The sequence below is a fragment of the Roseovarius mucosus DSM 17069 genome (assembly GCF_000768555.3).
GTDB classification, from domain to species: domain Bacteria; phylum Pseudomonadota; class Alphaproteobacteria; order Rhodobacterales; family Rhodobacteraceae; genus Roseovarius; species Roseovarius mucosus.
This window is the reverse complement of record NZ_KN293978.2, coordinates 284,018-338,371: the sequence shown is the minus strand read 5'-3', so window position 1 is coordinate 338,371 and position 54,354 is coordinate 284,018. Positions and strand designations below refer to the sequence as shown.

The following is a 54,354-nucleotide window of genomic DNA, read 5'->3' as shown; positions in this document are numbered from 1 at the left end:
CGGCGGCAAAGTCCTCTTCTTTCTTCTCGATGCCTTCACCGACTTCCAACCGCACGAATGCGGTGATTTCGGTCCCGGCTTCCTTGGCGGCGGCCTCGACCGTCAGATCGGGGTTCATCACAAAGGCCTGACCCATCAGCGTCACCTCGGCCATGAACTTGGCCATGCGGCCCACGATCATCTTTTCGATCACGGCATCCGGCTTCCCGGATTCGCGCGCGATGTCGATCTGAACCTGACGCTCTTTCTCGACGATTGCCGGGTCCAGAACCGCCTCGTTCAACGCGGCCGGATTGGTCGCGGCCACATGCATCGCCACTTGGCGGGCAAAGCCCTCGTCGCCGGTGAAGGCCACGAGAACGCCGATCTTGCCCATGCCCTCGGTCGCGGCATTGTGGACATAGGCCACCACGCCATCACCCTCAACGCGGGCCATGCGGCGCAGCGCCATGTTCTCGCCAATGGTCGCGATCTTGTCGGTCACGAGATCGGCAACAGCCTTACCATTCACGGTGGCGGCCTTCAGCGCGTCGACGTCAGCCACGCCAACGGCCGCATCCGCGATCGAGGCGACCATAGCCTGAAAATCGGCATTCTTGGCCACGAAGTCGGTCTCAGAGTTGATCTCGACCGCGACACCCACGCCGCCCGCAACCTTGACCGCAACCAGACCCTCGGCGGCGGTGCGCCCGGATTTCTTGGCGGCCTTGGCCAGACCCTTGGTGCGCAGCCAGTCAACCGCGGCTTCCATGTCGCCATCGGTCTCGGTCAGGGCTTTCTTTGCATCCATCATGCCTGCGCCTGTGGTCTCGCGCAGTTCTTTTACCATTGCAGCAGTGATCGCCATTTGGGATCTCCTCAAATTCGGTCTCGGAATTGGGGGCGGGATACCCCTGCCCCCATGTCGGTTTTATGACGGTGCTTCAGCTCTCGGCTTCGGCCAGCGCTTCTTCGACCGGCAGGTTTTCCAACGCGCCCATGTCGACACCTGCGGCACCCAATTGCGCCGACATGCCATCCAGAGCGGCGCGGCTGACCAGATCGCAATAGAGCGCAATCGCGCGTGCGGCGTCATCGTTGCCGGGGATGATATAGTCAATGCCCGCGGGCGAGCAGTTGGTGTCGACAATACCCACAACCGGGATACCCAGCTTGTTGGCTTCGGCCACAGCCAGCGCTTCTTTCTTCACGTCGATCACGAACAGCATGTCCGGCACGCCGCCCATTTCGCGGATCCCGCCCAGGCTGGCCTGAAGCTTGATCTGGTCGCGCTCGATACCAAGACGCTCTTTCTTGGTCAGACCCTCGGCACCTTGCTCCATCATCTCGTCGATCTGCTTGAGACGCTGGATCGACTTCGACACGGTCTGCCAGTTGGTCAGCGTGCCACCCAGCCAACGGTGGTTCATGTAATATTGTGCGCATTTCTCTGCGGCCTCGGCGATCGGCTGTGCCGCCTGACGCTTGGTGCCGACAAAGAGGATGCGGCCATTCTTGGCCACGGTCTCACGGATCGCGTTCAGCGCTGCATCGAGCAGCGGCACGGTCTGGGTGAGGTCCATGATATGAATGCCATTGCGCGCGCCATAAATGAATTCGCCCATGCGGGGATTCCAGCGCTGCGTCTGGTGGCCAAAGTGAACGCCAGCTTCCAACAGCTGACGCATCGTGAACTCGGGAAGAGCCATTACAAAGTTCCTTTTCCGGTTTTCGCCTCGACACGGGAAGAGAAGCGGATGCTTCAACCGGTGGACGGTTGGGGATGTCTCCCCCAACAGCCCGCCCATGCCTGCGGGTTACAGTGGCGCGCGTATACCTGCCCTCTGCCCACTATACAAGCCCCGCTCAGGTATTTTGAACGCCGCGTTCCCGTGGCCCAGATGCCCCATTGTGAGAACGCCCCATTATGCCTAGATATCCGCGTGATCCGCAGGATGGAACCGGTATGAACACCCCCTTTGACGATCTGCCCCCCCCGCCGCGCAAACCAAAACGCTTTGGCAGCCTGCGCGCGTCTTTTCTGACCGGGCTTGTGGTCATCGCACCGGTCGGCTTGACCATCTGGCTGATGTGGACCCTGATCGGCTGGGTCGATGGTTTCGTGCTGCCGCTCATCCCCGCACAGTATCAGCCTGAGCAATACATCGGCATCAACCTGCGCGGCGTGGGTGCCATCATCTTTCTGATCTTCACGGTTCTGGTGGGCTGGATCGCCAAGGGGCTGATCGGGCGTTCGCTGATCCTTTTTGCGGAATCTCTTGTGAACCGCATGCCGGTGGTGCGCTCGATCTATTCGGGCGTCAAACAGATTGCCGAAACCGTCTTTGCCCAATCCGAACGCAGCTTCGAAAAGGCCTGCCTTGTGGAATATCCGCGCAAGGGGATCTGGGCCATCGGCTTCATCTCGACCGAGGCGCGCGGCGAAATCAACGACAAGGCCCGCGCCCAAGGTGAGATGCTCAGCGTTTTCGTTCCCACCACCCCCAACCCCACCTCGGGATTTTTGCTCTACTTCCCGCGCGAAGATGTGATCGAACTGGACATGACCATTGAAGATGCCGCCAAGCTGGTTATTTCCGCCGGTCTGGTCTATCCCGCCGAGCGCACCGATCCCGAGCGCATAACCAAAGAGCGCGCCTGACCCCGCTTCATCTGGCCCCAAATACCTCGGGGGTCCGGGGGCAGCGCCCCCGGCCATTTGCGTCAGAGCGCCGTCCAGCCTCCGTCAACGCTGATCGTGGTGCCGGTGATCTGCGCCGCTGCGTCCGAACACAGGAACAAGGCCGTTCCACCCAATTGCTCGGTCGTGGCGAATTCCTTGGATGGTTGCCGCTCCAGCATGACCTTTTCAATCACCTCTTCCCGCCCCATGTCGTATTTCTTCATGGTATCCGGGATCTGCGCCTCAACCAGCGGGGTCAGCACATAGCCCGGACAGATCGCATTGGCGGTGATCGGCTCTTTCGCGGTCTCCAGCGCCATAACTTTTGTCAGACCCACGATGCCATGCTTGGCCGCCACATAGGCCGATTTATAGGGGCTTGCCGTCAGGCCATGGGCGCTCGCGATATTGATCACCCGGCCCCAGCCCGCCTTGCGCATCATCGGCAGGGCTGCGGCGGTGGTGTGAAACGCGGAGGTGAGATTGATCGCGATGATGGCATCCCACTTCTCGGTCGGAAACTCGTCGATCGGTGCCACATGCTGAATGCCCGCATTATTCACGAGAATGTCACAGCGCCCCGCTTTCTCGATCAGGGCCCGGCATTGATCGCCCTTCGACATATCGGCCTGAATATAGCGCGCCTCGACACCGGTCTCTTGCGCGATTCTCTTGGCCAGCGCGTGATCCTCCTCCGAATCGGTAAAGGAATTGAGCACCACATTGACCCCGGCCCGCGCCAGTTCTTCGGCGATGCCAAGCCCGATGCCCGAGTTCGAGCCGGTGATAACGGCGGTCTTGCCTTTGACGCTCATGTGATTTCTCCCAATAAACATTGCGCCTGCAGCATATGTGCTGCATCTGCGAATTGCACGGGGAATAGCCATCACGCCTGCGCGATGGGCAGAAAAAAACGCCCGCACGAGGCGGGCGTTAAGTTATTGAGGCAGGTTTCATACAGGCAAGAAACCTATCGAGCAGTGCCCCCTTTATAAGCAATCCTGCGCCGCAGTCCAAGCTAAAAGTTTGAAAAGCCTTGAATCCCTCTTTAGGGTCCGGCCCAAGGAAACAAGGCCATCAAGGGATTGTCGCTGAAATGAGATCAGATTTGTTCCGCCGCCTTCGGGCCGGACTGACCGCGATGATCCTGCTCTGGGGGGCCGCTCCGGGGCTGGCCGCGCCTCAGCATGGCATAGCTATGTATGGGGCCCCGGCGCTGCCACCTGATTTTGTGTCCCTGCCCTATGCCAACCCCGAGGTGCCCAAGGGCGGTCGGGTCGTCACCGGCAATGTGGGCGGCTTTGATTCGCTTAATCCCTTCATCCTGCGCGGCACGCCGCCATGGCAATTGGCCGACCTCACCCATGAGACGCTGATGGGCCGATCTTGGGATGAGCCCTTCTCGCTTTACGGTCTTTTGGCCGAATCGGTCGAGACGGACGAGGCCCGCCGCTGGGTCGAATTCACCCTGCGCCCCGAGGCCCGATTCTCGGATGGCAGCCCCGTCACTGTCGAGGATGTGATCTGGTCCTATGAAACCCTCGGCACCCGGGGCCACCCGCGTTATCGCAGTTTCTGGACCAAGGTGGCCGCCATCGCCCAGACCGGCCCACGCTCGCTGCGCCTGACCTTTGCCGAAGAGGATCGCGAACTGGCGCTGCTCGCGGGCCTGCGCCCGATCCTGCAAAAATCGCAATGGCAGGGGCGCGACATCACGGAGGCGGCGATTGACGACATCCCCCTAGGCACCGGCCCCTATGTGGTGGCGGATTACGAGGTCAATCGCCACGTCACCCTGAAACGCAATCCCGATTATTGGGGGCGTGACCTGCCCCTGCGGCGCGGGACCAACAATTTCAACGAGATCCGCATCGAATTCTACGGCGATGACACCGTGCTGAAAGAGGCGTTCAAGGCAGGGCTGGTCAGCTACGTGCGCGAATTCAACGCCGAGGCCTGGGCCAGCCAGTATGATTTCCCCGCCGTCCAACGCGGCGAGATCACGCTGAGCGAAATCCCCCATGGCAAACCCTCGGGCATGACCGGCTTTGTGATGAACACCCGCCGCGCCCCCTTGGATGATTGGCGCGTGCGCGAGGCCCTGATCACCGCCTTCAACTTCGAATATATAAACGACACACTCACGGGCGGTCGCCAACCGCGCATCACCTCTTACTTCTCTGGCTCGGAGCTGGGGATGGATCACGGTCCCGCCACGGGCCGCGTGCGCGATCTCTTGGAACCTTACGCCGACACCCTCCTGCCCGGCACGCTCGACGGCTACAGCCTGCCGGTCAGCGACGGCACCGCCCGCAATCGCACCAACCTGCGGCGCGCCGCCCAGCTCTTGCAAGAGGCGGGCTGGAAGGTGACGGACGGCCAGCTCGTGAACGCATCGGGCCAACCGCTTGCCCTTACAGTGCTCCTGCAACAGGACGGTCTCATGGCACAGGCCAGCGCCATGATGGATATCTATGCCCGCGCGCTTGAACGCCTCGGCATCACACTCAAGATCGAGATGACCGACAAGGCGCAATATGCCGAACGCGAGGCGAATTTCGATTTCGACCTCACCATGATGCGCCGTTCCCTCTCGCTCAGCCCCGGCAATGAACAGATGTTCTATTGGGGCGCGGACTATGCCGACCAGCCCGGCAGCCGCAATCTCATGGGCATGAAATCCCCCGCCGCCGAGGCGATGATCCACGCCATGCTGACCGCCCGCGACCGCGACGCGTTCGTCGCCGCCACCCGCGCGCTCGACCGGGTACTGACCGCCGGGCGCTACGTGATCCCGATCCATCAATATAGCGTGGGTCGTATTGCGCATAAGTCGCAGTTGAAATACCCTGCGGACAGGCTGCCGATCTATGGGGATGGCATTGGCTTTCTCCCCGAGGTATGGTGGTTCCAAGAATAATAATAAAAATCGAAGCAGACATAGGCAAATGACAGGCAAACCCATGCGAAAACTGATTGCGCTTGGCCTCATCACCCTCTTGGCGGGGTGCGCCACGGTGGACGGGATCGGTCGTGACATCTCCGGGGCGGCACGCGGCGTTCAGAGCTGGTTCTGATCCGCAGCGCGCCCTCTCCCAAGAGGGTTTTCGCCTGCGGCCCATTGGGGCGCGGGGGTCTGTTTTATGTGACTCGGAGGTGCAAATGCCTTTCCCCTTGACGCCCCCGCCCATCCTGTCAAAACCCGCCCCATGAGCACCGCAACCCTGACCATCGACCTTGACGCCATCGTGGCCAACTGGCGCGCGCTGGATCGGCTATGCAGCGGCGAAACCGCCGCCGTGGTCAAGGCCGATGCCTACGGCCTCGGGGCTGCCCGCGTGGCCCCGGTCCTCGCCCGCGCCGGCGCACGCCATTTCTTCGTGGCCGTCGCCGAAGAGGGCGTGGCACTCCGTGAAACGCTGGGCGCGGTCCCGGCGATCTATGTGTTTTCCGGCCATATGCCGGGGGATGCCGACATGCTCCGCGATCACGCGCTCATTCCGATGATCAATTCGCTGGAACAGATGATCCGCCACGCCGAGGCGCTGCCGGGCCATCCCTTTGGCATCCAGCTTGACAGCGGCATGAACCGTCTTGGGATGGAACCCGCCGAATGGGCCGCCCTGCGCCAGATCGCGCTGGCCCAAAATCCGGCGCTGATCATGTCGCACCTCGCCTGTGCGGATGAACCCGATCACGCCATGAACCCCCAACAACTCGCCACATTCCGCGAGATGACAGACGGGCTCGACGTGCCGCGCAGCTTTGCCAATACCGGCGGCATCCTGCTTGATCCGGCCTATCACTTCGACCTCGCCCGCCCCGGCATCGGCGTTTATGGCGGCCGTCCCTTTGACGGGGCACAGCCCGTCGTCACCCTCGATATTCCCGTGATCCAGTGCCGCGATCTCGTGCCCGGTGAAACCGTGGGCTATGCCAACAGCTTTACCGCCACGCGCGACACCCGCATTGCCACCATTGCCGCAGGCTATGCCGATGGCATCCTGCGCGCCATGGGACCAAAGACCAGCCTTTGGGCAGGGGATACCCCCTGCCCCATCGCGGGCCGCATTTCCATGGACCTGATCTGCGTCGACATCACCGATCTCGGCCACGATCCCGCCAGCCTGCAACTCCTGGGGGCGCATCAGACCATCGACACGCTGGCCGATAACGCAGGCACCATCGGCTATGAAATCCTGACCTCACTGGGGGCGCGCTATACGCGGCGCTATATTGGCGGATGAACTTTATCCTTGGTTTTCTGGCCTCGATCGGCCGCACCGTGCTGGCCGGTCTGGCGTCCATGGGGCGGATCACGCTCTTTGCCAGTGACACGCTCAGCCATCTGGCGCGCCCCCCCTTCTACTTTCGCGAATTCCTGCATGCGCTGATGCAGATCGGCTGGCTCTCGCTCCCCGTCGTCGGCATGACGGCGCTCTTTACCGGCGGCGCGCTGGCGCTTCAGATTTACGCGGGTGGCGCGCGTTTCAACGCCGAAACCGTCGTGCCCTCGATTGTCGCCATCGGCCTCACCCGTGAACTTGGCCCCGTGCTGGGCGGCCTCATGGTGGCGGCGCGCGTGGCCTCCTCCATCGCCGCCGAGATCGGCACGATGAAGGTGACAGAGCAGATCGACGCGCTCACCACCCTCTCGACCAACCCCATGAAATACCTCACCCTGCCCCGCGTGCTGGCGGCGACCCTTGCCGTGCCGGTCCTCGTGGGCGTGGGCGATGTGCTGGGCATCATGGGCGGGTTTCTGGTGGGCGTGGGGCGGCTCGATTTCTCCGCCGCCACCTATCTGCACAACACGATTGATTTTCTGGAAACCTGGGATGTCGTGTCGGGCCTCATCAAGGGCGCGGCCTTCGGCTTTATCGTGGCGCTGATGGGCTGCTACTATGGCATGAACTCTGGTCGTGGCGCGCAGGGCGTGGGTCGCGCCACCAAATCCGCGGTGGTGGCGGCAAGCGTGCTGATCCTCGCCTCCAACTACCTCCTGACAGAATTGTTCTTCGCGTCATGATAGAGCTTCACAACGTCCACAAGGCTTTCGGTTCCAACCACGTCCTGCGCGGGGTGAGCCTGACCATTCCCTCCGCCACCTCGCTGGTCATCATCGGCGGCTCGGGCACCGGCAAATCCGTGGCGCTGAAATGTATCCTCGGCCTCATCCGCCCCGACAGCGGCACCATCACGCTGGACGGCCAGGACGTGACCAAGGGCGACCGCGACGCCTTTCTCGCCCGCTTCGGCATGCTCTTTCAGGGCGGCGCACTCTTTGACTCGCTGCCCGTCTGGCAAAACGTTGCCTTCCGCCTGCTGCGCGGCTCGCTCAAGCGCCCCCTGTCCGAGGCCCGCGAAATCGCCATCGAGAAATTGCGCCGCGTCGGCCTCAAACCCGATGTCGCCGATAAATTCCCCGCCGAGCTTTCGGGCGGCATGCAAAAGCGCGTGGGCCTCGCCCGCGCCATCGCCGCCGAACCCGAGATCATCTTCTTTGACGAGCCCACCACCGGCCTCGATCCCATCATGGCGGGCGTGATCAACGACCTGATCCGCGAGATCGTCACCGAAATGGGCGCCACCGCCATGACCATCACCCACGATATGACCTCCGTGCGCGCCATCGCCGACAATGTCGCCATGCTGCATGACGGCGTGATCAAATGGACCGGCCCCGTGTCCGAGATGGACCATTCCGGCGATCCCTATCTTGACCAGTTCATCCACGGCCGCGCCGAGGGACCGATCGAGGCGGTGCGGTGAAGGATGGACCAGGCCGCTGAGCTATCCGTCTCGATCCTTCAGCCCGAAATTGGTCTGGGAATTAGGATCTTCCCGTGGCTGATCTTGGCGATTCCCGTTCTTGCTGGCTTTGCACTCTGGCAGCATTGGCACCGCTCTCGTGACTCCAAACACGCTGTGGTAGGTATGATTTTGGCCTCGCTCTGGACGATTTGGAGCGGTTTGCAATGGGCTGGCCTTCTACCAAAGCTTCCCTCCTATCAGTTTTCGGCTTTGCTCTCTGTGTTACTCTTTGTGGGCACGCTCTACGACTGGGTAAAATGTGTTTGGGGAAAGCGTCCTATGCTCGGTGACCTGCTTGTGGTGTCCGCTATCGTCGGTGTTCTCTTGATCTGATCTATGCGATTTCGGTCAATAGAACGGCCTCTCCACTCTCAATTTATCTGGAACGTCCGATTGAAGGTGACTAGATCGAATTGATGCTCAAATTCGCCAACCTCTCGCTCCTCCTTCTCTTCCCCCTCGCGTGGTTCGCCCCCCTCTTGCGCGCAGGCATTGACCTGCCGCTCTTCGGCCTCTCGGAAATCTCCGTCATCTCGGGCCTGCAAGCGCTCTGGCAGAGCGATGTCTACCTGGCCCTTCTGGTCACGGTCTTTGCCCTCTTCGCCCCCTATCTCAAGACCATCGGCTTGGCCCTCCTGCACTTCGGCCTCCTCTCGCCACGCGCCCTGCCCGCGCTGCACCTTTTGGGCAAACTCGCCATGGCCGATATTTTCCTCATCGCGCTCTACATCATCGTGGTCAAAGGCGTCGGCCTTGCGCGGGTTGAGGTGGCCTGGGGTCTCTACCTCTTTACCGCCTGCATCCTCGCCTCGCTCGCGATCAGCCTCTGGCACCGCCACAATCCGCCAAACACCCCCGACACTGTCTGATTTTTCGCAACAATCGCGCGGCACTCGCGCCACACCCCCGCAATCTTGACTCTCAAATGATTGAATTAAGCCTTTGTGTTTCCCGCAATCGGCGTAAACTTGCCGATATTTAAGATGATCTTTCGGGGGGAAGTCATGACCAGCACTTTGAAATCTGCGGCACTGCTGACACAATCCATTTTGCAACGTGCGGCCTTTATCGTCTTTCTGCTCTCGGCGCTCTGCCTCACCGCCGCCACCCTCGCCGCCAGCCTTGGCGCGCTACCTTGGATCGAATTCAGCGCGGGCTTCGGGGGCGAAACCTATCAAAACGCAGGTCAGATCGCCCAGATCGGCCTGACCGTTCTGGCAGTGCTTCTGTGTTTCTACCTGCCGGTCAATGCCCGCATCATGGCGCTCGAAACCTCGCACCGGCGCTTCAACATCGGGATGCAGGACGTGGCCCGCGCCTATCACGCGGCCCATGCGGCAGACCGCGCTGGTCTATTCCGCCTGTCGTCAGAGTTTGACGCCGTCCGCGAACGCCTCGCCTATCTGCGCGACCATCCCGACCTCGGCACGCTGGAGCCGGACCTCCTGGAGGTCGCGGCGCAAATGTCCCATATCAGCCGCGAATTGGCGCAGGTCTATTCCGACGACCGCATCGCCCGCGCGCGCAACTTCCTCACGCAGCGCCAGCAAGAGGTCGAGGCCTTCAAAGCCCGATTGGATCAGGCCAAGCAGATCACCCGCGAACTCAAACACTGGTCCCACGAGGTCGAACTCGAGGAAAGCGTTGCCGCCAGCCAGTTGCAACGCCTGCATGACGAACTGCGAGAGGTGCTGCCGGAACTGGGTCTGGAAGACATCCTGCGCCACGACGGCACCGTGATCGACATCACCCAGAAGGCGGCGGAATAACCGCCTGAGAGGTTTCGCATTTGACCGCGCCCGCCGCTTGGGGCATCAGGCGCATATGGCAAAACCCGGCACCTTCACCTGCACGGCCTGCGGCGCGGTTCACAACCGCTGGTCGGGGCGTTGTGACGCTTGCGGCGAATGGAACAGCATCGTCGAAGAGGCCCCGCTCTCGACCGGCCCCAAGGGCAAAACCCTGGGCGGCAAACGCGGCACCCCCCTCACCCTCACGGACCTCTCGACCGAAGAGGCCCCGCCGCCGCGCACGCTCTCCGGCATCGGTGAATTAGACCGCGTTCTGGGCGGTGGTCTCGTGCCTTCCAGCGCCATTCTGGTAGGCGGTGATCCCGGTATCGGCAAATCCACGCTCCTGTTGCAGGCCGCCGCGCGCTTTGCGGGTGCCGGCCTCAAGACCTTCTACATCTCCGGCGAAGAGGCCAGCGCACAGGTCCGCATGCGCGCACAGCGCTTGGGTCTCGGCGAGGCGCCGGTAAAACTCGCCGCCGCCACATCGCTGCGCGACATCCTGACCACGATGGAATCCGAAAAGCCCGACCTCGTGATCATCGACTCGATCCAGACCGTCTGGTCCGACACGGTCGAGGCCGCCCCCGGCAGCGTCAGCCAGGTTCGCGCCGCCGCCCATGAGCTGACCAGCTTTGCCAAACGCTTCGGCACCTCCGTGATCCTTGTCGGCCATGTCACCAAGGACGGGCAGATCGCTGGCCCCCGCGTGGTCGAACATATGGTGGATTGCGTGCTTTATTTCGAGGGCGAGCGTGGGCATCAATTCCGTATCCTGCGCTCGGTCAAGAACCGCTTTGGCCCCGCCGATGAAATCGGCGTGTTCGAGATGACAGGCGCAGGTCTGGCCGAGGTGGCCAACCCCTCTGCCCTCTTTCTCTCGGGGCGCGGCGCACCCACCCCCGGCTCGGTCGTGTTCTCGGGGATCGAGGGCACGCGCCCCCTGCTGGTCGAGATGCAGGCGCTCGTTGCCCCAACACCCCATGCCCAACCGCGCCGCGCCGTCGTGGGCTGGGATGGCGCAAGGCTCGCGATGATTCTCGCCGTGCTCGAGGCGCGTTGCGGCATCCCCTTTGCCGGGCTTGATGTCTATCTCAACGTCGCGGGCGGCCTCAAGATCAGCGAACCCGCCGCCGATTTGGCCGTCGCCGCCGCCCTGCTCAGCGCGCGCGAGGATACAGCCCTGCCCGCCGAAACCGTGGTTTTCGGGGAAATTAGCCTCTCTGGCGCGTTGCGTCCGGTGGGTCAGACCGAAAACAGGTTGAAAGAGGCGCAAAAACTTGGTTTCACAGCCGCGATCACCCCGTCCGGCAGCAAGACGACGGGGGACAGTGGTCTCAAACTCACCCATATGGGGGATTTGACCACTTTCGTGGGTGACATTTTCGGCGCAGGTTAGGCGCCTATCGGGACAGGAAGAGGCATATGGAAGGTTTCACCATCATCGACGGCGTCGTGGCGCTCTTCATCGTGCTCTCGGCGCTTCTGGCCTATTCGCGCGGCTTCGTGCGCGAATCCCTCGCCATCGCGGGCTGGGTCGTGGCCGGCGTCCTCGCCTTCATCTTCGCCCCGCAGGTGGAACCGCTGGTCAAGGAAATCCCGGTGGTCGGCGAATTCATCGCCGATAGCTGCGAGCTTTCGATGATCGGGGCCTTCGCCGTGGTCTTTGCCGTGGGGCTGATCATCGCTTCGCTCATCACACCGCTGTTTTCCTCACTGGTGCAACGCTCGGTTCTGGGCGGCCTCGACCAGGGGCTTGGCTTTGTCTTTGGCGTGGCGCGCGGCGTACTGCTCGTCGCCATCGCCTATTTCGTCTATCAGACGGTCATTTCCTCGCAGTCCATCCAGATCATCGACGACAGCCGCTCGGCGCGCGTCTTCTCGCAACTGACCGGCAAGATCGAAGACCGCGACCCCGACGAGGCGCTGGGCTGGATCACCCGCCAATACGAAGAGCTGATCGCCCAATGCGAGGCCCCGCAGTAACCGATGCTGCCGCAAAGCCCGGTTCTCGCCCTCATATTCATGGCCTTGGCCGGGCTGGCCGTGGCCATTCAGGCACCGCTCAACTCGGCCCTTGGGCGCACGATCGAGAGCTCCATCACCGCCGCCGCCGTGTCATTTGGCGTGGGCTTCGTGGCGCTGGTGCTCTTGGTGGCCCTCTCGGGTGACAGCGCCGCCTTTGGCCGCGCCGCCCTCGCCCCGCGCTGGCTCTTGCTTGGCGGCCTTCTGGGCGCGTTCTTTGTCTGGGCCTCGCTTTGGAGCGTGCCAGTTCTGGGCGTGCTCACCACCACGGCGGCGCTCATTCTGGGGCAGATGGTTGGGGCCATGGTGCTCGATTACATCGGTGCATTCGGCATCGCCGCGCGCGATCTGTCGTGGACCCGCCTCACGGCGGCCCTCCTGGTGGGTGCCGGCGTCATCCTTTCGCGCTTCTGACCACTCGCCAGCCATCGCATCGCCACGTTATCTGTGATAGTTTCGTGACATGTGCCGCCTGAGCGCGTATGACACGCCCAAGCGAAATCCATGGATTCGGAGCTGCCCGCTTTGCCCAAACAGATGCCCCCCGCCCACCCCTTCGACGATGACAAGCTGAAGGAGGAATGCGGAATCTTTGGCGTGATCGGCCTGACCGACGCGGCAAATTTCGTGGCCCTCGGCCTGCACGCCCTGCAACACCGTGGACAAGAGGCGGGCGGTATCGTCAGCCATGATCCCGAGCAAGGGTTCAACTCGGTGCGCCGCTTTGGCTATGTGCGCGACAATTTCACCAGCCAGTCGCTGATGGAAACCCTGCCCGGCCCACTGGCCATCGGCCATGTGCGCTATTCCACCGCTGGATCAAAAGGGGCCGCGATCCGCGATGTGCAGCCCTTCTTTGGCGAATTCGCCATCGGCGGGGCCGCGATTGCTCATAACGGCAACATCACCAACGCCATTGCCCTGCGCAAGGAACTGATCGAACGCGGTTCGATCTTTCAATCCGGCTCTGACAGCGAATGCATCATTCACCTGATGGCCCGCTCGCTGCAAAAACGTATCCCCGAACGGATGGAGGATGCGCTGCGGCGCGTCGAAGGCGCGTTTTCCGTCGTGGCCATGACCCGGTCGAAACTCATCGGCGTGCGCGATCCCCTCGGCGTGCGCCCGCTCGTCTTGGGCCAATTGGGTGAAGGCTGGGTGCTCAGCTCTGAAACCTGCGCGCTCGACATCATCGGCGCGCGCCTCGTGCGCGAGATCGAGCCGGGCGAAATGGTCGTCATCACCGCCGGTGGCGGCGTCGAGAGCCATTTTCCCTTCCGCCGCCAACCCTCGCGCTTCTGCATCTTCGAGCATGTCTATTTCTCGCGCCCCGATTCGATCATCGGCGGCCGCTCGGTCTATGAAACCCGCCATCAGATCGGCGTGGAACTGGCCCGCGAGGCTCCGGTCGATGCCGATCTGGTCTGCCCCGTGCCCGATAGCGGCACGCCAGCCGCCATCGGCTATAGCCACGAATCGGGCATCCCCTTCGCGATGGGGATCATCCGCAATCAATACATGGGCCGTACCTTCATCGAGCCCACCGAACAGATCCGCAACATGGGCGTGCGGCTCAAGCTCAACGTCAACCGCGCCCTGATCGAGGGCAAGCGCGTCATTCTCGTGGATGACAGCGTGGTGCGCGGCACCACCAGCCGCAAGATCAAGGAGATGATCCTTGATGCCGGCGCCGCCGAGGTTCATTTTCGTATCGCGTCGCCCCCTACGGCTTGGCCCTGTTTTTACGGGGTGGACACGCCGCAGCGCGAGAAACTCCTCGCCGCGACCATGTCAGAGGATGAGATGCGTGACCATTTGCAGGTCGATAGCCTCAAGTTCATATCGCTTGACGGTCTCTACCGCGCCGTGGGCGAGGCGGGCGGGCGCAATGCCAAATGCCCGCAATATTGCGATGCCTGCTTCTCGGGCGAATATCCCGTGGCCCCCTCCGACATGATCGAACAGGGCTTCGCGCTGAAAGCCGCCGAATAACAACCCCGCTCAGTCGCCATACCCGGCGGCTGAGCGGAGATTTGCCCGCGCGATTCTGCATTGCGGCAACTCCTTGCCGACCCGCGCCACGGCCCTTTCCCCTGCCTCTTTCCCCGTCTAGATGCCCGCCAGAGCACTGCACGAAACCAGAGCACTGCACGAAAGAGGCAAAGGTGACAGAACATACAGAAACCCCCGCCGCCACGTTAGAGGCCGCAACCCAGCATGACGCGCTGCCTGATGCCCGGCTCACGCTTGTCGGCACCCTGCATGGTCCCTCCCATGCCCGCGCACTCCTTCGGATCGGCAACGCCGTCCACACCGTCGAGGTGGGCACCAGCCTTGGCTCAGCCAAGGTCACGGCCATCGGCGAAGGCGTCGTGATCCTCGCCCGCTCCGGGCGCAGCGAACGCCTCAGCCTGCCCGCGTCCTGATCCGATCCGCCACAGAAAAACGCCGCCCCCTCGCAGGGGCGGCGTTTCTCTTTACTTGGTTGGCGTATAAGGCGTCAGCCTTTACGCGCCCGGATCAGGGCGGTGGCCCCGGTTACTATCATCGCCGCGATCACGGCCTTGACCACATCACCCAGCAGAAACGGCGCCATCCAACCGGACCAGAGCGCATCGGCGCTCTTGCCCAACATGGCCGCAGGCCATGCCAGACCCGGCAGGTAAAGCAGCGCCGAAATCCCCATGCCGCAAAGTGCGGTGGACACGACACCCCGCGCCAACCCGCGCTCGACCGCGAGGCCCGCCAGATAGGCCATGGCGACAAAGCCAAAGAGGAACCCGGCGGTCGGCCCCATCAGCGCCACACCGTTCAAGCCACCCGCAAATACCGGCAGCCCCATCGCGCCCTCGGCCAGATAGGCCAGCAGCGTGAGCGCGCCCAAACGCGACCCAAAGGTCAGACCGATCATCAGGATCGCCAATGTCTGAAGCGTCAGCGGCACCGGGTAAAACGGCACGCTCACCTGTGCGGCGACCGCAATCAGGAAAGAACCACCCAGAACCAGCCCCGCTTGGCGGAGCAGTGTATCGTGGCCGATCACGGCCTTGGTCAAAACTGTATTGCGCATCGTTCACGCCCCTCTGTTATGTCTCTCACCCGACTTTTTCGCTGCATGTGCGAGAAAGTCAAGCGATTGCCCTTGAATTGCCCCGCAACTGGTGGGATTTCCCTTATATGGACAGCATCACACCCCTCCCCATTGCCCTTGTGACCGGCGCATCGCGCGGTCTGGGGGCCGCCATGGCCGAGGCCTTGGCCAAAACCCACCACGTCGTCGCCGTCGCCCGGACCACCGGCGCGCTCGAGGAACTCGACGATCGCATCCAGGCCGCAGGTGGTCAGGCGACGCTGGCCCCGATGGACATCACCAATACCGGGGCGATGGCGCAGCTGTGCCGCTCGATCCATGACCGCTGGGGCGCGATTGCCACTTGGGTTCATGCGGCGGTCCATGCTGCCCCCCTGACGCCCGCCGCGCATCTGTCCGAGGGCGACTGGACCAAATCGGTCGCCTGCAACGTCACCGCCACCGGCATCCTCATTCCCTTCCTCACCCCGCTTCTGGGCACCGAGGGTCGGGCCGTCTTCTTTGACGATGCCCATGCGGGCGAGAAATTCTTTGGCGCTTACGGCGCCACCAAGGCCGCGCAAATCGCCCTCGCGCGCTCCTGGCAGGTCGAAACGGTTAGAACCGGACCGCGCGTGCATATCCTGACACCAAACCCCATGGCCACCGCCACCCGCGCCCGCTTTCACCCCGGCGAGGATCGCGATGCCCTTGCCCATCCCCGCGATGAGGCCGCGCGCCTGATGGCAGAATTGAACTGAGGCCCCCTCCCAAGCTTGCCGCCCGCCCCGGTGCCCGCTAGACAGAGACCACACAAGAAAAAAGGGCAGGCCATGCGTATTCTGATCACCAATGACGACGGCATCAACGCCCCCGGTCTGGCCGTTCTCGAGGAAATCGCCAATGCCCTCGCCGGTCCGGAGGGCGAGGTATGGACAGTGGCCCCCGCCTTTGAACAATCCGGCGTCGGGCATTGCATTTCCTACACCCGTCCGATGATGATCTCGAAAATGGCCGAGCGCCGCTATGCCGCCGAGGGCAGCCCCGCCGATTGCGTCCTTGCGGGCCTGCATGACGTGATGAAGGACGCAGCACCCGACCTCGTACTTTCGGGCGTCAATCGCGGCAACAACGCCGCCGAGAACGCAGTCTACTCCGGCACCGTGGGCGCCGCGATGGAGGCCGCGCTCCAGGGTGTGCCCGCCGTGGCCCTCAGCCAGTATTACGGCCCCGCCAATCGCGATCTCGACGACACCTTCGAGGCCGCGCGCGTTCACGGCCTGCCCACCCTGCGCCGCCTGCTCGACAAGGGCGTCTGGACCCGTGACGATTACGGCATCTTCTACAATATCAACTTTCCGCCCGTGCCCGCAGCCGAGGTCAAGGGCATCCGCGCCGCACGTCAGGGCTTTCGCCGCGACATAGGCTTTGGCGTCCAGCCGCATGTCGCCCCCTCGGGGCGGCGCTTTCTCTGGGTCACGGGCGCGCCCCAGCACGAACCCACCAGCCCCGGCTCGGATGCGGATGTGAACCTTCAGGGCTACATCTCCGTCACCCCCATGCGCGCGGATCTCACCGCCCATGACGCGCTGGAGGCGCTCAAGGCGATCGAATGACCGAGGACGAGGATCACAGCAGCGCCGAACGCAAGATGCAGTTTCTCTTTGCCCTGCGCTCCAAGGGCGTGACCGATGCGCGGGTTCTCACCGCGATGGAGCAGATCGACCGGGGCCCATTCATTCGGGGCTATTTCGCGGAACGCGCCTACGAGGATATGCCGCTGCCGATTGCCTGCGGCCAGACCATCAGCCAGCCCTCGGTTGTGGGCCTGATGACACAGGCGCTCAAGGTCACGAACCGCGACAAGGTGCTCGAGGTCGGCACCGGCTCGGGCTATCAGGCCGCAATCCTCAGCCAGTTGGCCCGCCGCGTCTATACCGTGGACCGCCACAAACGTCTGGTGACAGAGGCGTCAGAGATTTTTCGCGCCCTCGATCTGACCAACATCACCGCGCTCACCGCCGATGGCAGCTTTGGCTTGCCCGATCAGGCGCCGTTTGACCGCATCATCGTCACCGCCGCCGCCGAAGACCCGCCCGGCCCCCTATTGGCCCAACTCAAGATCGGGGGTATCATGGTCGTGCCCGTGGGTCAGTCCGACGCCGTGCAACGGTTGATCCGCGTCACCCGGCACGAAAACGGTTTTGAATATGACGAATTACGCCCTGTGCGCTTTGTCCCGCTGGTCGAAGGGCTTGGGCGCGACGGCTAAGCCCTGTATAAGCAGGGCATGTGCAAACCAAGGTCCCGGCCAACAAGGGACCACTCAAGAGGATGATCGAGATGCGTAAACTCCCCCGCTCCGCACCGTTGCTGGCAACCATGGCCTTCGCTCTGGCGGCCTGTGATCAACCCCTCGATCTCGACATGCGCGGCGCCTTCGGCAACGCACCCAGCACCGCCGAGGCGGCCCGCAACGCCACCGCCCCGCGCCCACAGCCCGATGCCCGCGGCATCATCTCCTATCCCGGCTATCAGGTCGCCGTGGCCGAACGCGGCGATACGGTCGGCAGTCTGGCCCGCCGCATCGGGGCCGACCCCGGCGAACTTGCGCGCTACAACGGCGTGCAGACCGGCGATCCCCTGCGCAAGGGTGAGATCCTCGCCCTGCCCGGTCGCGTCGCCGAACCCTTGGGCGGCCCGATCCAATCCCCCTCCGACGTGGACATCGGCAGCCTTGCCGATGGCGCGATCCGCCGCGCCGATTCCCAAACGGTCACGACAACGGCCCTGCCCCCCGCAACGCCCGGCACCGCCACAGCCCCGGCGCAGGTCGGCGTCGAACCCGTCCGCCACAAGGTCGAGCGCGGCGAGACCGCCTTTTCCATCGCCCGGCTCTACAATGTCTCGATCCGTAGCTTGGCCGACTGGAACGGGCTTGGCCCCGATTTCTCGGTACGCGAGGGGCAGTTCCTGCTGATTCCCGTGGCCCTTCCGGGCGAGAAAACCGCCCCCTTCGACGAAACCGAAGTGGCCGCCGTCACCCCGCCGGGGGCCGGCACGCCCACACCCACCCCGCCAAGCGCCTCCAAGCCGCTGCCGGATGAGAAAACCACGCCCAAGGCCGCGCCGGTCGAGAAAATCGCCGCCCCCGATCTCGGCAAGACCGAAACCAAGGCCAGCGCCGCGCGCATGTCCTTCCCCGTCAAGGGCGACATCATCCGCGAATATGCCAAGGGCCGCAACGACGGCATCGACATCTCCGCCACCCCCGGCGCGCCGGTCGTCGCCGCCGACGCGGGCACCGTTGCTGCCATCACCGAGGATACCAACGGTATCCCGATCATCGTGGTGAAACACGCAGGCTCGCTCCTGACGGTCTATTCCAATGTCGAGGGGCTGACCGTCAAGAAAGGCGACAGCGTCACACGCGGCCAGAAGCTCGCTGAAATTCGCCGCACCGGCACACCGGCCCTGCATTTCGAGGTGCGCGACGGCTTCGACAGCGTCGATCCGATGCGCTTCCTCGGGGGCTAGAGCATCGTGATCACAACGCCCCGGCCCCCGAGCCGGGGCCGCTGCGCGTCCTCGGCAAGGTTCCCGGTCAAACCCGGAAAGGGTTCGGTTTAGATGGGGTGTAACAGGCTTTAGTTGGATTTACTTCGGCGGCGGGGCGGCGCAATGCGCCCCCGCTGCCGCCATGCCAGAACCAAGCGCCAGCATCGGTGGCGCGGTATAGGGGTTGAGCGGGTCCGCTGCCATTGCGTCAAAGGCGATAAACCCGGCCAACAGCGCAAGCATCGCAACCGTCACATGCGCCCGGATCATTTGCGCGCCTCCAGGCCCAGCCAGGGCCGCAACCGCACGCCCACCCATGATCCGGCAAAGGCTGCAATGAACCACACCCAGCCATGCGCCGATCCGGTGCCGATCCCGCTGAAAAACGCGCCGATGTTACAGCCAAACGCCAGCCGCGAACTATAGCCCAGCACCAGCCCCGCGATGATCACCGCGACCCAGGCCCGCGCGGGCAATATTCCAATGGGCGAGGCCAGACCCGCCCGCCACCACGCCATGAGCGCCGCGCCCCCGATCAAACCGAAATCGGTGAGCGAGGTCACATCCGTCAAGACACTGGCCGCCACTTGCGCCTGATTGCCCGGCGCTGACCAGAACGCCGATCCCGACAGATCGCCCCCCATGGCCACCACCACCTTCGCCACCCAGAGGCCCAGGCCGTACACCACGCCCCACGGTTGGCCCGCCACGATCAGATGCAGGATCGCCAATCCCGCAAGCGCCAGAATAGCCCCCCAATACCGCGCAGGCAGCCGGTGAGAGCCGCGCTTGCCCAGCATCAGGGCCAGACCGGCAACCGCCGCCAACCCGACCAGCGTGATCGCCAACCCCTGCCCGCCTGACAGCACCATGACCGGCAGGCTGCCCAGATTGGTCCACCATGTCAGGTGATAGGCCCCGGCGAAACTGCCGATGGCAAAGAACGGCAGCGCCACCGCGCCGATCGCATTGCCGCTTCCGGCATTGACCAGCGTGCCCGATCCACAGCCCAGAACGATTTGCATCGCCGCGCCAAAGACAAAGGCGCCGCCGATCATCGCCACGCCAATCGGGGCATGCGCGCCCTTCAACTCGGCCCCATTGGCCGCCAAGAGAGGAAAGGCGACGCTGGCGACAATCGCGATGCAAATCAACTGCGCCAGCAACCCCGAGGCATCCCGCTCAAGGATCATCCGCCGCCACGGCCCGGTAAAGCCAAAGCGAAACCCCTCCAGCGTCAGCCCAAAGCCAAGCCCGATCAGCAGCAAAAGCCCATAGCGGGGCCCCGCAAACAGGGCCACCGCCAGCACCACCGCCGCAATTGCGACCAAGGCCATAAGGCGCGCCGCAGCGCCGGGTGAGGACGGGATCGCGGCAGAGGCGGCTTGGCTCACACGGGGGCTCCTGTTCGGCTTAGTATTTGCCGGTGATCTTGTTCAGCAGATTCTGGAACAGACCCGGCACATTGGCCATGTCATAGCCCGCATTCGACCAGCCGACCATAGATTCGGGATACATCCGCACCCCTTCGATGCCCGCAACCTCGCTCAGCGCGAACCAGTTGGTCGCGGCCCAATGCCCGGTGTTGCAGAAGGACACCAGCCGGTCACCCGCCTCAAACCCGTTCTTAGCCGCCAATTCGCGGATCAGGTCCGGCTTGATCAGCGTCGGCTCATCCTGCCCGAACCAGCGGTCATGGGTGAAATACCGCGACTGCGGCAGGGTGCCGGGCTGTGCCGCTGCGGCATGTTTGGTCTCACCCTTCCAGAACGATTCGGGGCGCGCGTCGATCAACTCGGCGCTGTCCTTGCCGTCGATGATCGCTTTCACGTCCTCGCGCGTGGCCGTCCATGTCGGGTCATAGCTGACGGTGATGTCGCTCGGGGTGATGGCCTCTGCCGCACCCTTCGCCACCGGCTTGCCTGCCTTTTCCCAAGCGTTCATGCCACCGTTGAGAATCGCAAGATCGGTCAACCCGCTGGATTTCAGCGTCCAGTAGACCCGCGCCGCCGCGCCAAAATCGGTCTGGTCGCTGCCCTGATGCACGACCACGATAGGACGTCCCGCCGTGACCCCCAGACCGCGCAGGACCTCGGTCATCTTGTCCTCGGGCACAACCTGCCCCGGATTTTCCGCCGGTCCCCGGAACAGCCCATAGGGGGCCGGAACCGAACCCGGAATATGCCCGGTCTCATACGCAGCCCCGGTGCGAATATCGAGAACAATCGCCTCTTGCGTGGCTTGCGCCTGTGTCACACCCTCAGGGTCGGTCAGCGGCCCCAGTTGTGCCATCACAGCCACCGGCGATACAATCAGCGCCGCGGCCAGACCCAGTTTTCTGATCCTGTCAAACATAATGGTATCCCCTTGTTTTCCTGACGCGGAACCTAGGCCGCGACCAGAAGAACAACAAGTCGCCTGACCGCCAATCACATTCTCTTGAGCGAATAAGAAGCATCGCCCAAGCAGACGCGCGCGCCCCAACCAACATACCGTGACAGGCTCGGAATCCGAACAGTTTTCCGTCAAATGCGGAAATTGCGGAACGTTTTATCCAAACGCCTGCGCGTCCTCGTCCTCGTCCCCGCGCCCGGATCCCTTGGCGCCGGTCACGATCCCCAGCGATTTCAGCTTGCGATGCAGGGCGCTGCGCTCCATCCCGACGAATTCCGCCGTGCGGCTGATATTGCCACCAAAGCGGTTGATCTGGGTCAGCAGATACTCGCGCTCGAATGCTTCACGCGCCTCGCGCAGCGGCATCGTGGCAATCGCCCCCGACAGCACAACGCGCCCCTCATCGACCGGCCCGCTGCTCTCGCTCGGCAATTCGCGGGCGGCAATCGGGCCCTGTCCCTCACCCAGAATCAACACCCGCTCGATCATATTGCGCAACTGCCGCACATTCCCCGGCCAGCGCATCGTCTGCAAGAGCGCCGCCGCCTCCTCGCTCAAGGACCGCAGCGCAAGACCTTGGGTCTTGTGGAACATGGCGATGAAATGCTCGGCCAGCGCCGGAATATCCTCGCGCCGCTCCTCCAGACTGGGCACCGCAATCGGCACCACGTTGAGCCGATGAAACAACTCCCGCCGGAATCGCTCGGCGGCAATCTCCGCTTCCAGATCGCGGCTGGTCGAAGAGATCACCCGCAGATCCACCTGAATCTTGGTGCTGCCGCCCACCCGCAGGAATGTCTGATCCACCAGCACGCGCAGGATCTTCGATTGCGTGCCCATCGGCATATCAGCGACCTCGTCGAAATAGATCACCCCGCCATTGGCCTCTTCCAAGAGGCCGGGCACCACGCCGCTCTCGTCGGATTCGCGGCCAAAGAGCACCTCCTCCATCCGCTCCGGCGCAATCGAGGCACAGCCCACCGTCACAAACGGCGCCGAGGCGCGCGCAGAATTGGCGTGGATATAGCGCGCCGCCAATTCCTTGCCTGATCCCGCCGGGCCGGACAGCATTACCCGGCCATTCGATTTCGTGACCTTGTCCAATTGCCCCATCAGCGCGCGAAATGCGGATGCCTCACCCAGCATCTCCGACGGCGCGGTTTCCCGCCGCTTCAGAACTTGGTTTTCCCGCCGCAAGCGGCTGGTTTCCATGCCGCGCCGGATCACCACCATCAATTGATCAATGTTGAACGGCTTTTCGATAAAGTCATAGGCCCCCTGCTTGATCGCCGCGACGGCAATCTCGATATTGCCATGGCCCGAAATGATCACCACTGGCACGTCGGGATATTCTCGTTTGACGGTCTTGAGGATGTCGATCCCGTCCATATGGCTGTCCTTGAGCCAGATATCGAGGATCAAGAGGCCGGGCTGTTCTGCGGCAATCGCTGCCATCGCCTCGTCGGAATTGCCCGCCCGTCGCGTGCTATAGCCCTCATCCTCCAGAATATCCGAGATCAGCTCCCGAATATCGCGCTCGTCATCTACAATCAGAATATCACTCATCGGTCCCTCAACCGGCCAGCTCGGCCTCTACAGTATCTTGCACCAGCAGCGGCAGGCTGACCACGGCCATCGCCCCGGTATGTGCCCCCGCCTCGAACGGTTCCGCATCCTCAAGCACCAGCGTCCCGCCATGCTCTTCGATGATCTTCTTCACAATGGGCAGGCCAAGCCCCGTGCCCTTGTCGCGCGTCGTCACATAAGGCTCAAAGAGCCGCGCCCGGTCTTGCGGCAGCCCGATCCCGTTGTCGGAAATGCGGATCACGGCGCGGTCGCCCTCAATCGCGCTCTCGATGCGGATCATCGGGCGGTGCCCCTCGGGCGCGCCCTTTTCCTGAAGTGTTTCAATCGCTTCTCCGGCGTTCTTAACCAAGTTTGTCAACGCCTGCCCGATCATCGCCGCGTCAATATCTGCCCTAAGCGGCGCCGTATCCAACCGCAGGTCGAACACAACCCCCGGCTGCCCAGTCTCTTGCAATAGCACGACCTCGCGCAACACCTGGCTAAGGCTCTCTTGCTGCGTCACCGGTTCGGGCATCCGCGCGAACTTGGAAAACTCGTCAACAATCCGTCGCAAATCATTGGTCTGGCGCACCACCACATCAGTCAACTGCTCCAGGCTCTGCGCTTCATCTGGCGGCAATTGCTTGGCGAACTTGCGTTTGATCCGCTCGGCGCTCAATTGAATGGGCGTGAGCGGGTTCTTGATCTCATGCGCGATCCGCCGCGCCACATCGCCCCAGGCGGCCATGCGCTGCGCCGACACAAGGTCGGTCACGTCGTCAAAGGCCACCACATAGCCCTCGCGCGTGCCCGCCTCGCTGATCCGGGTCGACATGCGCACCAACAGATTCTCCTGCCGCGCACCGCGCATCACCTTGATTTCTTCCTGTACAAACCCGCCCGGCACCGTGCGCAGCCGATCAAAGAGCGCGCCAAATTCCGGCACCACCGCCTTCAGCGCCAGCGATTGCTGGTCCTCCGACCAATCCAGCAACCGTTCTGCGGCGCGATTGACAAAGGTCACGCGCCCCTCCGCATCCAACCCCACCACGCCCGATGACACAGACCCAAGCACGGAATCAAACAACCGTCGCCGCCGCTCGATCTGCTGCGTGTTGGTCAAGAGCGCCTCGCGCTGGCCCTTCAATTGCCGCGTCATCTGGTTGAAATAGGTGCTGAGCTGCGCAATCTCGTCGTCGCCCTCCTCCTCGCGCACCTGCGTATCCAGATCCCCCTCGCCCACGCGCTGCGCCGCAGAGGTCAGCCGCCCCACTGGCTGCGACAACCGCTCGGCAAACCACATGCCCAGCCAGATCGCGGCCAGGATCAGGATCACCGCAAACCCGAGATAGAGCAGCCCGAATTCAAACAGAACCCGCCCCCGCTCGCTCTCGCGCTGCTTGTAGAAATTGGCGGTTTCCTTGGTCTCGTCGAGCAGGTTCAGGATCGCCCCATCCACCGTCCGGCTGACATAGAGCAAGCGGTCCGGCAACGCCTCAAGCGGCATCAACGCACGAAACTCGTTATTCTCCCAATCGCGGATCACCACCACACCCTCGGCCTGCGCCTCGGCAATCTGCGCAGCCGTCGGGCGCTCGTAGTCAAAGAGATACGATCGCTCGCCGCGCGCCCGGATTTCGCCTGTGCCATCAATCACGAACGCCTCGCGCAGCCCGCGTTGAATCTCGCGCTGCCCCGAGGACAGGACTTGGCGAATATCGCCATCGGTCATGAACACGGCGGCCCGTTTGGTGGCATTGATCACCCGCGCCAGCACGCGAATATCGGTCTCCAGATCGCGGCGATGTTCCTCTTCATAGGCCTGCGCCGCCGCAACGGAACTGTCCACCACACGGCCCACACGCTCGGAAAACCACGCCTCTAGGCCCATGTTCACCGATAATGTCGCAAACACCGCCACCGTGATCGTGGGCAAGAGCGCCATCAGCGCAAAAACCCCCGTCAACCGCAGGTGCAGCCGCGACCCCGCGGACCGGCTTCTCCGCGCCGCCACCATCCGTGCCACGCGCTGCATGACCAGCCCGGCCACCATCAGCACGTAAATCATATCAAACAGCAGAACCAGCCGCAGCCCGTTCGACGTGGCCCCCTGATCGAGCGGCCCCATCATCAGATAGGTCGCCAAGGCGAGCACCGGCCCCAACAGCACAAGGCCAAGCGTCGCCCCATTCTGGAGACGCTGCAACCGGCGCAGGCGGCTTACACCCTCCCACGACAGCCGCCTGCCTCTGAACCCGCGTGTCTGCGTTGCCACGCACACCCCCCATTCCCTCGTGGGGCTGCACCTGCTTCCCCGCAACATATGGACCGTCCGAGGGCAAGCGCCCCCGTTTGGCAACAGTCCTGTTGCAGTTTTACATCAACTTGCGGCGGCGTGTCACGTTAATATCCAGATCGGTGATCTTCTTGCGCAACGTATTGCGGTTGATCCCCAATAGATCGGCACATTTCGCCTGATTGCCGGCCGTGGCGTCCAACGCAATCTCAATCAACGGCAACTCGATTTCACGCAAAACGCGCGTATACAGCCCCGGTGGCGGCAAGGCATCGCCATGCAGATCGAAATACCGCCGCAGATGCCCCGCAACCGACGCGGTCAGGCTCTCGCCCCGCCCTTCGCGCATCACCGGCTCGGCACGCGGCTGATTGCCCAGCACAGCCTCTACCTCGGCGCGGCTGATTTCCTCGGCCATCGCGGTCAGTCCGATTCGTCGCACCGCATTCTCCAACTGCCGCACATTGCCCGGCCAGCTATAGGCGCGCATCAACTCCGCCGCCTGCTCCGACAGATGCCGCGCCGGTTGTCCATCCCGCTCGTCGCGCCCCAGAAAATGCTCGGCCAAGAGCGGAATATCCTCGACCCGCGCGCGTAGGCTCGGCACGTCGATCACCGCCCCGCTCAGCCGGTAATAGAGATCTTCGCGCAAGGTCCCCTCTTCCAGAGCCTGCCCCGGCGGCACCCGACTTGTCGCCATGAACCGCGGCACATGATCGCCCGGCGCATCCATCATCCGGACCACCCGGCCCTGCGCCTCAAGCGGCAGGTCCGTCACCTCATCCAGTACGATCGTGCCGCCCTTGACCCGCGCCATGATCCGCGACGGCCCGTCCAACTCGCGCAAGTCCCCTGGCGTCACCGTGACAAACGGCAGCGTGCGCCGGTCCGAGAAATCATGGATCGCCTTGGCAATCAGAGACTTGCCCGTGCCCGACTCGCCACAGATCATCACCGGCAGGTCGGTGTTCATGATCCGCGCCACCACCCGGTAAAGCGCCTGCATCGCCGCCGTGCGCCCGATCAGCGGCAATTCCTCTGGCCGCTCTACCTCGACCTCGCGTATGGGCCGCCGTGCCCGGCTCTCCAGCGCCCGCGCCGTCCGCTTCATCAGGTCCGGCAGGTCAAAGGGCTTGGGCAAATAATCATAGGCCTCCGCCTCTGCCGCCTTGATCGCCGTCATGATCGTGTTTTGCGCCGAAATCACGATCACCGGCAATCCGGGCCGGTCCTGCGCGATCTTGGGCAACATTTCTAGCCCATTGCCATCGGGCATCATCACATCCGAGATGACGACATCGCCCTTGCCCTCGCCCACCCACCGCATCAGCGTGGTCAGGCTCGAGGTGGCATGCACCCGGCACCCCGCCCGTGTCAGCGCCTGCGTCAGAACCGTGCGGATCGTGCGGTCGTCATCGGCGACCAGTACCGTGCCATCCATCCTCAAGCCTCCTTGGTTGCGTCCGCTGCCCGTTGCAGCGAAATCCGAAACACCGTGCGCCCCGGCACGGAATTTACCGAAATCCAGCCGTCATGGTCCGAAATGATCTTGGCCGCCAAGGCCAAGCCCAACCCCGTCCCATTCTCGCGCCCTGAAACAAAGGGATCGAACACCTGATCTGCAATCTCGGGCGGCAGGCCGGGACCATCGTCGATGATCTCGATCTGCAAGGGCAGCGCCTTGCCCTGCCCCTCGCCGCGCCGCACTCTGAGCGACTGTTCGTAATAGGTATGCAGGCGGATCGTGCCGGGCCTGCCCCGCGCCGCCTCGGCCGCGTTCTTCAAGAGGTTCAGCACCACCTGCAACAACTGGTCACTATCGCCAAGCGCCAGCGGCAGCGACGGATCGTAATCCTCGACCAGCGCCATATGCGCGGCAAAGCCCAGCATGGCCGACCGCCGCGCGCGGTCCAGCACATCATGCACATTGACCGGGCGCATATCGGGCGCGCTGATATTGCCAAACTGCTCGACCCGCTCCAACAGGCTCACGATCCGGCGGCTTTCACTCACGATCAAATCCGTCAGTTCCAGATCCTCTGGCCCCAGCGTCATCGACAAGAGCTGCGCCGCGCCGGTGATACCCGCCAGCGGGTTCTTGATCTCATGCGCCAGCATTTCCGCCATGCCGATCGCCGATTTCGCCGCCGATTTCACATTGCTGTTCTGTACCATGCGCCCGGCCAATTCGCGCGGGCTGATGAGCATGATCATATGCCCCGGACGGCCCGTCAGCGGCGCCACCTGCAAATTGCATTGCATCGGCGCGCGCTCGCCCGTGCCCACATCCACATCGTTGACAAAGAGCGGCGCGTCATTGGCCCGCGCCCGCTCGAACGCCTCTTCCAGCGGCGCGTTGACCGCCAGCTTGTCCCACACCGGCTGTCCCATCAGCGCCCGCGACGACGACATCATGAACCCTTCCGCCGCCGGATTGATCCCCGCGATCCGGTCTTGCGGATCAAGCAGGATCGCGGGCACCGGCAAGGAGGTCCAGATCGCATCCTCCGTGCTCATGCGGCGACCCGCGCAATCTGCGCGCCCCCGGCCATTGCATCGGGCAAACGCTCCAGCACCGCCGCTGGCGCGCTAGCTGTCAGCACCGCACGCCGCAGGCTCTCGCCCGTGCCCGCCGCATCCATGTACCACCCCAGATGCTTGCGCGCGACGCGCAGCCCCAGATCCCGGCCATAAAAGCTCAGCATCGCCTCGTAATGCCCGGCCACCAGATCGGCCAAGGCCGCCCCCTGCGGCACCACCGGGGCTGTGCCCTGCCCCATCGCCGCCGCGACCTCTGCCAGAACCCAAGGCCGCCCACGTGCGCCCCGACCAATCATCACACCCGCCGCCCCGGACAGCGCCGCCGCCCGGCGCGCCGTGGCAACGTCTGTAATATCGCCGTTGGCAATGACCGGAACATGGACAGCCGCCACAATCTCCGAAATCGCCGCCCAATCCGCCGACCCTTTGTAAAACTGGCAGCGCGTGCGCCCATGCACCGTGACCATCGCCACGCCCACGCCCTCTGCCCGCCGCGCCAGATCCGCCGCGTTCAAACAGTCGTGATCCCAACCCAAGCGCATCTTCAGTGTGACCGGTACATCGACCGCGCCCACCACCGCCTCGATCAACCGCAACGCATGATCCGGATCGCGCATCAAGGCCGAGCCAGACGCCCCGGCCCCACTGGCACTCACCACCTTCTTGGCCGGGCAGCCCATGTTGATATCGATGATCCGTGCGCCCTGGCTGGCCACCACCCGCGCCGCCTCTGCCATCCACTGCGCATCGCAGCCCGCCAGTTGAACGGCCGTATTCTCCGCCCCAAGACCCAATTCCGCCTTGCCGCGCGCCGAGGGCTTGGCCTGAACCATTTCCTGGCTTGCGACCATCTCGCTTACCACGAGCCCCGCGCCAAATTCCGCCACAACGTTGCGAAACGGCAGGTCGGTGATTCCCGCCATCGGCGCCAAGAGGACCGGTGTCGCCAAAGCCTTGTTCGCGATCCTGAGCATATCCCTGCCTAATCCTTGTGCATATCGCCGGTTCTACCCGTGAACCCCGCATCAAACAATGATCACAGGCCCAATTAACAGTCGCTAGCGGCCGACATGCCCATTTATTAGGCAGATGCTCAGCCATTGCGCTCGGATAAAACCCGTCCTAATCAAGAGCCATGACAACCGCCGCCCTCATCGTCGCCGCAGGCCGGGGCACCCGCGCAGGCGGGGACTGCCCCAAGCAATGGCAGCCCCTTTTGGGCCGCCGTGTCATCGACTGGACGCTCGACGCCTTTCTGGGTGCTGAAGGGATCGACAGGATCCTCGTCGTGCTACATCCCGACGACCTCGACCGTCTTGCCCCCGATCCTCGGATTCTGGTCACGACGGGCGGTGCCACACGCGCCGAGTCGGTCCGAAACGGCCTCGAAGTCTTGGCAAGCGATCCGCCCGACCACGTGCTCATCCATGACGTGGCAAGATGTTGTACAAAATCACCTTACATAGCTTACATAACTTACAAAATCCGCAGCACCGGTTTGCCCGCGCTGGCCCCGGCTCTCCCCGTGACCGATGCGCTCTGGACCGGGGTCGACGGGCGCGTGACCGGCACCCGTGATCGTACCGGGCTATACCGCGCTCAGACCCCGCAAGCCTTTGATTTTACATCAATTATTGCCGCGCACCGGGCGCATGAGGGCGACGCCGCCGACGATGTCGCCGTCGCCCGCGCCGCCGGGATTGACGTGACAATCCTCGATGGCGACGAGGACAACCTCAAGATCACCCACCCGCACGACTTTAAACGTGCAGAGAAAATACTTGGAAATCAGATGGATATACGTGTCGGCTCAGGTTTCGACGTCCACCGCTTCGGCCCCGGTGACCACTGTATGCTCTGCGGTGTCGCCGTCCCCCATGATCGCGGGTTGCAAGGCCATTCCGATGCAGATGTAGGGCTTCACGCCCTCGCAGACGCTATATATGGGGGATTGGCACAGGGTGACATCGGTCGCCACTTCCCCCCCAGTGACCCCCAGTGGAAAGGCGCCAAAAGCCACATCTTCTTGCGCCACGCGGTGGGATTGGCGGATGAACTTGGCTTCAAGATCAATAATATAGACGTCACTCTTGTCTGTGAGCGTCCCAAGATTACGCCCCACGCCCCCGCCATGCAGGCCGCCCTCTCCGAGATCACCGGCATCGCCCCTGACCGCATTTCAGTCAAGGCCACAACGTCAGAACGCCTCGGCTTCACCGGACGAGAGGAAGGCATCGCCGCGCAAGCGGTTGTCACCTTGGTGAAACCATGCGCCTAACCCATTTAATTTGCACATTTTTCTATGTCGGCCATCTTCGCCCGGCCCCCGGCACATGGGGATCGCTCGCGGCCCTGCCGGTGGCCTGGGCGCTACATCTTGCGGGCGGTCCGGCTCTTCTCTTCTTGGGGATTCTGCTCTCCTTCACATTAGGATGGTGGGCTACCCATCTGGAAACAAAGGGAAAGGCTAATCATGATCCATCCGAGATCGTGATTGACGAGGTGGCCGGCCAATGGCTTGCCTTCCTGCCAGTCTCGATCGGGGCCTCCCATGCCGGGGCGGACCTCCTAAATCTTTGGCCCGGCTTCGTTTTTTCCTTCGCCGCCTTCCGCTTCTTCGACATCACCAAACTCGGCCCCATCGGTTGGGCCGACCGCCGCGACGACGCCTTGGGCGTCATGCTGGATGATATCGTCGCTGGCTTTGCCGCCGCGCTTTGTGTCCTTTTGGCTGCCGGCTTCTATCACGGGGTTCTAGGGCTATGATTACCAAGGAAATTCTTGCTCTTGCACGGGCAAAGGGCATGATGATCACCACCGCCGAAAGCTGCACGGGCGGCATGGTCGCTGCGGCCTTGACTGACATCCCCGGCTCTTCCGCCGTGGTTGAGCGTGGCTTTGTAACCTATTCAAATACTGCAAAAATCGAGATGTTGGGCGTGTCGGAGCCGACCCTCGCGACCTACGGGGCGGTTTCCGAACAGGTGGCAAAGGAGATGGCTGACGGCGCATTGCGGCATAGTGCGGCCCAGCTTGCCGTTTCGATCACCGGCATCGCCGGCCCCGGTGGCTCCGAGCACAAACCCGAGGGGCGCGTCTGCTTTGGCCTCGCCCGGATCGGACAGCCGACTTGGACCGAAACCGTGGAATTCGGCCCACTAGGCCGTGGTGCCGTCCGTGAGAGCGCTCGAACTCATGCGCTTGAATTGCTTTTTATCTCATTGAATGAATGACTTGAACCGCACACTTCATGCGTTCCCATAAAGCTCCTGCGCCCGCTGCTCAAAGGCCCGCACGATGCGCTTCATCGCCTCATAGAAAAACAGATCAGCTGCGGATTGTAACAACCTGTTCTTGAAAGCAAAGTCGACGTCAAAACTGACCTCGCATCCACCCTCCACATCGCGAAACGCCCAGTTCGAGCGCATGTGGTGAAACGGCCCCTCCAGATACTCCGTCTCGATCCGCCGCATTGCCGGCCAGAGCACCACGCGACTCCCAAAGCGCTCCCGGAACACTTTGAAACTGATCACAAGATCCGCTTCCATGATCTCTGAGCCATCCTGTTGCGGGCGCACGGATCGCACACGCGCCGCCGCCGTCCAGGGCAGGAACTGCGGATAGCTCGCCACATCCGCCACCAGCGTATACATCTGCTCGGCCGTGTAGCGTAAAACGCGCGTCTCAGAATGTGTTGGCATGCGCCCCCCGGTTTCCGCGTGACAGTGCGCCGCTTTTTCCTAGACTGGTCCGGGATGTTCAAGGGGGTCACATGCCGCAACACGCCTATGTTATAGATAAAATGATCTCGGCCAAGAGCATCGCGGCGCGAATCGAGGCGTTGTCCCATAAAATTGAAGCCGAGTTCGCAGGTACGCAAAAACTGGTGGTGGTGGGGCTGTTACGAGGCTCATTCATCTTCATCGCAGATCTGGTGCGCGAACTCGATCTGCCGGTGGAGGTCGATTTCGTCGAAACATCCTCTTATGGAAACGCCATGGAAAGCAGCCGAGAAGTTCGTATTCTCAAAGATTTACGCGGCGATATTGAAGGGCGTGACGTGCTGGTGGTAGAGGATATCGTCGATACCGGCCACACGCTCTTCCACGTTCTGCACCTGCTACAGAGCCGCAGGCCGCACAAGCTCCGAACCATCGCACTTCTCGACAAACCCTCGCGCCGCGAGGCAGACATTCGCGCAGACTGGATCGGCTTTGAAATCCCGGACGAATTTGTCGTGGGCTATGGAATTGACTATGCGCAACGCAATCGGAACCTGCCCTACATCGGCAAGGTGCGCTTTGTCGACAACTAGCTAGAAATGGCGGACCCAAGAGGATTCGAACCTCTGGCCTCTGCCTTCGGAGGGCAGCGCTCTATCCAGCTGAGCTATGGGTCCACTTGCGCGGTGGTATAGCGGGGCCGGCCCGACCCCGCAATCGCAAAATCAGCCAAATAGCTCATGCGCCAGCTCGAGCGCCTCGATCAGCACATCCACCTCGGCACGGGTGTTATACATCGCAAAGGACGCACGGCAGGTGGCGCTGACGCCCAGATGCTCCATCAGGGGCCCGGTGCAGTGCTGCCCGGCGCGGACGGCCACGCCCTTCTTGTCGAGTATGGTAGAAATGTCGTGGGCATGTGCAGCCCCTTGCATCGTAAAGGAAAAAATCGCCGCCTTGTCCGGTGTCGTGCCCTGCACGTTGATCCAGTTGAGCCCTGCCAAACGCTTTTGCGCATAGCGGCTCAGATCATCCTCATGGGCGCTGATTGCCCCCATGCCAATGCCCATCATATACTCTAGTGCCACACCCAGGCCGATCGTCTGCACGATGCCTGGTGTGCCCGCCTCGAACTTCATTGGCGGATCATTATAGGTCACGCTGTCGCGCGTCACCTCACGGATCATATCGCCGCCGCCCATAAAGGGGCGCATTTCGACCATCCGTTCCTTGCGGACAAAGATTGCCCCCGATCCCGAGGGACCATAGAGCTTGTGACCCGTAATGGCGTAGAAATCACAGCCCATCTCATCGAGATTGACCGGCATATGCACCGCCGCCTGAGAGCCATCCACAAGCACAGGCACCCCCCGCGCTCGCGCGGCATCGCAGATCGCCTTTACATCAACTTTGGTTCCTAAAACATTGGAAAGCTGCGTAATTGCAATAAGTCGGGTCCTTGGCGTGATCGCATCAATCACCTTTTGAGGGTCGAGATAGCCGCGCGCATCAACATCCACCCATTTCAGCGCAACACCCTGCCTTTCGCGCAGGAAATGCCATGGCACGATATTGGCGTGATGCTCCATGACGCTCAGGATGATCTCATCTCCGGCCTGCATACGCGGCATGGCCCAACCATAAGCGACCATGTTGATCCCCTCGGTCGTCCCGGAGTTGAAGATGATCTGATCCTCATCCGCCACGCCCAGAAACCGCGCCACGATACCGCGCACCGCCTCGTATTTCTCGGTCGCGAGGTTGCTCAGGTAATGCAGTCCGCGATGCACATTGGCATATTCCATCGAATACGCCTGTGTCACCGCGTCGATGACCACCTGTGGCTTTTGCGCCGAGGCCCCATTATCGAGATAAACCAAAGGCTTACCATTCACTTCTCGTGCAAGAATCGGGAAATCGGCACGAATTTTCTCGACATCGAGCATCTTATGCCCCTCCCATTGCGGCTACGCCTATCAGGCTTAGCAGAATGCTCAGTCCGACCGCCATAGCGGCGATGGACAGGATGATAACACCAAATGATTTCAACATGTTGTCAAAGCGATGCGCGGCATCGACAAACCCCGTGAGGATATAGATACCCCAGACCGAGGACACAAAGATCACGAGGGCCGCCACCGTTGGAAGCGCCAGGACCAGCACCGCGACCGCAACTTGCAGGATGAGGCGCAACACCTGCAACCAGCAGATCAGCACCAGAACATCCTGCACCGTCGCCTTGCCCCCCAACATGCCTCCGACCCAAAAGAGCGCATAGACCGTAATCACAAGCGCCCCCAACAAGAAGAGGGTGAAAAGCAGCGGTGAATGAAAGGCCGGCGGCATCAGCGTCGGCGTGCTCGGGTCCATCGGCGGAGCAAGACGCAGCGACACCGAATAAACGATCGCGTTGAGGACCGACATCAGCCCCAACGCCATCCACAAAACCTGTTGCGGCAGGCCAAACCCGATCAACCCGCGCGCCGCCTCTCTCGGGCGAAACAGGGTTTCCAGCAAAAGCGCCTTGAACTCCGCCTGCGTCATACCCCGCCCCACTCTGCCTCGATCAAACCGGACGCCCAAAACCACAGGAAGACCAGCAACCACAAGAGACCAATCACCTGCAGTTCCAACCCCGGTCCAACAAATCCGGCCACAAGACCATGCAACAAGATCAACGGACTAGCCGCAAGAAATGCCCAGAAAAGCGCAATCCGCGCGCCAAAGGCGGTTCCCTTGCCCCGCAGAACGCGAGCAATGCCATGGCTGACAAGAGCCAACGAGTAGAGAATCAAAGGGGCAATGAAAACCCACGCCAAGAGCGAGGCCCCCAGCAACGGGTTTAGCTCTTGACCCGTCAAATACGCTTCGCGCGCAAGCCGAGGCCATTGCGCGACAAAGACCACCACACAAGCGGCAATCAGAATTACCAGCGCGCGATCCTCACGCGGGCCCATAGCCAGCAAGCGCCTTACCACCCGGCGCGGACCGCGATAGGTGGCCACAAGATCGGTCGTAACCGGCATCAGCGGCGCCTGCGCTCCAGCCAGGCGGCAAGCTGGCTGTTGATGTCCTCGCGCAGGCCCTCGTCCTCGATTTCCTCGACCGCTTCGGCCAGAAAGGACAAGGTCAAGAGGTCGGTCGCAATCGTCCGGGGAATTCCGCGCGCCCGCAGATAATAGAGCGCATCCTCGTCAATCGCCCCCGAGGTCGACCCATGCGAACAGGCCACGTCATCGGCATAGATCTCCAGTTCCGGTTTGGCCAAAAACTGACTGTCCTCATCCAGCAAGAGCGCCTGGCTGATCTGATAGCCATCGGTCTTCTGCGCTCCGGGCTTGACCAGAATCTTGCCCTGAAACACGCCCGTTGCCCCGTTGCGCAGGACTTTCTTGAACACTTGGCGGCTTTCGCAGCGCTGCGCATCATGGGTGACGAACACCGTGTCGTCCTGATGGAAATCCCCATCGCCCATGGCGGCCCCCGCCACATGCGCCACCGCGTCATCGCCCAGCAGTTCGATCACACATTCGTTGCGCGTCATTACCCCGTTCGCAGTCAGGGTAAAGGATTTGAAGAGGCTCTGCGCCCCCAACCGGGCGAATATATGCGTGGCCGCCCGCCGCTCGTGATCGCGGCCCTGGGTACGGATATGATGAAACCGCGCGCCTTCGGCCACATCCACCTCCATCACCTTGTTGAACCGCGCGGCGGCGGGGCCATTCTCGAGAAGGGTAACTTCGGTCTCGGGGTCAAGCTTGATCACATGATGCAGGATGGCATCAGAAACCTCGGATTTATGGACATAAACCAGATTGATCGGCTTGCTCGGGCGGCCCGTCACATGGATGAGCACGCCATCCGTGGCATAGGCGGTGTTCAGCGCGGCCAAGGGCCGTGCCACCGGCGTTTGCCCCTTCTCCTCCAGCACGCCGTAGAGGTCGCGCGCCCAATGGATATCGCTCTTGGTTGCCATTCCCAGGCGGTCGATGCGCACGCCCTCCAGTGTCAGATCATCGCTCGCCTCGGCATCGAACACACCATCAACGAACACCAGCTTGAGCCGATCTACATCCGCAAAGCTGTCAGGCTCATCATCGTTGAGAAAAAGCGCCGCGTGCGGAGCCTCGACCTGCACAAGGCTTTCGGGGCGGGTGAATTTCCAGTATTCATCGCGCCGATCCGGCAGGCCCATGACCTGCACACGCGTCAACGCCGCCTCTCGCGCGGCCGTCGCCCACAATCCCCCCTCCGGCAAGGCCATCGCCCCCAGCCTCGCCTCAAGCGTTGTCTGCTTTGCTTGCGGCTGCGCCATCACGCCACCTCCGCCAGAATATCGGCATAGCCGTTTTGCTCCACCTCAAGCGCAAGCTCGGGCCCGCCGGTCTTGATGATGCGGCCGTCGTACATGATATGCACGACATCCGGCTTGATATGATCAAGCAGGCGCTGGTAATGCGTGATCACAAGAAAGGCGCGGCCCGCATCGCGCAGCGCATTCACCCCATCCGAGACCAGCTTCATCGCGTCCACATCAAGTCCCGAGTCGGTCTCGTCAAGGATGCACATCTTTGGCTCCAGCATCGCCATCTGGAGGATTTCATTGCGTTTTTTCTCACCGCCAGAGAAGCCGACGTTGACCGGACGCTTCAGCATATCCGCGTCGATCTGAAGCGTTTTGGCCTTCTCTCGCACGACTTTTAGAAACTCGGCGGCGCTCATTTCCTCTTCGCCGCGCGCCTTGCGCTGCGCATTCACGGCCGTGCGCAAGAATGTCATGTTGCCCACGCCGGGGATTTCAACCGGATATTGGAAGGCCAGGAACAGCCCCGCCGCCGCACGCTCTTCCGGCTCCATATCAAGAAGATCAACACCCGCCAAAGTGGCGCTGCCATCAGTCACGGTATAGCCGTCACGCCCAGAAAGGACATAGGAGAGCGTCGACTTGCCAGAGCCGTTAGGTCCCATGATCGCATGCACTGTCCCGGCCTCGACGGTCAGGTTGACCCCTTTGAGGATGGTTTTATCCTCTTCTTCAAGATCGACGTGCAGGTTCTTGATTTCCAACATTTTCCTTGATCCCTTTATACATTCCAACGGCCTCAGGGCCGCGTCATCATCTCTATGATCGTCAAGAGGTGCGCAGGGTTCAACACCTGCGGCATCACCTCGAATTCCGCCATCCGCCCGATCATCTGCCGAGGGGCCCCGATGAAATCCTCTATCCGGTGATAGTGCTTGCGCGGGGCGTAATCATCGAAAAGAAGAGTGACAGGCCGCGCCGTGCGCAACGCCGCCGCCATGGCACAGCCGGTGCGAAACCGCCCGTCCACCAACACCACATCGGGTTGCACAAAGCCGGCCATATCCCAGACCTTGAGCGGATACTGTGCATAGGCCTTCCACCCACGTGAGCCGCGGGGAAATCCCCAATCTTTGGTCGGTCCGATGTCGGACCAGATCACGTCTACCTCTGTGCCTGCCGCGGGCGGGTTCTGTGCAAACCAGCCGCGCATCATCTCGGCCCAGGCCTGATCGCTCTCGACCGAAAAGACCCGCTTGCCCTGCATCTCAGCGGCCACCACGGTCGATCCACCAGAGCCATATTCGAGGATCACCCCCGCCCGCGCGTAAACCGCGCGCAGATGCGCTGCCTCGGCATCGGGCAGGGTAAGAACCGGCCTGTCTATGGTGTCTGTCCCAGCCATCTCAGTCCAGCACGACCGCTGTGCCGCTGGCCGACACCATGAGCATCGACTCGCCCACCACCTCGTAATCGAGATCGACCCCAACCACGGCATCGGCCCCAAGTTCTGCTGCGCGCTCTTCCAACTCGCTCAACGCGACTTCACGTGCCTCGCGTAGCTTGCTTTCATAAGAGTCAGACCGACCGCCCACCACATCGGTGATCTGCGCAAAGAAATCGCGCACGATATTGGCGCCCATGATTGCCTCGCCCACGACAATGCCGCGATAATCCACGATCTTGCGGCCCTCGATGGTGTTGGTGGTGGTGATGATCATTTTGTCCAGTAATCCAATATCTTTCGAATCTGACCATGCGATACCAAAAGGATCACCACGATCGGCGCACCGAAAACCAAAGCGCTCGCCAAACCGGCTAATATTCCATTCGTGACAGTCGCTAAGAAGACTAAACACAAGAAGAAAACCAGCAACGGGAACAGTGCGCGACGAAAAAACCAAAGAAAGATGACCATGCGCGCACCTTCCTTTGCGTTGTATTCGAAGGTTCGCACCTCGTTTTCAGCGTCGCCTTGCTGTCTCACCGCTTACCCCACCGACCCTTCCAACGAGATCGCAACCAACTGCTGCGCCTCCATGGCAAACTCCATCGGCAGGGCCTGCAACACGTCGCGGCAGAACCCGTTGACCACCAGCGCCACCGCCTCTTCCTCGTCCATCCCGCGCGCGCGGCAATAGAACATCTGGTCGTCATCCACCTTGGAGGTGGTGGCCTCATGCTCGACGCGGCTCGAGTTGTTCTTGACCTCGATATAAGGCACGGTATGCGCGCCGCATTTGTCACCAATGAGCAAGCTGTCGCATTGCGTATAATTGCGGCTGTTCTTGGCCTTGGGGTGCATCGAGACAAGCCCGCGATAGGTGTTCTGTGCATGGCCCGCACTGATCCCCTTGGACACGATGCGTGACCGGGTATTCTTGCCCAGATGGATCATCTTGGTGCCGGTATCGGCCTGCTGATAGTTGTTGGCGATGGCGATGGAATAGAATTCGCCTTGGCTATCATCGCCGCGCAGAATGCAGGATGGGTATTTCCATGTAACGGCAGAGCCGGTTTCAACCTGCGTCCACATCACCTTGGCCCGATCGCCCCGGCAATCGGCGCGCTTGGTCACAAAGTTGTAGATGCCACCCTTGCCGTTCTCATCGCCCGGATACCAGTTCTGCACCGTGGAATATTTCACCTCGGCGTCTTCTTCGATGATGATCTCGACCACAGCGGCGTGCAATTGGCTGGTGTCGCGCTTGGGCGCAGTGCAGCCTTCGAGATAGCTGACATACGACCCCTTGTCGGCGATGATCAGCGTACGCTCGAACTGCCCCGTATTCTCGGCATTGATCCGGAAATAGGTGCTCAGTTCCATCGGGCAACGCACGCCGGGCGGCACATAGACGAACGAACCGTCCGAAAAAACCGCCGAATTCAGCGTGGCATAGAAATTGTCACTGACCGGCACGACAGAGCCGAGGTATTTCTTGACCAGTTCGGGATGCTCGCGGATTGCCTCGGAAATTGAGCAAAAAATCACCCCGGCACGGCGCAGCTCCGCCTGAAACGTGGTGCCAACGGACACCGAATCAAAGACCGCATCCACAGCGACCTTGCGGCCCTCGGCGGGGGCATCCTCTGCCCCCTCAACCCCGGCAAGGATCATCTGCTCTTTCAGCGGTATGCCCAGCTTTTCATAAGTCGCGAGCAACTTGGGATCGACCTCGTCCAATGACTTGGGTTTGACCTCCATCGACTTGGGACGTGCATAGTAATACTGCGCCTGAAAGTCGATTTTGGGATAATCGACCATCGCCCACTCGGGCTCGGTTTTGGTCAGCCAGCGGCGATAGGCCTCTAGCCGCCACTCGGTCATCCACTCTGGCTCTTCGTTCTTGGAAGAGATCAGGCGCACGATGTCCTCGTTCAGGCCGAGAGGCGCGTAGTCCATCTCGATATCGGTGTTCCAGCCGTATTTATAGGCCTCTCCGACCTGCCGGACCGCATCGACGGTTTCCTGATCGACCCCGTCCTTGACCTGAACCTTGTCCACAGCAGCCATTCCCCTCTCCTTGCGTCTCAGGCCAAACGGCCCCGATGTTTTTGCAGACGCTTCAGCCAGCATTCGGCAAAGCGCAAGATGTCGTCCTCGGTCGTCTGCGGCCCCAGCGATACGCGGATCGCGCATCCCGCCGTGGCCTCGTCAAACCCCATCGCGCGCAACACCCGACTGGACCTCACTTTGCCACTGGAGCACGCGCTCCCGGCAGAAATCGCGAACCCGGCCAGATCCAACGCCATCACCTGTGTCTCGCCCTTCCATCTGGGCGTGATGAAGCAACTGGTGTTCGGCAAACGCGGCGCAGCTTTCCCGACAAAAATAGTCTCATTTGAAAACTCTGCAATGGTATTCTCTAGAATGTTTCTAAGTTTTTCGATGGGATCCCAAAATCCTTCGGCCAGATCATGCCCCGCCGCCTCTGCCGCCGCGCCAAAACCGGCGATGCCGATTACATTTTCGGTGCCCGCGCGGCGACCCATTTCCTGTCCGCCGCCCCGGATTTGCGCCGCAAGATCGGTGCCACGCTTGATGACCAGCGCCCCTACCCCCTTGGGCCCCCCAAGCTTATGTGCAGAAACCAACGCCATTTCGACGCCGGACCAGTTGAACGCCACGGGCAGCTTGCCAAAGGCCTGCGTCATATCGCTAACCGCCAGCCCCTCGGGCAACGCCTGCACCACGCCGGTTTCGGAATTGGCCATTTGCAGCACAGAATGCGCCGGATCCTGAACCGTGATCCGCCCATCAGCATCGACCGGCAGATCGGGCGTGATCCAGGCCCCCACCGCATCATGCTCGACCGCAGCCCCGTGCAACTGCCGCCCCGCACAGGCCAAAGCCGCCGCTTCGGTCGCGCCGGAGGTGAAAATCACATCCGCCCCATCCGCCCCGAGCGCCGCCGCCACCTGCGCCCGCGCGCGTTCAATCAACCCTTTGGCGGCGCGCCCTTCGGCATGCACGCTAGATGGGTTACCGATCAGGTCCATGGCGTCCAGCATGGCCTCGCGTGCCTCGGCGCGCAGCGGGGCGGTCGCGTTATAGTCGAGATACACTCTCTGCATGATTGTCCGCTTTTCCACGAGAAATAGGACCAGTCTGCAAAGGCGTGGCCCTTACAGCGCTTTTGTCACTCGTCATCCACCACGGCAAAGAGATGTGGCACCGCCGGACAGGGGGCCAGGGAATTGCCCGCTACATCGCTCAGGCGCGTCTGGTGCAAGAATACATAGACATGCGCGCTAAGGCCTTCCCACAGCCGGTTTGTCATGGACTGCGCCCGCGATCCGCTGGTCGCACCAGAGGCACCCGCCCCCTTGTGCAAGGCATCAATCGTTTCGTCCACCGCCGCCAGAATATCCGTAACCCGAATCTCAGAAGCAGGGCGCATCAGGCGATAGCCGCCGCCCGGCCCCCGCACCGATTTCACCAGATCCGCGCGTCGCAGCTTGACGAAAAGCTGTTCGAGATAGGGCAGCGAAATATCCTGCCGCTTCGAAATATCGCCAAGCGTCACCACCGATCCCGCAGGCTGCAAGGCGATATCCACCAAGGCAACCATGGCATATCGCCCTTTCGTGCTCAGTTTCATCGGTTTTCCCCCACGCGAACAGATTGACCTTGAGCGATACAAGGCTTATCTCGCTCTGAGCCATTCTGGCCCGGATCACAATTTAGAACATTTCTAAGGTGCCCGAGCGAAGTCGTCAAGATTTTCGCACTCACCCATGAAGAGGACACAGGGAACCCATGCCCGAGGTAATCTTTCCCGGCCCCGAAGGCCGGCTCGAAGGCCGCTACCACCCGCAAAAGGAAAAAGACGCGCCCATCGCGATCGTGTTGCATCCACACCCGCAATTCGGCGGCACCATGAACAACAAGGTCGTGTATAACCTGCACTACGCCTTTTACAACATGGGCTTTACCGTGCTTCGGTTCAATTTCCGCGGGGTCGGGCGCAGTCAGGGCGAATACGACCAAGGCATCGGCGAATTGTCCGATGCGGCCTCGGCGCTCGACTATCTGCAGTCCATGAACAACAATTCGAAACATTGCTGGGTCGCGGGCTTTTCCTTTGGGGCATGGATCGGCATGCAGCTCTTGATGCGGCGACCCGAGATCACCGGTTTCATCTCGGTGTCGCCTCCCGCCAATATGTATGATTTCAGCTTTCTGGCACCCTGCCCCGCCTCTGGCCTGATCATCAACGGCAGCCATGATCGCGTGGCCCCACCCGCGGACACCAAGGCGCTGGTCAACAAGCTGCATGAACAGCACGGCATCACCATCACCCATCAAGAAGTCGACGGTGCGGATCACTTCTTCAAAGAGCCGCATATGGACACGATGATCGGCTCAGTCAGCACCTATGTCAAACGGCGCTTGACCGAGAATACGCGCTGAGGAGCACCCCATGGGCGTGACCGAGGATTTGGCCGATGAATTGGCCCGCGACGTGATCAAGGCCGTCGAGGCCACCGGGGATGAGATGATCATTTCCGATGTGCAAAAGATCCTCGGTTCCACCTCGCAAACCGCGGAAGAGGCGTTTTTGACTGCCGTGCGTGTGCGCCGCGCCAATATCAAGGCGCGGGCCTACTTGTTGGACAAGCTGAAACGCCTCAAGGCCGCAAAAGAGGCCGCCGCTGACGCCAAGACCGACAGCGGCGACGCCTGAAGATCAGGCGCGCAGGCGCACGCCCTCTGGATCAAAAGGGGCCGCGTGCAGGATGCGCGCGCGATGAGGACGCCCCAATACCATCACCTCAACCGCATCGCCGGGCATGGCCCCACCCTTGACATACCCAAGCGCCAGACTCATGCCCACCGAATAGCCATAGGCGCCCGAGGACACGCGCCCCACGCCGAGCCCATCCTTGAAAATCGGCTCACCCCCTGTGGCATCGGCGTTGGAGGCGTTCACATCCGCCTCCTCCAGATGCAGGATTACCAAGCGCTCGCGGGGCTCTTGGCCAATCACGGCCTCTAGCGCCGATTTGTTCAAGAACTCCTTGTCCATCTTGCACAGCGCTTCCAACCCGGCCTCTTGCGGCCAGTACTCGGGGCTGTATTCGCGGCTCCACGATCCATAGCCCTTTTCAATGCGCAGGCTCATCAGCGCGCGGCTGCCGACCGGCCCGGCCCCCAACTCGCGGCCCGCCGCCAATAGCGCAGCATAAAGCCGCGCCTGATCCTCAGCCGCACAATGCAACTCCCAGCCCAGATCACCGGTGAAGCTGACACGAATAGCCACGCAGGCCACACCACCCAAGTCAATCCGTGCCGACCGCATAAAGGGAAAATCTACAGTATCCAGCGAAGCATTGGTCAGACGTTGCAACAATTCGCGCGATTTTGGCCCGGCCACGTTGAAGCCACAGACCGTGTCGGTCAGGCTCTCGAATGTGGTGCCCTCCGGCAATGGCACGGCATCAAAGAACCGCTTGTGATACCGCTCTGCCATGCCTGAGGAAATGACCCAGAATTCGTCCTGCGCCAGCCGCGTCACCGTCGCGTCGCCCGCGATACCGCCCCGCACGCCGATCAGCGGCGTCAGGCACGACCGCCCAACAGCTTTTGGCATCCGGTTGGCAAACACCGCATTCAGCCACTCCTCTGCCCCCGACCCCTTGACGCGGTATTTGGCGAAATTGGAAATGTCGATGATGCCTGCCCGCTCACGCAGCATCCTGCATTCCGCCCCCACCGGCGCCCACCAATTTTGCCGGGTAAAGCCATTGGTATCGACCGTGCCCGGTGTGTCGGAAAACCACAGCGGATGCTCCCAACCGTAATTGAGACCAAAGACCGCGCCCATCTCCTTTTGCATGTCATAGACCGGCCGCGTGCGCAGCGGCCGCCCCGCCGCGCGCTCTTCATTCGGGAAATGGATCGAGAACCGATGCGCATATTGATCCCGCACCTTGGCTTTGACGAAATCACGGTCGTTGGCCCAGAGGCCGAACCGCGCCAGATCCCAGGCGAACATATCGTATTTCATTTCGCCATTGATCAGCCATTCCGCCACCATCCAGCCCATGCCCGCCGATTGGCTGAACCCCGGAATGATGCCATTGCAACAGAAATAGCCCTTGAGTTCGGGCACCGGCCCGAGGATCACGTTGCTGTCCGGGCTCCAGATCATCGGCCCGTTGATCACCCGCTTGATCCCCGCTGTGCCCACCACCGGCACCCGGTCGATGGCGCGCAGCATGTTCTCCTCGATCCGCTCGAGATCGTCGGGGAAAAGATCATGCGCAAAATCAAGCGGCGTGCCTTCCTCTGCCCAGAACCGCATGTCGCGCTCATAAGCGCCGATCAGCAGGCCCTTGCCCTCTTGCCGCAGGTAATATTCCCCGTCCCGATCCGCCACCGAGGGCAATCGACGGTCCATGCCGGAAATCTCGGCGATCATCTCGGTCACGAAATACTGGTGTTCGGTGGGTTGCAGTGGCAATTCGATCCCCGCCAACTTGGCCACCTCACGGCCCCATAGCCCCGCCGCGTTGATCACCCAAGGGGTATGGATATTGCCCTTGGGGGTCTCGACGATCCAAGATCCATCCGGCTGCTGCACTGTCGCCGTGACCGGCGTGAAACGGTGGATTTCCGCGCCCCGCTGCCGCGCCCCCACGGCATAGGCGTTGGTCACACCCGAGGGGTCCACATTACCGCCATCGGGCTCGTACATGATGCAGCGGATACCGTCGAAATTCACCAGAGGATGCAGCCTTTCGGCCTCATCTCTCCCGATCTCATGGAAATTCATCCCATAGAGCTTGGCCTTGGCAGCCTGAAGCCGCAACTGATGCTCGCGATTCTCGGTCTGTGCCAGATAGAGGCTACCGGGTTGAAACACGCCACAGCTTTGCCCGGTCTCGGCCTCGAGCTCGTTATAGAGCTTCATCGTGTAGTGCTGCAGACGGCTGATATTGGCGCTGTCATGCAGCCCGTGGATATTGGCGGCCGCATGCCAGGTGCTGCCACTCGTGAGCTCATTGCGCTCCAGAAGAACGACATCGGTCCAGCCCAATTTGGTGAGGTGGTAAAGAATCGAGCATCCGATAACGCCGCCGCCGATCACGACAGCTTGTGCATGGGTCTTCATTGGGAGTTCCTCTGGAATTTTCTGCCCATATCCTGAAGGGCGCAACCGTGACCCGATTGCCGATCTCCGACATTTTCCGTCGCTCTGATGCAAATCGGTGCCAAACAGCAAAAGAACGGCCTGCCCCGCAAAGGACAGGCCGCGATCCATGGGAACGGTCAGATCGGTCCTGACCGACCTTTCTCAGCAGATGCCAAAGGTCTCGCTGATCACCGTGCTTCCGGCAACCTTGATCGAAACCTTCACGCCCGTCGGAATGCCAAACTTGGTGCAGATATCCAGACAGGCCTCGGCGGCGGTGCCATTGGGGATCGACACCGGCAAAGGCAGGCAATGCTTGCCCAACCCGAGCGGTAGCTTGATACAGACCTGGTTGTTCTCCACGGTCACAGAGATACACTGAGCAGCGACTGCAACATGCCCGCCACCCGCCGGCAGAGCCGATTGTGCCGTGAGATTCTTGGCGGCGGCATGACCCTCATGCCTGCGTCGTGCGACTTCCAGTGCAGCATCGACCGCGCTTTGATCAAATTCATAAAAATCTTGTGCCATTTCAAAGGCCTCCTTGGATAAATTAAAGCACACCTGCAAAATAGCGCAGGCAATAACCTTATACTTTAAGAGCAATATTGGTTCAATGATTCGTCCTTAGGTTGTTTTTTATAATATTAATTCGCTCAGGGACACCCAATCACCAAGCCAAACCGCGCGAAGCGAAATCCAAATACGTCAGAGATTGTCGCTGACAGACATGATCTTTCCTGCGCCACTGGCAGGCTCTGGCAAAATCTCAGGGAGTTCCAAAATGAAAACCAGCACCCGTGTGGTTGTGATCGGCGGCGGTGTCGTCGGCTGTTCCGTGCTCTATCACCTGACCAAACTGGGCTGGTCGGATGTCATGCTGCTGGAGCGCTCGGAGTTGACCTCCGGCTCGACTTGGCACGCGGCGGGCGGGTTTCACACGCTCAACGGCGACACCAACATGGCGGCTCTTCAGGGCTATACGATCCGGCTCTACAAGGAGTTGGAAGAGATCACCGGCATGTCCTGTGGGCTGCATCACGTCGGCGGGGTCACGCTCGCGGACAATCGCGACCGGTTCGACATGCTCTTGGCCGAGCGCGCCAAGCATCGCTACATGGGCCTCGACACCCATATCGTGACACCTGAAGAAATCGCGAAAATCGCGCCGGTGACGAATATCGACGGGATCATCGGCGGGCTCTACGATCCGCTCGACGGCCATCTTGACCCCTCCGGCACCACCCATGCCTATGCCAAGGCCGCGCGCATGGGCGGGGCCAGCATCGAGACGCATTGCATGGTGAAAGAGACCAAGCAGCGCGCCGATGGTACCTGGGATGTGGTGACGGACAAGGGCACCATCCACACCGAGCATGTGGTCAACGCGGGCGGTCTCTGGGCCCGTGAAGTGGGGGCGATGGCGGGCGTCTACCTGCCGCTGCACCCGATGGAGCATCAGTATATCGTCACCGACGAAATTCCCGAAATCTACACGCGCGATACCGAGCACCCGCATGTCATGGACCCGGCCGGCGAAAGCTATCTGCGCCAAGAAGGGCGCGGGCTCTGTATCGGCTTCTATGAACAGCCCTGCAAGCCATGGGCAGTCGATGGCACGCCTTGGGATTTCGGTCATGAGCTTCTGCCCGACAACCTCGACAAGATCGAGGCCAGCATCGAATTCGCCTACCGCCGCTTTCCCGTGCTCGAAAAGGCGGGCGTCAAATCGGTCATCCATGGCCCCTTCACCTTTGCCCCCGACGGCAATCCGCTGGTCGGCCCCATTCCCGGCCTGCGCGGCTATTGGTCAGCCTGTGGTGTCATGGCGGGCTTCTCGCAGGGGGGCGGCGTGGGCCTCATGCTGGCGCAGTGGATGATCGAGGGAGAATGCGAACGTGACGTGACCGCGATGGACGTGGCGCGCTTTGGCGACTGGATCACGCCGGGCTATACACGCCCCAAGGTGATCGAGAACTATCAGAAACGCTTTTCTGTCTCATATCCGAACGAAGAACTGCCCGCCGCCCGCCCCTTCCGCCAGACGCCGATGTATGACGTGTTCGACAAAATGGGCGCGGTCTGGGGCGCGCAATATGGGCTGGAGGTGGTCAATTACTTCGCGCAAGGCGACGAGCCGCGCTACGAGACGCCAAGCTTCCGCCGTTCCAACGCATGGGAGGCAACCGCGCGCGAGGTCCGCGCCGTGCGCGAGGCCGTAGGCATCAACGAAGTGCATAACTTCGGCAAATACCTCGTCACCGGGCCGAATGCGCGCGCATGGCTCGACCGGATCATGGCGGGGCGCATCCCCAAGCCGGGGCGCCTCTCGCTCACACCAATGCTCTCGCCCAAGGGACGGCTCTGGGGCGATTTCACAGTATCTTGCCTCAATGACGAAACCTTTCAACTTACCGCTTCTTATGGCGCGCAGGCGGTGCATATGCGTTGGTTCGCCCAGAACGAGGCGGCGGGCGTGCGCGTCGAGAACATCTCTGATCGGCTGAACGGATTTCAGATTGCAGGCCCGCGCGCACGCGACGTGCTCATGGCCTGCACCCGTGATGCGCTGGACGAGATGCGCTTCATGGATGTGCGCCACGCGACCATTGGCATGGTCGATTGCCTCGTGCAGCGCGTCAGCTACACCGGTGATCTGGGTTATGAGATCTTCTGCGACCCGATGGCGCAACGCGCGCTTTGGGATGTGCTCTGGTCGACGGGGCAAGAGCACGGGATGAAACCCTTTGGGATGCGCGCGATGATGTCCCTGCGACTTGATCGCTTCTTTGGCTCATGGCTCAACGAGTTTTCGCCCGATTACACCCCCGGCGAGACCGGCATGGACCGCTTTATCAGCTTTACCAAGAACGCTGATTTCATCGGACGCGCAGCGGCAGAGGCCGAGCGCGCCAAAGGAGCCGCGCGCAAACTGGTGGCCTTCGAGGTGGATGCAGCGGACGCAGATGTGAACGGATACGAACCGGTCTGGATCGGGGATGAGGTGCGCGGGTTCTGCACCTCGGGGGGCTATTCGCACCACGCGAGCAAATCCACCGCCTTGGCCCTCATCCCGTCCGAGACAGCCCAAGCCGGGCTTGAAGCGGAAATCGAAATCCTCGGGCACAAACGCCCTGCAAAAATGCTCACCGAGGCGCTTTTTGACGTGGACGGCGAACGGATGCGCGGCTGAAACAGAAGAAAAACGGCGTCTGCTCAGAGGTGCAGACGCCGGTGTTTCAAGTATTCGCAGAACGTTGAAAAGGTCGCGTCAGTCTTCGGGCGCATCCGGATCAGGTTGCCCCACGCCGATGAACACGCGCTTGAGCGGCAAGATCCAAAGAAAACCAAGCCCGACATAGATCAGCAATTCCACCCAGATTGACGGGCGATCCATCCAGTTCACAAGGCTGACCGCCACCACCACATAGGCGGGCAAACCCACCAGCAACACCACCAACGACCAGCGTTTCCGGGCCTTGTAACTGAGTGGCATCGATCCTCCTCAATCCGCGAAAGGGTCTGTCACGAGGATCGTATCCTCGCGCTCGGGTGAGGTAGAGAGTAGCGCGACCGGACAGTCGATCAACTCTTCGACGCGGCGCACATATTTGATGGCCTCGGCGGGCAGATCGGCCCAACTGCGCGCCCCCTCGGTCGATTGCGACCAACCGGGCAATTCCTCGTAAATCGGCGTGCAGCGCGCTTGGCTATCGGCGGCGGTTGGCAGGTAATCCAGCCGCGTGCCGTCGAGATCATACCCGACGCAGATCTTGAGCGTTTCGAACCCGTCCAGCACATCGAGTTTGGTCAGGGCGATCCCCGTAACCCCCGACGTGACGCAGGTCTGGCGCACGAGACAGGCATCGAACCAGCCGCAACGCCGCTTGCGCCCTGTCACCGTCCCGAATTCATGCCCGCGCTCGCCAAGACGTTGACCATCGTCATCGAGCAGTTCGGTGGGAAACGGCCCCTCACCCACCCGCGTGGTATAGGCCTTGACGATGCCCAGCACGTAATCAATCGCCCCCGGTCCAAGGCCCACGCCCGTGGCCGCCTGACCGGCGATCACATTGGATGAAGTGACAAAAGGATAAGTCCCGAAATCAATATCGAGAAGCGCCCCTTGCGCGCCCTCGAAGAGAATCCGCTTGCCTGCGCGGCGCTGCTCGTTCAGCACCTTCCACACTGGGGCGGCATACGGCAGGATCTGTGGCGCAATCTCTTTCAACTGTGCAATCAGTACCTCACGATCGACCGGCACGATGCCAAGTCCACGCCGCAACGGATCGTGATGCTGAAGTGCGCGATCAACCCGCGCGATAAGCGTGGCCTCATCCGCCAGATCCGCCACCCGGACCGAACGACGCCCAACCTTGTCCTCATAGGCAGGTCCGATGCCGCGCCCGGTGGTGCCAATCTTGGTGCCTTTGCTTGCCGCTTCTTCACGGGCGCGGTCCAACTCACCATGAATCGGCAGAATGAGCGGTGTATTCTCTGCGATCATCAACGTCTCGGGCGTGATCGTTACCCCTTGCTCGCGGATCGAGGCAATTTCTTTGACCAGATGCCAGGGGTCCAGCACCACGCCATTGCCGATCACGCTCAGCTTGCCGCCTCGCACCACGCCCGAAGGCAGGGCATTGAGCTTGTAGACCTTGCCGTCGATGACAAGAGTATGGCCCGCGTTATGGCCACCTTGAAAGCGCGCGATCACATCGGCGCGTTCGCTCAGCCAATCGACGATCTTGCCTTTTCCCTCGTCTCCCCATTGGGCCCCGACGACGACGACATTTGCCATGATTTACCCCTCGGCATTTGGTCCAAACCGCGCGCCGGTATAACGGGGGGATGCGCCGGGTGAAACATCTAATTCACCTCAACCCCCAGAGACACCCCTGCATTCCCCGAATTGGCAGTCAGTGGCCGATTGTCGGGTTGCGGGCGGGCGCAGAATTGCATAGATAGCGGCAGATCGAGACATAAGCATAGGCTCCCTCTTCCATGGAAAATGTCGTTCTGACCATCCATCTTCTTCTGGCACTCGCCCTCATCGGCGTGGTGCTGCTGCAACGCTCCGAAGGTGGCGGGCTTGGCATGGGTGGCGGCGGTGGCGGGGCCATGACGGGCCGCGCGGCAGCCACGGCGCTAGGCAAGATGACATGGATTCTGGCCGCGGCCTTTATCGTGACCTCGATCACGCTGACAATCATCGCCGCACAGAACGCGGCCGGGGTCTCGGTTCTCGACCGTCTGACCGATGCACCGCCCCCCGCCGAGACATCGACGCCCGCGCTGCCCGATGTCGAGACCCTGATGCCACCGGCCGCAGGTGACACGGCCCCCCTCACGCCGACAGCGGACTGACACAATTCTTTGAGCGCGCTTTGGGATTGCGCAACATCATCTAGCGGTTGGCTTGCGCAATCCTCGCGAATCCTGTAGAGGTTAAATCCCGTGGCAGGGTGGTCTTTGGGCCATCGCTGGGTTTTAGACCGTCCATAAAACACACGAGATCACGGGGGCCTCAACGCATGGCACGATATATTTTCATCACTGGCGGCGTTGTATCCTCGCTCGGCAAGGGACTAGCCTCGGCGGCGCTCGGGGCGCTGTTGCAGGCACGCGGGTTCTCGGTGCGACTGCGCAAGCTTGATCCCTATCTCAACGTCGATCCCGGGACGATGTCGCCCTTTGAACATGGCGAGGTGTTCGTCACCGATGATGGGGCCGAAACCGATCTCGATCTTGGCCATTACGAGCGCTTCACCGGAGTTCCCGCGCGGATTACCGACTCGGTCAGTTCGGGGCGCATCTATTCCAACGTGTTGGAAAAGGAGCGGCGCGGCGACTATCTGGGCAAGACCATTCAAGTCGTCCCGCATGTCACCAATGAAATCAAGGAGTTCCTGAGCATTGGCGAAGACGAGGTCGATTTCATGCTCTGTGAAATCGGCGGCACCGTGGGCGATATCGAGGGGCTGCCGTTCTTTGAGGCGATCCGCCAGTTCAGCCATGATCGCCCGCGCGGACAGTGCATCTTCATGCATCTCACCCTTCTGCCCTATCTTGCCGCCAGTGGCGAGTTGAAGACAAAGCCCACGCAACACAGCGTCAAGGAACTCCAAAGCATCGGCATCGCCCCCGACATCCTCGTGTGCCGCTCCGAACAACCGATCCCCGACAAGGAACGCGAGAAAATCGCCCTCTTCTGCAATGTCCGCAAAGAGCATGTTGTCGCGGCCTATGATCTCAAGTCGATTTACGAGGCGCCGCTGGCCTATCACCGCGAGGGTCTGGATCAGGCCGTGCTCGATGTGTTTCAGATCAGCCCCGCGCCAAAGCCGGACCTGACAGTGTGGCTCGATGTCGTGGATCGTATCCAAAATACCGATGGGGCGGTCAATATCGCCATCGTCGGGAAATACGTTCAGCTTGAGGATGCCTATAAGTCGATCAAGGAGGCGCTCATTCACGGCGGCATGGCCAACCGGGTCAAGGTCAACGTGGAATGGGTCGATGCCGAGATTTTCGAGCGTGAAGATCCCGCCGCCCATCTCGAAGGCTTCCACGCCATTCTCGTGCCCGGTGGTTTTGGCGAACGCGGAACCGAAGGCAAGATCAAGGCCGCAGAATTCGCCCGCACCCGCAAAATCCCCTACCTTGGTATTTGCCTTGGCATGCAGATGGCCGTGATTGAGGCCGCGCGCAACGTGGCCGGCATGAAAGACGCCGGATCAGAAGAATTCGACCACGAGGCAGGCAAGCGCCGGTTCGAGCCGGTGGTCTATCACCTCAAGGAATGGGTGCAGGGTAACGAAAAGGTGCAGCGCAAGGTCAGCGACGACAAAGGCGGCACCATGCGTCTTGGGGCCTATGATGCCGTGCTCAAGGAAGGTAGCCGTGTGGCCGAGATTTACGGCGGCACTGCCATTGATGAGCGTCACCGCCACCGCTACGAGGTGGACACCAAGTATCGCGAGAAACTCGAAGGTTGCGGCCTGACCTTCTCGGGCATGTCGCCCGATGGACGCCTGCCCGAGATCGTGGAATGGTCGGATCACCCGTGGTTCATCGGCGTGCAATATCACCCGGAACTGAAATCCAAACCCTTCGCGCCGCATCCGCTCTTTGCCGATTTCGTGCGCGCGGCAATTGCGACCTCGCGCCTCGTCTGAGGTGGGGTCACCCCTTGACGGGGAAGAGGAAACAGCGATCGCGCCGGATCATCAGCCAGAGCGCCTTGCCCGTTTTGGGCAGGAATACATTGGGCACGGTCGCCTTGAGCAGCGAGCCGTCGTGATCCATACGAAATTCGACCAGGCTCTCGGAGCCCATGAAGCGCGCGCGCTCGACCACGCCGCGTGCCGGGGTGCCATCCTGCGGCGTGGGGTTGGGACCGCGCCCGTGCCGGTCAAAGTCGATCTTGATATGCTGTGGCCGGATCACGATCTCGACCTCGGCACCCTCATAGGCGCCGGGCGCTAGAAACTGACCAAAGGGCGTATCGACCAACGATCCGCGCACCCGCCCCCGGATCACGTTGATTTCCGAGAAGAACGCCATGGCGCTGCGGTCCACAGGGGCATTGTAGACGTTGTAGGGCGCGCCCTGCTGCACGATCCGTCCGTTCCGCATCAGTGCGATTTCATCGGCCATGCGCATCGCCTCTTCCGGCTCATGCGTGACCAATAGGACGGCCGTATCCTGTTCCCGCAGGATTTCAAGCGTCTCGTCACGGATGCCATCGCGCAGGCGATTGTCCAAGCCCGAGAACGGCTCGTCCATAAGCATGATGCCCGGACGCGGCGCAAGCGCCCGGGCAAGCGCCACACGCTGTTGCTCGCCCCCTGAAAGCTCGTGCGGATAGGCATTGAGATAGCGCGAGAGGCCGACCCTTTCGAGCAACTCGCCCACGCGCGCCATCTTGGCGGATTTGTCCCCGCTGAGGCCAAAGGCGACGTTCTGTGCCACGCTCAGGTGCGGAAAGAGCGCAAAATCCTGAAACATCAGGCCGATATGCCGCCGCTCCGGGGGCACGCGATACACCGTGTCGCATACCAGATTGCCATCCACCCAGATCTCGCCGGAATCCTGCATCTCGACCCCGGCGATCATCCGCAGCGTCGTGGATTTACCACAGCCCGAAGGCCCGAGCAGACAGGTCACATGCCCCGGCATCACCCGCAACGAGACGTCATTAACCACATGCCGCCCATCATAGCGGCGCGTCAGGTTCTTGATTTCAAGCCGGGGAATTGGGGTCTGCACCGGGGCCTCTTGGTCTTTCCGATTAATTCTATCGGGTTTTGTCCGCAGGAAATATCAACCCCTCGCCCCCAGTGCAAGCCATATGGCTGCGGCCCGTTGACAGCCCCGCGCAGAGGTGTTTGGGTTACACGACATTTCACCCTCAGGAGTTTCTCCCATGCGGATTATCACCGGCGCCTTGGTTGCGCTCTGCCTTGCTTTCCCCGTCCATGCACAGGACGACCGCGCCGCGCGAGTAGCCATTGCCAAAGAGTATGTCGACGCGACCATGACCGATGCCGATATTCAAGAGTTCATTCGCCAACTCTGGCAACCCATGATTCAACAAATGGCCGCCAACCGCCAACGGATGTCCGAAGAGCAGATTATGCAAATCGACAAGCTCTTTCTGGATCACCTGACACAGCCTCTGACTGATGTGATGCGCAAACAGGATCAGGTCATGGCTGACCTCATGACCCTCGAAGAGCTGACCGCGCTGCGTGATTTCTATCTGTCTGAACATGGCGGCGCTGTCATGCGCAAGATGCCGCAACTGGCGCAAATTCAGCAGCCGATGATCTCCGCCGTCCTGCAAGAGGCGATGCCGGAAATGATGCCCAAGATCCAGGAAATCACCACGCCAAAGTAAGACCGCACTCCGGCGCGCCCTTATGCTTTGGGCAGGTCCATCATGGCGGTGAACTCGGCCTCTGCGGCGAGTTCACCTTCGACCTCTGCAAGACCCGAAAACTTCCACACCTTGCCCCCCGGCTTGCCGCGCGTCGTGCGCAGTTTCATTTCCAGGACATCGCCCGGTACCACCATTCGGCGAAATTTCGCGCTGTCGATGGCCATGAAATAGACCAGCATATTACGGTCCTGCATCTCAAGCGCCGCGCCTACCATCACGGCGGCGGTCTGCGCCATCGCCTCGATGATGGTGACGCCGGGCATAATTGGCTTGCCGGGAAAATGCCCTTGGAAATGCGGCTCGTTCATCGTCACATTCTTGATGCCCCGTGCCGATTGATACCCGTCGATATCCACCACCTTGTCCACCAAGAGAAAGGGGTAGCGATGCGGGATGATCCGCTGGATCAGATGTATATCTGCGGATTTGAGGGACTCGGTCATGGGTTGTCCTTTCACGTGCCTTGCCCCTTGTGCCTAGCAATCCGCGCGGCACGGGGCAAGATTACTTGCGTTGCCTAGTCTTTCGTTGGGGCGGATTGGTCTGGTGTCAGGGGACCCACGCCGATCCTCGCGTTGATCCGTTGCACGGCAAGTTCGGTGACATCCGACGCGCTGGTATGCAGCATCACCGTCCGCCCATCAATCATCACCATTGCATTGGCCTCGTTCAGCAATTCCGTCAGCACCGGCTGCACCACGCGCATGAACTGGATGGGGATCAATTCGCGCCGCCGTTCCAGCTCCCGTGACAGACGCTCGCTCTCCAACCGCAGCTCCTCGACTCGTTGGTCAAACGCATCCGCCAACTCTCGGAATTCATTGGCAGGCGTCGTGCTACGCAGAGCTGTCAGGCGTTGCTCTTCCGCCTCCAACTCTTGCGCGACCTTTTCGTTATAAGCGATCAGCCGATCCCGCTCGGCTTGGATTTCTGCCTGCAGACGCTTGCCATAGTCGGATTCCAGCAACATGCGCTCAGGGTCGATCACCAGTACGTCGCTCTGGATCACGCCCATCTGTTGCGCCGACAC

59 protein-coding genes and 1 tRNA gene (2 of these 60 only partly in view) are annotated in these 54,354 nt (G+C 61.7%); 28 read left to right on the top strand and 32 right to left on the bottom strand.

Annotated elements, in window-relative coordinates; genetic code table 11:
* Nucleotides 1-847 carry the 5' portion of a translation elongation factor Ts gene (gene tsf / locus ROSMUC_RS08695; RefSeq protein ID WP_037271773.1) on the bottom strand. Its footprint begins 26 nt before the window's first position, so 847 of the gene's 873 nt are visible here — the first part of the coding sequence; the start codon lies at nt 845-847; its stop codon lies off the left edge, out of view.
* Nucleotides 848-923: 76 nt separating this feature from the next.
* Nucleotides 924-1,688, bottom strand: a complete 765-nt coding sequence (gene rpsB, locus ROSMUC_RS08690) for a 30S ribosomal protein S2 (protein WP_037271769.1) — start codon at nt 1,686-1,688, stop codon at nt 924-926.
* 257 nt (nt 1,689-1,945) lie between these two features.
* Here rpsB and ROSMUC_RS08685 point away from each other — a divergent pair, with 257 nt between their 5' ends.
* The gene (locus ROSMUC_RS08685) at nt 1,946-2,641 is read left to right on the top strand and encodes a DUF502 domain-containing protein (protein WP_037271766.1); all 696 of its coding nucleotides are present in this window, start codon (nt 1,946-1,948) and stop codon (nt 2,639-2,641) included.
* Between the two features lie 62 nt (nt 2,642-2,703).
* On the opposite strand, the gene ROSMUC_RS08680 is transcribed toward ROSMUC_RS08685, so the two are convergent.
* Nucleotides 2,704-3,477, bottom strand: a complete 774-nt coding sequence (locus ROSMUC_RS08680; RefSeq protein WP_037271763.1) for a 3-hydroxybutyrate dehydrogenase — start codon at nt 3,475-3,477, stop codon at nt 2,704-2,706.
* Between the two features lie 281 nt (nt 3,478-3,758).
* Here ROSMUC_RS08680 and ROSMUC_RS08675 point away from each other — a divergent pair, with 281 nt between their 5' ends.
* From ROSMUC_RS08675 to ROSMUC_RS08615, 13 genes are all read left to right on the top strand, one after another.
* The gene (locus ROSMUC_RS08675; RefSeq protein WP_037271760.1) at nt 3,759-5,582 is read left to right on the top strand and encodes an extracellular solute-binding protein; all 1,824 of its coding nucleotides are present in this window, start codon (nt 3,759-3,761) and stop codon (nt 5,580-5,582) included.
* Nucleotides 5,583-5,625: 43 nt separating this feature from the next.
* Nucleotides 5,626-5,739 (top strand): entericidin EcnA/B family protein, encoded by a 114-nt coding sequence (locus ROSMUC_RS08670; RefSeq protein ID WP_102105903.1) that lies wholly within the window; start codon nt 5,626-5,628, stop codon nt 5,737-5,739.
* Nucleotides 5,740-5,871: 132 nt separating this feature from the next.
* On the top strand, nt 5,872-6,909 hold the full coding sequence (gene alr / locus ROSMUC_RS08665; RefSeq protein WP_037271757.1) for an alanine racemase: 1,038 nt from the start codon (nt 5,872-5,874) through the stop codon (nt 6,907-6,909).
* Nucleotides 6,906-7,691 carry an MlaE family ABC transporter permease gene (locus tag ROSMUC_RS08660; protein WP_075571720.1) on the top strand — a complete coding sequence of 262 codons (786 nt, stop codon included), beginning with the start codon at nt 6,906-6,908 and terminating at the stop codon, nt 7,689-7,691. The genes alr and ROSMUC_RS08660 overlap by 4 nt, the downstream gene beginning before the upstream one ends.
* The gene (locus ROSMUC_RS08655) at nt 7,688-8,434 is read left to right on the top strand and encodes an ABC transporter ATP-binding protein (RefSeq protein WP_037271754.1); all 747 of its coding nucleotides are present in this window, start codon (nt 7,688-7,690) and stop codon (nt 8,432-8,434) included. The genes ROSMUC_RS08660 and ROSMUC_RS08655 overlap by 4 nt, the downstream gene beginning before the upstream one ends.
* A gap of 3 nt (nt 8,435-8,437) precedes the next feature.
* Nucleotides 8,438-8,809 carry a hypothetical protein gene (locus tag ROSMUC_RS08650; protein ID WP_037271751.1) on the top strand — a complete coding sequence of 124 codons (372 nt, stop codon included), beginning with the start codon at nt 8,438-8,440 and terminating at the stop codon, nt 8,807-8,809.
* An 83-nt stretch (nt 8,810-8,892) separates the two neighbouring features.
* The gene (locus ROSMUC_RS08645) at nt 8,893-9,345 is read left to right on the top strand and encodes a paraquat-inducible protein A (protein WP_037271748.1); all 453 of its coding nucleotides are present in this window, start codon (nt 8,893-8,895) and stop codon (nt 9,343-9,345) included.
* 135 nt (nt 9,346-9,480) lie between these two features.
* The gene (locus ROSMUC_RS08640; RefSeq protein WP_037272014.1) at nt 9,481-10,245 is read left to right on the top strand and encodes a hypothetical protein; all 765 of its coding nucleotides are present in this window, start codon (nt 9,481-9,483) and stop codon (nt 10,243-10,245) included.
* Nucleotides 10,246-10,300: 55 nt separating this feature from the next.
* Nucleotides 10,301-11,665 (top strand): DNA repair protein RadA, encoded by a 1,365-nt coding sequence (radA, locus tag ROSMUC_RS08635; protein WP_037271745.1) that lies wholly within the window; start codon nt 10,301-10,303, stop codon nt 11,663-11,665.
* 26 nt (nt 11,666-11,691) lie between these two features.
* A complete protein-coding gene (locus ROSMUC_RS08630; RefSeq protein WP_037271742.1) occupies nt 11,692-12,252 on the top strand; it encodes a CvpA family protein in 561 nt (186 codons plus the stop codon).
* Nucleotides 12,253-12,255: 3 nt separating this feature from the next.
* Nucleotides 12,256-12,705 carry a DMT family transporter gene (locus ROSMUC_RS08625; RefSeq protein WP_037271738.1) on the top strand — a complete coding sequence of 150 codons (450 nt, stop codon included), beginning with the start codon at nt 12,256-12,258 and terminating at the stop codon, nt 12,703-12,705.
* Nucleotides 12,706-12,828: 123 nt separating this feature from the next.
* Nucleotides 12,829-14,283: an amidophosphoribosyltransferase gene (purF, locus tag ROSMUC_RS08620; protein ID WP_206018435.1), complete on the top strand. Its 1,455-nt coding sequence runs from the start codon at nt 12,829-12,831 to the stop codon at nt 14,281-14,283.
* 173 nt (nt 14,284-14,456) lie between these two features.
* A complete protein-coding gene (locus ROSMUC_RS08615) occupies nt 14,457-14,717 on the top strand; it encodes a hypothetical protein (protein WP_037271735.1) in 261 nt (86 codons plus the stop codon).
* A 74-nt stretch (nt 14,718-14,791) separates the two neighbouring features.
* Here ROSMUC_RS08615 and ROSMUC_RS08610 read toward each other — a convergent pair whose 3' ends face one another.
* The gene (locus tag ROSMUC_RS08610) at nt 14,792-15,361 is read right to left on the bottom strand and encodes a biotin transporter BioY (protein WP_037271732.1); all 570 of its coding nucleotides are present in this window, start codon (nt 15,359-15,361) and stop codon (nt 14,792-14,794) included.
* A gap of 107 nt (nt 15,362-15,468) precedes the next feature.
* On the opposite strand from ROSMUC_RS08610, the gene ROSMUC_RS08605 reads away from it, so the two are divergent.
* The 4 genes from ROSMUC_RS08605 (at nt 15,469) to ROSMUC_RS08590 (ending at nt 18,898) form a co-directional block, all read left to right on the top strand.
* Entirely contained in the window at nt 15,469-16,122 is a 654-nt protein-coding gene (locus ROSMUC_RS08605; protein ID WP_037271730.1) for an SDR family NAD(P)-dependent oxidoreductase, read from the top strand.
* Between the two features lie 72 nt (nt 16,123-16,194).
* Complete coding sequence (gene surE, locus ROSMUC_RS08600) at nt 16,195-16,977, top strand: 5'/3'-nucleotidase SurE (protein ID WP_037271727.1); 783 nt, start codon at nt 16,195-16,197, stop codon at nt 16,975-16,977.
* Nucleotides 16,974-17,633, top strand: a complete 660-nt coding sequence (locus tag ROSMUC_RS08595) for a protein-L-isoaspartate(D-aspartate) O-methyltransferase (RefSeq protein ID WP_037271725.1) — start codon at nt 16,974-16,976, stop codon at nt 17,631-17,633. The genes surE and ROSMUC_RS08595 overlap by 4 nt, the downstream gene beginning before the upstream one ends.
* A gap of 62 nt (nt 17,634-17,695) precedes the next feature.
* The gene (locus ROSMUC_RS08590) at nt 17,696-18,898 is read left to right on the top strand and encodes a peptidoglycan DD-metalloendopeptidase family protein (protein ID WP_037272011.1); all 1,203 of its coding nucleotides are present in this window, start codon (nt 17,696-17,698) and stop codon (nt 18,896-18,898) included.
* A gap of 120 nt (nt 18,899-19,018) precedes the next feature.
* On the opposite strand, the gene ROSMUC_RS21005 is transcribed toward ROSMUC_RS08590, so the two are convergent.
* The 8 genes from ROSMUC_RS21005 to dusB form a co-directional block, all read right to left on the bottom strand.
* Entirely contained in the window at nt 19,019-19,189 is a 171-nt protein-coding gene (locus tag ROSMUC_RS21005; RefSeq protein ID WP_170062558.1) for a hypothetical protein, read from the bottom strand.
* Nucleotides 19,186-20,256, bottom strand: coding sequence for a YeeE/YedE family protein (locus ROSMUC_RS08585; RefSeq protein ID WP_245875147.1), 1,071 nt, complete (start codon nt 20,254-20,256; stop codon nt 19,186-19,188). The genes ROSMUC_RS21005 and ROSMUC_RS08585 overlap by 4 nt, the downstream gene beginning before the upstream one ends.
* A 76-nt stretch (nt 20,257-20,332) precedes the next feature.
* On the bottom strand, nt 20,333-21,274 hold the full coding sequence (locus tag ROSMUC_RS08580) for a sulfurtransferase (protein WP_102105902.1): 942 nt from the start codon (nt 21,272-21,274) through the stop codon (nt 20,333-20,335).
* A gap of 195 nt (nt 21,275-21,469) precedes the next feature.
* Nucleotides 21,470-22,879, bottom strand: coding sequence for a nitrogen assimilation response regulator NtrX (gene ntrX / locus ROSMUC_RS08575; RefSeq protein ID WP_037271720.1), 1,410 nt, complete (start codon nt 22,877-22,879; stop codon nt 21,470-21,472).
* A gap of 7 nt (nt 22,880-22,886) precedes the next feature.
* The gene (locus tag ROSMUC_RS08570; protein WP_102105901.1) at nt 22,887-25,154 is read right to left on the bottom strand and encodes a sensor histidine kinase NtrY-like; all 2,268 of its coding nucleotides are present in this window, start codon (nt 25,152-25,154) and stop codon (nt 22,887-22,889) included.
* Nucleotides 25,155-25,254: 100 nt separating this feature from the next.
* On the bottom strand, nt 25,255-26,616 hold the full coding sequence (locus tag ROSMUC_RS08565; protein ID WP_037271714.1) for a sigma-54-dependent Fis family transcriptional regulator: 1,362 nt from the start codon (nt 26,614-26,616) through the stop codon (nt 25,255-25,257).
* Between the two features lie 2 nt (nt 26,617-26,618).
* Complete coding sequence (locus ROSMUC_RS08560) at nt 26,619-27,692, bottom strand: two-component system sensor histidine kinase NtrB (RefSeq protein ID WP_037271712.1); 1,074 nt, start codon at nt 27,690-27,692, stop codon at nt 26,619-26,621.
* On the bottom strand, nt 27,689-28,690 hold the full coding sequence (dusB, locus tag ROSMUC_RS08555) for a tRNA dihydrouridine synthase DusB (protein ID WP_037271709.1): 1,002 nt from the start codon (nt 28,688-28,690) through the stop codon (nt 27,689-27,691). Before dusB ends, ROSMUC_RS08560 begins: the two co-directional genes overlap by 4 nt.
* Before the next feature lie 161 nt (nt 28,691-28,851).
* Here dusB and ROSMUC_RS08550 point away from each other — a divergent pair, with 161 nt between their 5' ends.
* Genes ROSMUC_RS08550 through ROSMUC_RS08540 form a run of 3 tightly spaced genes read left to right on the top strand, consistent with a single transcriptional unit; the run spans nt 28,852 to nt 30,949 of the window.
* A complete protein-coding gene (locus ROSMUC_RS08550; RefSeq protein ID WP_037271707.1) occupies nt 28,852-29,994 on the top strand; it encodes a bifunctional 2-C-methyl-D-erythritol 4-phosphate cytidylyltransferase/2-C-methyl-D-erythritol 2,4-cyclodiphosphate synthase in 1,143 nt (380 codons plus the stop codon).
* The gene (locus tag ROSMUC_RS08545; RefSeq protein WP_037271704.1) at nt 29,985-30,482 is read left to right on the top strand and encodes a phosphatidylglycerophosphatase A family protein; all 498 of its coding nucleotides are present in this window, start codon (nt 29,985-29,987) and stop codon (nt 30,480-30,482) included. The genes ROSMUC_RS08550 and ROSMUC_RS08545 overlap by 10 nt, the downstream gene beginning before the upstream one ends.
* Nucleotides 30,479-30,949 (top strand): CinA family protein, encoded by a 471-nt coding sequence (locus ROSMUC_RS08540; RefSeq protein ID WP_037271702.1) that lies wholly within the window; start codon nt 30,479-30,481, stop codon nt 30,947-30,949. The genes ROSMUC_RS08545 and ROSMUC_RS08540 overlap by 4 nt, the downstream gene beginning before the upstream one ends.
* A gap of 15 nt (nt 30,950-30,964) precedes the next feature.
* On the opposite strand, the gene ROSMUC_RS08535 is transcribed toward ROSMUC_RS08540, so the two are convergent.
* Nucleotides 30,965-31,417 carry a type II toxin-antitoxin system RatA family toxin gene (locus ROSMUC_RS08535; protein ID WP_037271700.1) on the bottom strand — a complete coding sequence of 151 codons (453 nt, stop codon included), beginning with the start codon at nt 31,415-31,417 and terminating at the stop codon, nt 30,965-30,967.
* Nucleotides 31,418-31,488: 71 nt separating this feature from the next.
* Here ROSMUC_RS08535 and hpt point away from each other — a divergent pair, with 71 nt between their 5' ends.
* A complete protein-coding gene (hpt, locus tag ROSMUC_RS08530; RefSeq protein WP_037271698.1) occupies nt 31,489-32,031 on the top strand; it encodes a hypoxanthine phosphoribosyltransferase in 543 nt (180 codons plus the stop codon).
* Between the two features lie 7 nt (nt 32,032-32,038).
* Here the strand turns inward: hpt and ROSMUC_RS08525 are convergent.
* The 12 genes from ROSMUC_RS08525 to iscR all read right to left on the bottom strand — a co-directional run bounded on the left by ROSMUC_RS08525 (nt 32,039) and on the right by iscR (nt 40,843).
* Nucleotides 32,039-32,115: transfer RNA gene (locus ROSMUC_RS08525), tRNA-Arg, on the bottom strand.
* Between the two features lie 48 nt (nt 32,116-32,163).
* On the bottom strand, nt 32,164-33,384 hold the full coding sequence (locus tag ROSMUC_RS08520; RefSeq protein ID WP_037271694.1) for a cysteine desulfurase: 1,221 nt from the start codon (nt 33,382-33,384) through the stop codon (nt 32,164-32,166).
* A gap of 1 nt (nt 33,385) precedes the next feature.
* Nucleotides 33,386-33,982 carry a Yip1 family protein gene (locus ROSMUC_RS08515; protein ID WP_037271691.1) on the bottom strand — a complete coding sequence of 199 codons (597 nt, stop codon included), beginning with the start codon at nt 33,980-33,982 and terminating at the stop codon, nt 33,386-33,388.
* Nucleotides 33,979-34,464 (bottom strand): hypothetical protein, encoded by a 486-nt coding sequence (locus ROSMUC_RS08510; protein ID WP_037271689.1) that lies wholly within the window; start codon nt 34,462-34,464, stop codon nt 33,979-33,981. The genes ROSMUC_RS08515 and ROSMUC_RS08510 overlap by 4 nt, the downstream gene beginning before the upstream one ends.
* The gene (locus ROSMUC_RS08505; protein ID WP_037271687.1) at nt 34,464-35,753 is read right to left on the bottom strand and encodes a SufB/SufD family protein; all 1,290 of its coding nucleotides are present in this window, start codon (nt 35,751-35,753) and stop codon (nt 34,464-34,466) included. Before ROSMUC_RS08505 ends, ROSMUC_RS08510 begins: the two co-directional genes overlap by 1 nt.
* Nucleotides 35,753-36,508 carry a Fe-S cluster assembly ATPase SufC gene (sufC, locus tag ROSMUC_RS08500; protein ID WP_037271686.1) on the bottom strand — a complete coding sequence of 252 codons (756 nt, stop codon included), beginning with the start codon at nt 36,506-36,508 and terminating at the stop codon, nt 35,753-35,755. Before sufC ends, ROSMUC_RS08505 begins: the two co-directional genes overlap by 1 nt.
* A gap of 32 nt (nt 36,509-36,540) precedes the next feature.
* On the bottom strand, nt 36,541-37,146 hold the full coding sequence (locus ROSMUC_RS08495) for a hypothetical protein (RefSeq protein WP_037271684.1): 606 nt from the start codon (nt 37,144-37,146) through the stop codon (nt 36,541-36,543).
* Between the two features lies 1 nt (nt 37,147).
* Entirely contained in the window at nt 37,148-37,462 is a 315-nt protein-coding gene (locus tag ROSMUC_RS08490; RefSeq protein ID WP_037271683.1) for a heavy metal-binding domain-containing protein, read from the bottom strand.
* Nucleotides 37,459-37,728, bottom strand: coding sequence for a hypothetical protein (locus ROSMUC_RS08485; protein ID WP_037271682.1), 270 nt, complete (start codon nt 37,726-37,728; stop codon nt 37,459-37,461). Before ROSMUC_RS08485 ends, ROSMUC_RS08490 begins: the two co-directional genes overlap by 4 nt.
* Before the next feature lie 3 nt (nt 37,729-37,731).
* Complete coding sequence (sufB, locus tag ROSMUC_RS08480) at nt 37,732-39,255, bottom strand: Fe-S cluster assembly protein SufB (RefSeq protein WP_037271681.1); 1,524 nt, start codon at nt 39,253-39,255, stop codon at nt 37,732-37,734.
* A 17-nt stretch (nt 39,256-39,272) separates the two neighbouring features.
* Nucleotides 39,273-40,316 carry a cysteine desulfurase family protein gene (locus ROSMUC_RS08475; RefSeq protein WP_037272006.1) on the bottom strand — a complete coding sequence of 348 codons (1,044 nt, stop codon included), beginning with the start codon at nt 40,314-40,316 and terminating at the stop codon, nt 39,273-39,275.
* Between the two features lie 65 nt (nt 40,317-40,381).
* Nucleotides 40,382-40,843: a Fe-S cluster assembly transcriptional regulator IscR gene (iscR, locus tag ROSMUC_RS08470; RefSeq protein ID WP_037271680.1), complete on the bottom strand. Its 462-nt coding sequence runs from the start codon at nt 40,841-40,843 to the stop codon at nt 40,382-40,384.
* Nucleotides 40,844-41,001: 158 nt separating this feature from the next.
* Here iscR and ROSMUC_RS08465 point away from each other — a divergent pair, with 158 nt between their 5' ends.
* Together ROSMUC_RS08465 and ROSMUC_RS08460 are read left to right on the top strand one after the other, a co-directional pair.
* Complete coding sequence (locus ROSMUC_RS08465; RefSeq protein ID WP_037271679.1) at nt 41,002-41,655, top strand: alpha/beta hydrolase; 654 nt, start codon at nt 41,002-41,004, stop codon at nt 41,653-41,655.
* 10 nt (nt 41,656-41,665) lie between these two features.
* Nucleotides 41,666-41,929: a hypothetical protein gene (locus ROSMUC_RS08460; RefSeq protein ID WP_037271677.1), complete on the top strand. Its 264-nt coding sequence runs from the start codon at nt 41,666-41,668 to the stop codon at nt 41,927-41,929.
* A 3-nt stretch (nt 41,930-41,932) separates the two neighbouring features.
* Here the strand turns inward: ROSMUC_RS08460 and ROSMUC_RS08455 are convergent, their stop codons facing one another.
* Both ROSMUC_RS08455 and ROSMUC_RS08450 read right to left on the bottom strand, forming a co-directional pair.
* Entirely contained in the window at nt 41,933-44,359 is a 2,427-nt protein-coding gene (locus tag ROSMUC_RS08455) for a GcvT family protein (RefSeq protein WP_037272003.1), read from the bottom strand.
* 183 nt (nt 44,360-44,542) lie between these two features.
* Nucleotides 44,543-44,911, bottom strand: a complete 369-nt coding sequence (locus ROSMUC_RS08450; RefSeq protein ID WP_037271676.1) for a hypothetical protein — start codon at nt 44,909-44,911, stop codon at nt 44,543-44,545.
* A gap of 253 nt (nt 44,912-45,164) precedes the next feature.
* On the opposite strand from ROSMUC_RS08450, the gene ROSMUC_RS08445 reads away from it, so the two are divergent.
* Nucleotides 45,165-47,573, top strand: coding sequence for a GcvT family protein (locus ROSMUC_RS08445; protein WP_037272000.1), 2,409 nt, complete (start codon nt 45,165-45,167; stop codon nt 47,571-47,573).
* A 78-nt stretch (nt 47,574-47,651) separates the two neighbouring features.
* Here ROSMUC_RS08445 and ROSMUC_RS08440 read toward each other — a convergent pair whose 3' ends face one another.
* Both ROSMUC_RS08440 and ROSMUC_RS08435 read right to left on the bottom strand, forming a co-directional pair.
* A complete protein-coding gene (locus ROSMUC_RS08440; RefSeq protein WP_037271674.1) occupies nt 47,652-47,876 on the bottom strand; it encodes a DUF2842 domain-containing protein in 225 nt (74 codons plus the stop codon).
* Between the two features lie 9 nt (nt 47,877-47,885).
* Nucleotides 47,886-49,181: an adenylosuccinate synthase gene (locus tag ROSMUC_RS08435; RefSeq protein ID WP_037271672.1), complete on the bottom strand. Its 1,296-nt coding sequence runs from the start codon at nt 49,179-49,181 to the stop codon at nt 47,886-47,888.
* 203 nt (nt 49,182-49,384) lie between these two features.
* Between ROSMUC_RS08435 and secG the strand changes: the two genes are divergently transcribed.
* Together secG and ROSMUC_RS08425 are read left to right on the top strand one after the other, a co-directional pair.
* Nucleotides 49,385-49,747 (top strand): preprotein translocase subunit SecG, encoded by a 363-nt coding sequence (gene secG / locus ROSMUC_RS08430; RefSeq protein WP_037271670.1) that lies wholly within the window; start codon nt 49,385-49,387, stop codon nt 49,745-49,747.
* 167 nt (nt 49,748-49,914) lie between these two features.
* On the top strand, nt 49,915-51,558 hold the full coding sequence (locus tag ROSMUC_RS08425) for a CTP synthase (protein ID WP_037271668.1): 1,644 nt from the start codon (nt 49,915-49,917) through the stop codon (nt 51,556-51,558).
* A 7-nt stretch (nt 51,559-51,565) separates the two neighbouring features.
* On the opposite strand, the gene ROSMUC_RS08420 is transcribed toward ROSMUC_RS08425, so the two are convergent.
* Nucleotides 51,566-52,651 (bottom strand): ABC transporter ATP-binding protein, encoded by a 1,086-nt coding sequence (locus ROSMUC_RS08420; RefSeq protein WP_037271666.1) that lies wholly within the window; start codon nt 52,649-52,651, stop codon nt 51,566-51,568.
* A gap of 157 nt (nt 52,652-52,808) precedes the next feature.
* On the opposite strand from ROSMUC_RS08420, the gene ROSMUC_RS08415 reads away from it, so the two are divergent.
* Nucleotides 52,809-53,282, top strand: a complete 474-nt coding sequence (locus ROSMUC_RS08415) for a DUF2059 domain-containing protein (RefSeq protein ID WP_037271664.1) — start codon at nt 52,809-52,811, stop codon at nt 53,280-53,282.
* 20 nt (nt 53,283-53,302) lie between these two features.
* On the opposite strand, the gene fabZ is transcribed toward ROSMUC_RS08415, so the two are convergent.
* Nucleotides 53,303-53,767, bottom strand: a complete 465-nt coding sequence (gene fabZ, locus ROSMUC_RS08410) for a 3-hydroxyacyl-ACP dehydratase FabZ (RefSeq protein WP_037271662.1) — start codon at nt 53,765-53,767, stop codon at nt 53,303-53,305.
* A gap of 74 nt (nt 53,768-53,841) precedes the next feature.
* On the bottom strand, nt 53,842-54,354 hold the 3' portion of the coding sequence (locus tag ROSMUC_RS08405) for an OmpH/Skp family outer membrane protein (RefSeq protein ID WP_037271659.1). Its footprint extends 63 nt past the window's final position; only the last 513 of its 576 coding nucleotides appear in the window; its start codon lies off the right edge, out of view; it ends in the stop codon at nt 53,842-53,844.

What these genes read in the sequence shown, in the direction of transcription:
- ROSMUC_RS08660 (WP_075571720.1), top strand. Translation starts at nt 6,906, where the DNA reads ATGAACTTTATCCTTGGTTTTCTGGCCTCGATCGGCCGCACCGTGCTG.
- dusB (WP_037271709.1), bottom strand. Translation starts at nt 28,690, where the DNA reads ATGCTCAGGATCGCGAACAAGGCTTTGGCGACACCGGTCCTCTTGGCG.
- ROSMUC_RS08425 (WP_037271668.1), top strand. Translation starts at nt 49,915, where the DNA reads ATGGCACGATATATTTTCATCACTGGCGGCGTTGTATCCTCGCTCGGC.
- sufC (WP_037271686.1), bottom strand. Translation starts at nt 36,508, where the DNA reads ATGTTGGAAATCAAGAACCTGCACGTCGATCTTGAAGAAGAGGATAAA.
- iscR (WP_037271680.1), bottom strand. Translation starts at nt 40,843, where the DNA reads ATGAAACTGAGCACGAAAGGGCGATATGCCATGGTTGCCTTGGTGGAT.
- ROSMUC_RS08655 (WP_037271754.1), top strand. Translation starts at nt 7,688, where the DNA reads ATGATAGAGCTTCACAACGTCCACAAGGCTTTCGGTTCCAACCACGTC.
- ROSMUC_RS08545 (WP_037271704.1), top strand. Translation starts at nt 29,985, where the DNA reads ATGCGCCTAACCCATTTAATTTGCACATTTTTCTATGTCGGCCATCTT.
- ROSMUC_RS08650 (WP_037271751.1), top strand. Translation starts at nt 8,438, where the DNA reads ATGGACCAGGCCGCTGAGCTATCCGTCTCGATCCTTCAGCCCGAAATT.
- ntrX (WP_037271720.1), bottom strand. Translation starts at nt 22,879, where the DNA reads ATGAGTGATATTCTGATTGTAGATGACGAGCGCGATATTCGGGAGCTG.
- ROSMUC_RS08680 (WP_037271763.1), bottom strand. Translation starts at nt 3,477, where the DNA reads ATGAGCGTCAAAGGCAAGACCGCCGTTATCACCGGCTCGAACTCGGGC.
- ROSMUC_RS08670 (WP_102105903.1), top strand. Translation starts at nt 5,626, where the DNA reads ATGCGAAAACTGATTGCGCTTGGCCTCATCACCCTCTTGGCGGGGTGC.
- ROSMUC_RS08675 (WP_037271760.1), top strand. Translation starts at nt 3,759, where the DNA reads ATGAGATCAGATTTGTTCCGCCGCCTTCGGGCCGGACTGACCGCGATG.
- ROSMUC_RS08445 (WP_037272000.1), top strand. Translation starts at nt 45,165, where the DNA reads ATGAAAACCAGCACCCGTGTGGTTGTGATCGGCGGCGGTGTCGTCGGC.
- ROSMUC_RS08560 (WP_037271712.1), bottom strand. Translation starts at nt 27,692, where the DNA reads ATGAGCACGGAGGATGCGATCTGGACCTCCTTGCCGGTGCCCGCGATC.
- surE (WP_037271727.1), top strand. Translation starts at nt 16,195, where the DNA reads ATGCGTATTCTGATCACCAATGACGACGGCATCAACGCCCCCGGTCTG.
- ROSMUC_RS08535 (WP_037271700.1), bottom strand. Translation starts at nt 31,417, where the DNA reads ATGCCAACACATTCTGAGACGCGCGTTTTACGCTACACGGCCGAGCAG.
- ROSMUC_RS08640 (WP_037272014.1), top strand. Translation starts at nt 9,481, where the DNA reads ATGACCAGCACTTTGAAATCTGCGGCACTGCTGACACAATCCATTTTG.
- ROSMUC_RS08495 (WP_037271684.1), bottom strand. Translation starts at nt 37,146, where the DNA reads ATGGCTGGGACAGACACCATAGACAGGCCGGTTCTTACCCTGCCCGAT.
- hpt (WP_037271698.1), top strand. Translation starts at nt 31,489, where the DNA reads ATGCCGCAACACGCCTATGTTATAGATAAAATGATCTCGGCCAAGAGC.
- ROSMUC_RS08435 (WP_037271672.1), bottom strand. Translation starts at nt 49,181, where the DNA reads ATGGCAAATGTCGTCGTCGTCGGGGCCCAATGGGGAGACGAGGGAAAA.
- ROSMUC_RS08605 (WP_037271730.1), top strand. Translation starts at nt 15,469, where the DNA reads ATGGACAGCATCACACCCCTCCCCATTGCCCTTGTGACCGGCGCATCG.
- ROSMUC_RS08475 (WP_037272006.1), bottom strand. Translation starts at nt 40,316, where the DNA reads ATGCAGAGAGTGTATCTCGACTATAACGCGACCGCCCCGCTGCGCGCC.
- ROSMUC_RS08580 (WP_102105902.1), bottom strand. Translation starts at nt 21,274, where the DNA reads ATGTTTGACAGGATCAGAAAACTGGGTCTGGCCGCGGCGCTGATTGTA.
- ROSMUC_RS08610 (WP_037271732.1), bottom strand. Translation starts at nt 15,361, where the DNA reads ATGCGCAATACAGTTTTGACCAAGGCCGTGATCGGCCACGATACACTG.
- sufB (WP_037271681.1), bottom strand. Translation starts at nt 39,255, where the DNA reads ATGGCTGCTGTGGACAAGGTTCAGGTCAAGGACGGGGTCGATCAGGAA.
- ROSMUC_RS08460 (WP_037271677.1), top strand. Translation starts at nt 41,666, where the DNA reads ATGGGCGTGACCGAGGATTTGGCCGATGAATTGGCCCGCGACGTGATC.
- ROSMUC_RS08450 (WP_037271676.1), bottom strand. Translation starts at nt 44,911, where the DNA reads ATGGCACAAGATTTTTATGAATTTGATCAAAGCGCGGTCGATGCTGCA.
- ROSMUC_RS08440 (WP_037271674.1), bottom strand. Translation starts at nt 47,876, where the DNA reads ATGCCACTCAGTTACAAGGCCCGGAAACGCTGGTCGTTGGTGGTGTTG.
- alr (WP_037271757.1), top strand. Translation starts at nt 5,872, where the DNA reads ATGAGCACCGCAACCCTGACCATCGACCTTGACGCCATCGTGGCCAAC.
- ROSMUC_RS08590 (WP_037272011.1), top strand. Translation starts at nt 17,696, where the DNA reads ATGATCGAGATGCGTAAACTCCCCCGCTCCGCACCGTTGCTGGCAACC.
- ROSMUC_RS08520 (WP_037271694.1), bottom strand. Translation starts at nt 33,384, where the DNA reads ATGCTCGATGTCGAGAAAATTCGTGCCGATTTCCCGATTCTTGCACGA.
- ROSMUC_RS08595 (WP_037271725.1), top strand. Translation starts at nt 16,974, where the DNA reads ATGACCGAGGACGAGGATCACAGCAGCGCCGAACGCAAGATGCAGTTT.
- ROSMUC_RS08510 (WP_037271689.1), bottom strand. Translation starts at nt 34,464, where the DNA reads ATGCCGGTTACGACCGATCTTGTGGCCACCTATCGCGGTCCGCGCCGG.
- ROSMUC_RS08515 (WP_037271691.1), bottom strand. Translation starts at nt 33,982, where the DNA reads ATGACGCAGGCGGAGTTCAAGGCGCTTTTGCTGGAAACCCTGTTTCGC.
- ROSMUC_RS08465 (WP_037271679.1), top strand. Translation starts at nt 41,002, where the DNA reads ATGCCCGAGGTAATCTTTCCCGGCCCCGAAGGCCGGCTCGAAGGCCGC.
- ROSMUC_RS08585 (WP_245875147.1), bottom strand. Translation starts at nt 20,256, where the DNA reads ATGGCCTTGGTCGCAATTGCGGCGGTGGTGCTGGCGGTGGCCCTGTTT.
- ROSMUC_RS08540 (WP_037271702.1), top strand. Translation starts at nt 30,479, where the DNA reads ATGATTACCAAGGAAATTCTTGCTCTTGCACGGGCAAAGGGCATGATG.
- ROSMUC_RS08415 (WP_037271664.1), top strand. Translation starts at nt 52,809, where the DNA reads ATGCGGATTATCACCGGCGCCTTGGTTGCGCTCTGCCTTGCTTTCCCC.
- secG (WP_037271670.1), top strand. Translation starts at nt 49,385, where the DNA reads ATGGAAAATGTCGTTCTGACCATCCATCTTCTTCTGGCACTCGCCCTC.
- fabZ (WP_037271662.1), bottom strand. Translation starts at nt 53,767, where the DNA reads ATGACCGAGTCCCTCAAATCCGCAGATATACATCTGATCCAGCGGATC.
- ROSMUC_RS08565 (WP_037271714.1), bottom strand. Translation starts at nt 26,616, where the DNA reads ATGGATGGCACGGTACTGGTCGCCGATGACGACCGCACGATCCGCACG.
- ROSMUC_RS08685 (WP_037271766.1), top strand. Translation starts at nt 1,946, where the DNA reads ATGAACACCCCCTTTGACGATCTGCCCCCCCCGCCGCGCAAACCAAAA.
- ROSMUC_RS08550 (WP_037271707.1), top strand. Translation starts at nt 28,852, where the DNA reads ATGACAACCGCCGCCCTCATCGTCGCCGCAGGCCGGGGCACCCGCGCA.
- ROSMUC_RS08630 (WP_037271742.1), top strand. Translation starts at nt 11,692, where the DNA reads ATGGAAGGTTTCACCATCATCGACGGCGTCGTGGCGCTCTTCATCGTG.
- ROSMUC_RS21005 (WP_170062558.1), bottom strand. Translation starts at nt 19,189, where the DNA reads ATGATCCGGGCGCATGTGACGGTTGCGATGCTTGCGCTGTTGGCCGGG.
- ROSMUC_RS08505 (WP_037271687.1), bottom strand. Translation starts at nt 35,753, where the DNA reads ATGGCGCAGCCGCAAGCAAAGCAGACAACGCTTGAGGCGAGGCTGGGG.
- ROSMUC_RS08455 (WP_037272003.1), bottom strand. Translation starts at nt 44,359, where the DNA reads ATGAAGACCCATGCACAAGCTGTCGTGATCGGCGGCGGCGTTATCGGA.
- radA (WP_037271745.1), top strand. Translation starts at nt 10,301, where the DNA reads ATGGCAAAACCCGGCACCTTCACCTGCACGGCCTGCGGCGCGGTTCAC.
- purF (WP_206018435.1), top strand. Translation starts at nt 12,829, where the DNA reads ATGCCCCCCGCCCACCCCTTCGACGATGACAAGCTGAAGGAGGAATGC.
- rpsB (WP_037271769.1), bottom strand. Translation starts at nt 1,688, where the DNA reads ATGGCTCTTCCCGAGTTCACGATGCGTCAGCTGTTGGAAGCTGGCGTT.
- ROSMUC_RS08490 (WP_037271683.1), bottom strand. Translation starts at nt 37,462, where the DNA reads ATGATCATCACCACCACCAACACCATCGAGGGCCGCAAGATCGTGGAT.
- ROSMUC_RS08645 (WP_037271748.1), top strand. Translation starts at nt 8,893, where the DNA reads ATGCTCAAATTCGCCAACCTCTCGCTCCTCCTTCTCTTCCCCCTCGCG.
- ROSMUC_RS08625 (WP_037271738.1), top strand. Translation starts at nt 12,256, where the DNA reads ATGCTGCCGCAAAGCCCGGTTCTCGCCCTCATATTCATGGCCTTGGCC.